General features: G+C 51.1%; 50 protein-coding genes, 4 tRNA genes and 1 pseudogene (2 of these 55 only partly in view). 26 read left to right on the top strand and 29 right to left on the bottom strand.

The window, feature by feature from the left end:
• The 6 genes from JI741_RS12450 to JI741_RS12475 all read right to left on the bottom strand — a co-directional run.
• A tRNA-Pro gene (locus JI741_RS12450) sits at positions 1–9 on the bottom strand; it reaches 65 nt to the left of the window's first position.
• Positions 10–496: 487 nt separating this feature from the next.
• Positions 497–1,135, bottom strand: coding sequence for an RNA ligase family protein (locus tag JI741_RS12455; protein WP_202009783.1), 639 nt, complete (start codon positions 1,133–1,135; stop codon positions 497–499).
• 258 nt (positions 1,136–1,393) lie between these two features.
• Positions 1,394–1,466: transfer RNA gene (locus tag JI741_RS12460), tRNA-Asn, on the bottom strand.
• A gap of 285 nt (positions 1,467–1,751) precedes the next feature.
• Complete coding sequence (locus tag JI741_RS12465; protein WP_202009785.1) at positions 1,752–2,696, bottom strand: C45 family autoproteolytic acyltransferase/hydrolase; 945 nt, start codon at positions 2,694–2,696, stop codon at positions 1,752–1,754.
• Positions 2,697–2,764: 68 nt separating this feature from the next.
• Positions 2,765–4,495 carry a phytanoyl-CoA dioxygenase family protein gene (locus JI741_RS12470; protein WP_202009795.1) on the bottom strand — a complete coding sequence of 577 codons (1,731 nt, stop codon included), beginning with the start codon at positions 4,493–4,495 and terminating at the stop codon, positions 2,765–2,767.
• A 143-nt stretch (positions 4,496–4,638) separates the two neighbouring features.
• Positions 4,639–4,977 carry a hypothetical protein gene (locus JI741_RS12475; protein WP_202009797.1) on the bottom strand — a complete coding sequence of 113 codons (339 nt, stop codon included), beginning with the start codon at positions 4,975–4,977 and terminating at the stop codon, positions 4,639–4,641.
• A gap of 525 nt (positions 4,978–5,502) precedes the next feature.
• On the opposite strand from JI741_RS12475, the gene JI741_RS12480 reads away from it, so the two are divergent.
• The 7 genes from JI741_RS12480 (at position 5,503) to JI741_RS12510 (ending at position 11,126) form a co-directional block, all read left to right on the top strand.
• The gene (locus JI741_RS12480) at positions 5,503–6,603 is read left to right on the top strand and encodes a slipin family protein (RefSeq protein WP_202009799.1); all 1,101 of its coding nucleotides are present in this window, start codon (positions 5,503–5,505) and stop codon (positions 6,601–6,603) included.
• A gap of 126 nt (positions 6,604–6,729) precedes the next feature.
• Complete coding sequence (locus tag JI741_RS12485) at positions 6,730–8,136, top strand: RtcB family protein (protein WP_202009801.1); 1,407 nt, start codon at positions 6,730–6,732, stop codon at positions 8,134–8,136.
• A 242-nt stretch (positions 8,137–8,378) separates the two neighbouring features.
• A complete protein-coding gene (locus JI741_RS12490) occupies positions 8,379–8,945 on the top strand; it encodes a DinB family protein (protein WP_202009803.1) in 567 nt (188 codons plus the stop codon).
• 4 nt (positions 8,946–8,949) lie between these two features.
• Positions 8,950–9,342: a hypothetical protein gene (locus tag JI741_RS12495; protein ID WP_202009805.1), complete on the top strand. Its 393-nt coding sequence runs from the start codon at positions 8,950–8,952 to the stop codon at positions 9,340–9,342.
• 115 nt (positions 9,343–9,457) lie between these two features.
• Entirely contained in the window at positions 9,458–10,021 is a 564-nt protein-coding gene (locus JI741_RS12500; protein WP_202009807.1) for a prolyl hydroxylase family protein, read from the top strand.
• A complete protein-coding gene (locus JI741_RS12505) occupies positions 10,018–10,542 on the top strand; it encodes a 3'-5' exonuclease (RefSeq protein ID WP_236676017.1) in 525 nt (174 codons plus the stop codon). Before JI741_RS12500 ends, JI741_RS12505 begins: the two co-directional genes overlap by 4 nt.
• Positions 10,543–10,562: 20 nt before the next feature.
• Positions 10,563–11,126, top strand: coding sequence for an RNA 2'-phosphotransferase (locus JI741_RS12510; protein ID WP_202009809.1), 564 nt, complete (start codon positions 10,563–10,565; stop codon positions 11,124–11,126).
• A 103-nt stretch (positions 11,127–11,229) separates the two neighbouring features.
• Here JI741_RS12510 and JI741_RS12515 read toward each other — a convergent pair whose 3' ends face one another.
• Positions 11,230–11,475: a DUF3253 domain-containing protein gene (locus JI741_RS12515; protein ID WP_202009811.1), complete on the bottom strand. Its 246-nt coding sequence runs from the start codon at positions 11,473–11,475 to the stop codon at positions 11,230–11,232.
• Between the two features lie 164 nt (positions 11,476–11,639).
• On the opposite strand from JI741_RS12515, the gene JI741_RS12520 reads away from it, so the two are divergent.
• Together JI741_RS12520 and JI741_RS12525 are read left to right on the top strand one after the other, a co-directional pair.
• A complete protein-coding gene (locus tag JI741_RS12520; protein WP_202009814.1) occupies positions 11,640–12,023 on the top strand; it encodes a DUF1801 domain-containing protein in 384 nt (127 codons plus the stop codon).
• Complete coding sequence (locus JI741_RS12525) at positions 12,020–13,048, top strand: RluA family pseudouridine synthase (protein WP_202009816.1); 1,029 nt, start codon at positions 12,020–12,022, stop codon at positions 13,046–13,048. The genes JI741_RS12520 and JI741_RS12525 overlap by 4 nt, the downstream gene beginning before the upstream one ends.
• A 106-nt stretch (positions 13,049–13,154) precedes the next feature.
• Here the strand turns inward: JI741_RS12525 and JI741_RS12530 are convergent, their stop codons facing one another.
• Positions 13,155–13,358 carry a hypothetical protein gene (locus JI741_RS12530; protein WP_202009818.1) on the bottom strand — a complete coding sequence of 68 codons (204 nt, stop codon included), beginning with the start codon at positions 13,356–13,358 and terminating at the stop codon, positions 13,155–13,157.
• A 250-nt stretch (positions 13,359–13,608) separates the two neighbouring features.
• Here JI741_RS12530 and JI741_RS12535 point away from each other — a divergent pair, with 250 nt between their 5' ends.
• Both JI741_RS12535 and JI741_RS12540 read left to right on the top strand, forming a co-directional pair.
• On the top strand, positions 13,609–16,641 hold the full coding sequence (locus tag JI741_RS12535; protein WP_202009820.1) for a PVC-type heme-binding CxxCH protein: 3,033 nt from the start codon (positions 13,609–13,611) through the stop codon (positions 16,639–16,641).
• 83 nt (positions 16,642–16,724) lie between these two features.
• On the top strand, positions 16,725–19,130 hold the full coding sequence (locus JI741_RS12540) for an ABC transporter permease (RefSeq protein WP_202009822.1): 2,406 nt from the start codon (positions 16,725–16,727) through the stop codon (positions 19,128–19,130).
• Between the two features lie 66 nt (positions 19,131–19,196).
• Here the strand turns inward: JI741_RS12540 and JI741_RS12545 are convergent, their stop codons facing one another.
• Positions 19,197–20,261, bottom strand: coding sequence for an acyloxyacyl hydrolase (locus tag JI741_RS12545; protein ID WP_202009825.1), 1,065 nt, complete (start codon positions 20,259–20,261; stop codon positions 19,197–19,199).
• Between the two features lie 112 nt (positions 20,262–20,373).
• On the opposite strand from JI741_RS12545, the gene JI741_RS12550 reads away from it, so the two are divergent.
• The 4 genes from JI741_RS12550 (at position 20,374) to JI741_RS12565 (ending at position 24,163) form a co-directional block, all read left to right on the top strand.
• Positions 20,374–20,667 carry a YciI family protein gene (locus JI741_RS12550; protein WP_202009827.1) on the top strand — a complete coding sequence of 98 codons (294 nt, stop codon included), beginning with the start codon at positions 20,374–20,376 and terminating at the stop codon, positions 20,665–20,667.
• Between the two features lie 271 nt (positions 20,668–20,938).
• Positions 20,939–22,921, top strand: a complete 1,983-nt coding sequence (locus tag JI741_RS12555) for a WG repeat-containing protein (protein ID WP_202009829.1) — start codon at positions 20,939–20,941, stop codon at positions 22,919–22,921.
• Positions 22,922–23,026: 105 nt separating this feature from the next.
• Positions 23,027–23,530, top strand: coding sequence for an RNA polymerase sigma factor (locus JI741_RS12560; protein ID WP_202009831.1), 504 nt, complete (start codon positions 23,027–23,029; stop codon positions 23,528–23,530).
• A 12-nt stretch (positions 23,531–23,542) separates the two neighbouring features.
• Positions 23,543–24,163: a hypothetical protein gene (locus JI741_RS12565; protein ID WP_202009833.1), complete on the top strand. Its 621-nt coding sequence runs from the start codon at positions 23,543–23,545 to the stop codon at positions 24,161–24,163.
• Between the two features lie 97 nt (positions 24,164–24,260).
• Here JI741_RS12565 and JI741_RS12570 read toward each other — a convergent pair whose 3' ends face one another.
• The 6 genes from JI741_RS12570 to eat all read right to left on the bottom strand — a co-directional run bounded on the left by JI741_RS12570 (position 24,261) and on the right by eat (position 29,048).
• Complete coding sequence (locus tag JI741_RS12570; RefSeq protein ID WP_202009835.1) at positions 24,261–25,016, bottom strand: hypothetical protein; 756 nt, start codon at positions 25,014–25,016, stop codon at positions 24,261–24,263.
• Positions 25,017–25,272: 256 nt separating this feature from the next.
• Positions 25,273–25,347, bottom strand: a tRNA-Val gene (locus JI741_RS12580).
• A gap of 65 nt (positions 25,348–25,412) precedes the next feature.
• A tRNA-Lys gene (locus tag JI741_RS12585) sits at positions 25,413–25,485 on the bottom strand.
• A 53-nt stretch (positions 25,486–25,538) separates the two neighbouring features.
• Positions 25,539–26,315, bottom strand: coding sequence for an ethanolamine ammonia-lyase subunit EutC (gene eutC / locus JI741_RS12590; RefSeq protein WP_202009837.1), 777 nt, complete (start codon positions 26,313–26,315; stop codon positions 25,539–25,541).
• An 11-nt stretch (positions 26,316–26,326) separates the two neighbouring features.
• On the bottom strand, positions 26,327–27,706 hold the full coding sequence (locus JI741_RS12595) for an ethanolamine ammonia-lyase subunit EutB (RefSeq protein ID WP_202009839.1): 1,380 nt from the start codon (positions 27,704–27,706) through the stop codon (positions 26,327–26,329).
• A gap of 4 nt (positions 27,707–27,710) precedes the next feature.
• Positions 27,711–29,048 carry an ethanolamine permease gene (eat, locus tag JI741_RS12600; protein WP_202009841.1) on the bottom strand — a complete coding sequence of 446 codons (1,338 nt, stop codon included), beginning with the start codon at positions 29,046–29,048 and terminating at the stop codon, positions 27,711–27,713.
• Positions 29,049–29,194: 146 nt separating this feature from the next.
• Here eat and JI741_RS12605 point away from each other — a divergent pair, with 146 nt between their 5' ends.
• The gene (locus JI741_RS12605) at positions 29,195–29,701 is read left to right on the top strand and encodes a cupin domain-containing protein (protein ID WP_202009843.1); all 507 of its coding nucleotides are present in this window, start codon (positions 29,195–29,197) and stop codon (positions 29,699–29,701) included.
• Positions 29,702–29,708: 7 nt separating this feature from the next.
• On the opposite strand, the gene JI741_RS12610 is transcribed toward JI741_RS12605, so the two are convergent.
• From JI741_RS12610 to JI741_RS12620, 3 genes are read right to left on the bottom strand one after another with little or no spacing between them, the layout of a single operon-like run.
• Complete coding sequence (locus JI741_RS12610; protein WP_202009845.1) at positions 29,709–31,907, bottom strand: PQQ-dependent sugar dehydrogenase; 2,199 nt, start codon at positions 31,905–31,907, stop codon at positions 29,709–29,711.
• A 57-nt stretch (positions 31,908–31,964) separates the two neighbouring features.
• Positions 31,965–32,828 (bottom strand): DUF4249 domain-containing protein, encoded by an 864-nt coding sequence (locus JI741_RS12615; protein WP_202009847.1) that lies wholly within the window; start codon positions 32,826–32,828, stop codon positions 31,965–31,967.
• A gap of 4 nt (positions 32,829–32,832) precedes the next feature.
• Positions 32,833–35,115, bottom strand: coding sequence for a TonB-dependent receptor (locus JI741_RS12620; RefSeq protein ID WP_202009849.1), 2,283 nt, complete (start codon positions 35,113–35,115; stop codon positions 32,833–32,835).
• Positions 35,116–35,284: 169 nt separating this feature from the next.
• Between JI741_RS12620 and JI741_RS12625 the strand changes: the two genes are divergently transcribed.
• Positions 35,285–37,177: an ATP-binding protein gene (locus tag JI741_RS12625; protein WP_202009851.1), complete on the top strand. Its 1,893-nt coding sequence runs from the start codon at positions 35,285–35,287 to the stop codon at positions 37,175–37,177.
• A 23-nt stretch (positions 37,178–37,200) separates the two neighbouring features.
• Here JI741_RS12625 and JI741_RS12630 read toward each other — a convergent pair whose 3' ends face one another.
• The 7 genes from JI741_RS12630 to JI741_RS12660 form a co-directional block, all read right to left on the bottom strand.
• Complete coding sequence (locus JI741_RS12630; RefSeq protein ID WP_202009853.1) at positions 37,201–38,676, bottom strand: hypothetical protein; 1,476 nt, start codon at positions 38,674–38,676, stop codon at positions 37,201–37,203.
• Positions 38,677–38,828: 152 nt separating this feature from the next.
• The gene (locus JI741_RS12635) at positions 38,829–39,230 is read right to left on the bottom strand and encodes an OsmC family protein (RefSeq protein ID WP_202009855.1); all 402 of its coding nucleotides are present in this window, start codon (positions 39,228–39,230) and stop codon (positions 38,829–38,831) included.
• Complete coding sequence (locus JI741_RS12640; protein WP_202009857.1) at positions 39,230–39,808, bottom strand: nitroreductase family protein; 579 nt, start codon at positions 39,806–39,808, stop codon at positions 39,230–39,232. The genes JI741_RS12635 and JI741_RS12640 overlap by 1 nt, the downstream gene beginning before the upstream one ends.
• A 60-nt stretch (positions 39,809–39,868) precedes the next feature.
• Positions 39,869–40,267, bottom strand: coding sequence for a DUF6069 family protein (locus JI741_RS12645; protein ID WP_202009859.1), 399 nt, complete (start codon positions 40,265–40,267; stop codon positions 39,869–39,871).
• A 54-nt stretch (positions 40,268–40,321) separates the two neighbouring features.
• On the bottom strand, positions 40,322–41,191 hold the full coding sequence (locus JI741_RS12650; protein WP_202009862.1) for a pirin family protein: 870 nt from the start codon (positions 41,189–41,191) through the stop codon (positions 40,322–40,324).
• 36 nt (positions 41,192–41,227) lie between these two features.
• Positions 41,228–41,938, bottom strand: a complete 711-nt coding sequence (locus JI741_RS12655; protein ID WP_202009864.1) for a pirin family protein — start codon at positions 41,936–41,938, stop codon at positions 41,228–41,230.
• 261 nt (positions 41,939–42,199) lie between these two features.
• Complete coding sequence (locus tag JI741_RS12660; protein WP_202009866.1) at positions 42,200–42,649, bottom strand: MarR family winged helix-turn-helix transcriptional regulator; 450 nt, start codon at positions 42,647–42,649, stop codon at positions 42,200–42,202.
• A 160-nt stretch (positions 42,650–42,809) separates the two neighbouring features.
• Between JI741_RS12660 and JI741_RS12665 the strand changes: the two genes are divergently transcribed.
• The 4 genes from JI741_RS12665 (at position 42,810) to JI741_RS12680 (ending at position 47,426) form a co-directional block, all read left to right on the top strand.
• Positions 42,810–43,322 carry a YdeI/OmpD-associated family protein gene (locus JI741_RS12665; RefSeq protein ID WP_202009867.1) on the top strand — a complete coding sequence of 171 codons (513 nt, stop codon included), beginning with the start codon at positions 42,810–42,812 and terminating at the stop codon, positions 43,320–43,322.
• A 122-nt stretch (positions 43,323–43,444) separates the two neighbouring features.
• Complete coding sequence (locus JI741_RS12670) at positions 43,445–45,157, top strand: IlvD/Edd family dehydratase (RefSeq protein WP_202009869.1); 1,713 nt, start codon at positions 43,445–43,447, stop codon at positions 45,155–45,157.
• Between the two features lie 48 nt (positions 45,158–45,205).
• A complete protein-coding gene (locus JI741_RS12675; protein WP_202009871.1) occupies positions 45,206–45,967 on the top strand; it encodes an SDR family NAD(P)-dependent oxidoreductase in 762 nt (253 codons plus the stop codon).
• Between the two features lie 127 nt (positions 45,968–46,094).
• Positions 46,095–47,426, top strand: a complete 1,332-nt coding sequence (locus JI741_RS12680) for a paraquat-inducible protein A (protein WP_202009873.1) — start codon at positions 46,095–46,097, stop codon at positions 47,424–47,426.
• A 333-nt stretch (positions 47,427–47,759) separates the two neighbouring features.
• Here the strand turns inward: JI741_RS12680 and JI741_RS33260 are convergent.
• Together JI741_RS33260 and JI741_RS12685 are read right to left on the bottom strand one after the other, a co-directional pair.
• Positions 47,760–48,347: pseudogene (locus tag JI741_RS33260) on the bottom strand (WD40/YVTN/BNR-like repeat-containing protein); the annotation flags it as partial.
• Positions 48,348–48,380: 33 nt separating this feature from the next.
• Entirely contained in the window at positions 48,381–49,010 is a 630-nt protein-coding gene (locus tag JI741_RS12685; RefSeq protein WP_202009875.1) for a YceI family protein, read from the bottom strand.
• A 145-nt stretch (positions 49,011–49,155) separates the two neighbouring features.
• On the opposite strand from JI741_RS12685, the gene JI741_RS12690 reads away from it, so the two are divergent.
• On the top strand, positions 49,156–50,427 hold the full coding sequence (locus tag JI741_RS12690) for a sensor histidine kinase (protein WP_202009877.1): 1,272 nt from the start codon (positions 49,156–49,158) through the stop codon (positions 50,425–50,427).
• 3 nt (positions 50,428–50,430) lie between these two features.
• Positions 50,431–51,144 (top strand): response regulator transcription factor, encoded by a 714-nt coding sequence (locus JI741_RS12695; protein ID WP_202009879.1) that lies wholly within the window; start codon positions 50,431–50,433, stop codon positions 51,142–51,144.
• Here JI741_RS12695 and JI741_RS12700 read toward each other — a convergent pair.
• Positions 51,126–51,824: a response regulator transcription factor gene (locus JI741_RS12700; RefSeq protein ID WP_202009881.1), complete on the bottom strand. Its 699-nt coding sequence runs from the start codon at positions 51,822–51,824 to the stop codon at positions 51,126–51,128. The two genes, JI741_RS12695 and JI741_RS12700, sit on opposite strands and share 19 nt — an antisense overlap.
• 55 nt (positions 51,825–51,879) lie before the next feature.
• On the bottom strand, positions 51,880–53,364 hold the full coding sequence (locus JI741_RS12705) for a sensor histidine kinase (protein ID WP_202009883.1): 1,485 nt from the start codon (positions 53,362–53,364) through the stop codon (positions 51,880–51,882).
• A gap of 142 nt (positions 53,365–53,506) precedes the next feature.
• Between JI741_RS12705 and JI741_RS12710 the strand changes: the two genes are divergently transcribed.
• From JI741_RS12710 to JI741_RS12720, 3 genes are all read left to right on the top strand, one after another.
• A complete protein-coding gene (locus JI741_RS12710) occupies positions 53,507–54,247 on the top strand; it encodes a GLPGLI family protein (protein WP_202009886.1) in 741 nt (246 codons plus the stop codon).
• A gap of 42 nt (positions 54,248–54,289) precedes the next feature.
• Positions 54,290–57,085 (top strand): outer membrane beta-barrel protein, encoded by a 2,796-nt coding sequence (locus tag JI741_RS12715; RefSeq protein ID WP_202009888.1) that lies wholly within the window; start codon positions 54,290–54,292, stop codon positions 57,083–57,085.
• Positions 57,086–57,165: 80 nt separating this feature from the next.
• On the top strand, positions 57,166–57,671 hold the 5' portion of the coding sequence (locus JI741_RS12720) for a glycerophosphodiester phosphodiesterase (RefSeq protein ID WP_202009889.1). Its footprint extends 406 nt past the window's final position; 506 of the gene's 912 nt are visible here — the first part of the coding sequence; its start codon is at positions 57,166–57,168; the stop codon falls past the right edge of the window.

Below are 57,671 nucleotides of genomic sequence, written 5' to 3' on the forward strand. Positions count from 1 at the left end.
TATGCCCTGATGTTGAAAATGTGTTGTGACGCGAAGGGCTTTAACCTTGATCTCCCCGACTTGTCGGGGCGCATTTGTCTGCGACTATGCTATCACGCCACCGGCACTGTAGACAAGCGGAAAAATCTATTTCCGGCATTGTCTTCTTGCCCTGGTGGAGATTGCTGGTAACGCTCCAGTCCTTCCCGTCTTCAGCGGGACGCTTCTACTTAGTTAGCTTAATCTCCGAATGTCCGGCCACACGGTAACGATCCGTGTTCTCCAGATTAAAAATCTGGAGCATCACCTTAATGCTTTGGCCGGATAAAATTTGTCTCCGACCGTCTTGTCTGTTTCCATAGTGAAATTCTTTTTGTTTTCTTTTTGTTCATCGTCGAGGTGGCTGGAGTTGAACCAGCATGCAACCATTTACGATTTCAACACGGTATAAGCGTGAGTCGATACACCTCGGGTTTCAAAAAGAAGGAGATACATGCACCTCTTCTTTCTCATCATCCTAACGTATGAAGTCACGAAACTTGATCTTCGCTACAATCCGGTTGCCCTGACGATTGAACAGCTCGGTTTCCGGTTTCATAATCAAACCTTCCGCGTCGTAGTCTTTGTTGTGGGCAATGGTAGATTTGAAACCACGCGTCACCAATTCAACGGCCTCCATCAACGGGCCTTTGCCAATGATGGGTACAATGCCAATGCCAAGCTTCGCAGCAATGTCTTCCAGACTTTCGCGTGTCAGCCAGTACTCACCGATTTTAACATCGAACAAAATGAAGTCCGTTGTGTCAGGCAAGTAGTTGCCACCTTTTTGGATTTTTGCGCCGTAGCCTTCGCCATACAGGCAAACTTCGGTGGTATCGGCAAACACTTCCGTCATGCGTTCGGTTGTGAATTTCTTTTGCAAGACTTTCATCAACGTTGCAGGCAATTGTGCGTTTTCGGTTTTGCCACCAAACTCAACGGTGTCGCTGTTCCACAACACGCGAATGTTTGTGCCATCGATTTTCTCTGTCCATGTCCATTGAATGTCTTTCAACAGTTCAAATTCAGGCAATGCCCAATGGCCTTCCATCAACGTTTTAAAATTGCTTTCTGGTGTTCGCAGAAAGACGGTTTGAATCTTGTGGTACTCTTTCATTTCATTACTTCATTTTAAATAAAACCAACTTTTACTTCTATTCGACGCACAACCATGTGAAGGGTTAGCATCAGCTGTTGCAGCATGATGATCATTCATCACATCTTGAAAAACCCACCCGGCAAGGATTCGAACCTGCCACAAGAGAAAATTTCTTCTTCGCCGCCAGGAACATGCGGGTGTTTCGATTACGCAATCCAGCCAGTCATGCTACGTGCATGACCTTGTTGACGTACACATCAACGGGCTGGATATCTGCGGACACAGATGGGCACGATCCACCGACCTGAGCATTAACAATGCCCTACTCTACCAACTGAGCTATGTGTCCAGAAAGTGTTGTGAAATAAAAAACCCCGGGGTGTACGGCCCGGGGTTTCTTTTATTACTTATATAATTGCTATATAAAAATAGTATCCCCCGGACTAACGCCATAACCATACTTCCCTGCAAAGCGTATGCTGTGCATCGGTGACTGGTTCGGTTTTGAAAAATTTTTATTGGGTGTCATCTTCGTGTTATTGTGATACGAAGTTAAAATAACTTTTTCCGTATTACCTAATGTGTGCTGATTAAAATTTTCAAAAATGTTTTTTTTAGTCATGCTTTCTAATTTTTAATCAATCCAGATATCACCTGTGTGGTTATCGAAAATCATTTGCTGCACGGTGATTTGCATCTGCACATCTTCGTCCTTCAAGATCGACAAACACGCCGTGGCATCCTGCGGCATTTCGTGGCGAAGCATTTCAAGCGCACGATCATAGCGACTACACGACGTTGCGCGAAGTATATTTTCGGCTTCACCATTCTCCAGTTTCTTATAGTCGTTGGTGACGGCGATAAATTTTTCGTGCGCCTCGCGCAAGGCAGACCGCGTGGGCGTTCGTTCTATGACAACGCGCTCATCGACGCCAATGCCTGATAACAAAATGAGGCAGTCGCACACAATTGTTGTGGTCATCAACATTTGTCTGGCTTCCGAAAATGAATTGGCCGAAGTCAACACGTCGCGCAGCAGGAAAGACACCGGATAGGCCATCTCGGGTTTGTCATTGCTCAACACCGCATTCAGCGTAAGCGAAAACTTACCGGGCTTTGTTCCGGACAACGCTCCAACAAAACCGGGCCAGCCAATAGTCTTATAGAGTGTTTTACCATTCTTGTGGAAATCAAAGACCATGGTGTGTTGACCGAGCAGATTATTTTCGGTGTGCCAATCCAGATTTCGGCAATGATAGGTCGTTGAACCATTGTTAACAGCGAACGCCGTGCAGCCAAAATAGAACTTGAGGATGTCATAGTATAGATTGGCCAGCAGCACTTCGTTTTCCTTCAAGTCAATTAAGGAAGCGATAAAGCTGATTTCTTCGCGATAGTGTTCTGGAATAGCTGCGAGTTTGTAGGCATCGATGACGTCATACAAATACCCGGCGTCTTCAAAATCTTTTAGGTAGCACTGCATGAGTTCGCCCATCGGCGCGCGGAAAGTCTTGAGAAAGCTCCAGCGTGTTTCAACGGGCAAGTCAAGATCAACAATGTGTTCAACAACGGTTTTCATAAGAATAGCTACAACGGCTTCGCTAGCGCAAAGGTTTCAGACAGACTAGTGACGTGTCAGATTCTGCGTTACTGCAATGGCGCTCGCTCCGCCCACTGCAAACCGTTTGGCAATTCAACAGTATTAAATTCCAAATGAATCACCTTCCGATGCTTTTGACTCGTGGCCTTAGAAGAAGAATGAATAAGGAGTGGCCGCAGGATATGGACGCCACACGCCTGCACTTCGCACGTGACAGGCAAACTGTTTTGAACGATGAGCGCTATTTCCTGAGCTGTGAGTTTTTTGTTTTGCGATCCGGGCACCACTTTAAGAGCCCCGTTGGTTTCGTCGGCATCGTCCAGGTGAATTCTTACCGTGAGCGTGTTCTTCAGGATTTCCTCCGGTGGGCAAACGCCGTGCACGTTCATTTTTTTTGTCCAGCCAGTGAAGCCGTCTGTTTCAATTTTTTCAGTCACATGAATCGTGGTGTCCTGATGCCACGTCACATACCAATTTGAGTCAGGGGTTTTGTCGAAGAAGATTGCCTTTGTGAGAAACAGCTGTGGGTTTATTTTTTTCAGGATGTGCTTCAGGTTGGAATTAAAGATGAAAGCATGCACCGCCGGAATTTCCTGCAACAAGCCACGGATGGCATAGTCGTTTTGGGAAGTCGGCAATGCGTTTAGGTAGCCTTGGATTTTTTGCTTGAGGGCATTCACTTCCTTCTTCCCAAACACGTGGTGCATGATGGCAAAGCCGCGATGCTCCAGCTTCCGGAGTTGATTTTGAAGCGACGTGGCATTGAATTCATATTGATAAAGGTCAAGCGCGTGTGTCAGAATGTCCTTCACCCTGCGCTTCAGCTTTTCGGGGGCCAGCACTTTCACGCGATTGCCAAAGCCCAAAATTTCGCGCTCCAGCTCAAAGTTCAGCTGCACCTGCAACGAGACGATCACGCCATTGGAGGTTGTTTCTTCCAGTTTCTGCGAATTGTGAATGGGCTTTGTGAGAATATAAGGTGCCGTTTCCTGATCGGCCTGCAGCAAAACTTTTTCCGTTAGCCCGTCAGGATTGACCGACACACCCACCACATCGTTCAGAAAGGTGGAGATGTTGAATTTGTCGCGCGGCACATATTTCAACGCAGTCGGTTGGATGGTGATGATGCGGTCCAGAGCCAGGTTTAGGATGGGTGTGTTCTTTTTCTTGACGCCCAGCACAAACCAACGGTTGCGGTACTCCTTTAAGTAGTAGGGGTGGAAATTGAATGTGTTTGCACTTCGGGCCTTAAACGATTGATAACAAAGCTCCACGGCATTTTTTTTCACAATCGCCTGGTATAATGTGTCGATGTGTTCCAGCCCCTTCAGGTTGTCGTTTTTTTCAAAATCAATCACCGGCTCCTGGTTTGTGCGCGCTGCGTCGATTTTGTTTTCAAGCCGTTGCACCATGCCGCTCAATTCCTGGAAATGACTAAAGCCTTTGAACTGCCGCAAAATTTCCACCACCTCGGTCAGTTTTCCCAGATCCTGGTCGGTCAGTGGAATGTTGGTGATGGAATAGTCGGGGTCCTCGTAGGTATAATATTTTTTCTCAAGCACAACAATTGGGGCGTTGTAGCCCAGCTTGTCGCTGCGCATTAGCTGGATGTCCATCTGCACCGTTCGTTTGCTCACACCTTTGTCGATGCCTTCATATTCATAGAGCGTTTCCGACACGGCATCCACCAGGTTGTCGAGCGTCCAGCGGCGCTGGCGGTTTTTCAGGCACGTGTCGATGGTGCGAAAACGAATCAGGGCATTGCGATTGACGGGCATCCGGAAATATTTTCTGAAAAGACGTAAAAAAAATTCACTACGCAAAAAGATTGCGCAGTGCACTTTCAATTTTGATCCATCAAATCGCGCGAGATGACACGATGTTTTGCAGCAACCCTCCCCTTCAGGATTGGAAGGGGAGGTTAAGCGGCCTCATAGCTTAAAAGGAAAAGCCTGTGGTAAAAGTAGATCGTTCCACAGTGTGCAGGGATGACTCCGCTATAGCTGCGCGCCATAGCGGATAGAATTTGCAGATGCACCGAAATGCCGCTCGGAGAAGCAAAGTAGGGAAGCGCATTTAGAGCCTTGCTGCCCGTGAGGGATTGTCGGTTCGAATCCGATTGAGGCCACAGAATTTGTTCATTGAAAAAAAATAGTCCCAAAAAGGCGGGGACAAAAATCTTCTCGCGGGTGTGTACCACCCGCGGAAGCGCGGAAAAAATAGAAGGCCGGGACCTGATGCGAGTTTCAAAAGGCTCCATAGTGTTGTGATGCGCTGCATCGGCAACATGCTGCCTCGCCCGATATTGTTTTCCACCTTGTGGGTCGAAGGTTTAAATCCTTCTCCGCCAGCTGGCGGATAGCTCAGTCTGATAGAGCAACAAGATCGCGGAGGTTCGAATCCTCCTTCCGACCCTGAACCGTTCGGAATAGCTCAGTTTGGTTAGAGCAGTGGACTGTTAATCCATGATCGGTGAAGTTAACCTTTTCTAAAAAAGGTTGCCTTTTAGAAAGCCTTGCCGGGCTGACCCGCGCACACCTTCTTCGGAATGTGGACGCAGTCGTCCGGAAGCTTGCAGGTGTGAAGATACCGCCCTTGATGTGTGTCTTGCTTTTGTGGAGCGCATGCGTTTCGGAGCTCTTGAAATTTTTCAGGATAAGAAACGTCATCACTTCAGAAAACCAACCCGCGCTGCACAGTGCTCAATCATACTTCCGCTTTTGGAGGATGGCCGGTTCGGCGAAGCTTTCTTATTTAGTGTGAATTTGTTTAAATGTTTATAGTTATGAAAAGGATCAGAATCAACACAGGCAAAATTGGTCTTGTGTTCAAAAACGGAGACTACACCCGCGTGGTGACCGAAGGCGTTTATTGGTTTTTCCCATCCGAGCATGTGGTGTTGTATGAAATGAATAAACCATTCCATCCTTTCGTTGAGTTGAACGTGTTGTTGCGCGACGCCCTGTTGGCAAGCATGCTGGATGTGATTGTGGTGAAGGACTCTGAAATTGTGCTGCACTATGAAAACGGAAACTTCAAAACCGTGCTCACCGCCGGCCGGCATTCGTTCTGGAAGGGCGTGATGGAGTATGCGTTCGTGAAAGTGGATTTAAACAAGATCGACATGACCGAGAACATCGACGCCAACACGTTGATGCGCAAGGAAGTGATGCCCTATATCCGTGTGTTCACCGTGGAGTCGAATGAGAAAGGCATTTTGCTGGTGAATGGAAAATTCACACGCGTGCTCGACACGGGAGTCTACTACTTCTGGAAAAACACGGTGGCCGTGTCTGTGCTGAAAGCCGACTTGCGTCAGCTGCAGCTGGAAGTTTCGGGGCAGGAAATTCTTACCCGCGACAAAGCCGGGCTGCGCATCAACTTCTATACCCAGTATAAAGTGACCGACATCGTGAAAGCGTTGATCGACAACAAAGACTACGAAAAGCAATTGTATGTGTTGATGCAACTCGCCCTGCGCGAATACATCGGCACCCTTTCGCTCGACGAATTGCTGGAGAAGAAAGAATCGATCTCCGCCTATGTGCTCGATACGTTGAAAGACAAAGCCGCTGCGCTGGGTGCGGAAATCAGAGACTGCGGCGTTCGCGACATCATTTTGCCAGGCGAAATGAAAGAGATCATGAACCAGGTGCTGGTGGCGCAAAAGAAGGCCGAAGCCAACGTGATCATGCGTCGCGAAGAAACAGCATCGACCCGCAGCTTGCTGAACACCGCCAAGCTGATGGAAGAAAACAGCATGCTGTTCAAATTAAAAGAAATGGAGTACGTTGAAAAAATCGCCGACAAAATCAGTAGCCTTTCCCTGTCGGGAGGCAACCAGATTCTCGATCAGCTGAAAGACATCTTCGTGCCCCGCAAATAACAACCGTTGTGCCTTAGCCGGGGCTGCATCGATGTCATGCAGCCCCTTTTGATTGCCGTATCAAAGAATTAATTTCAAAAAATGCAGAGAATGCAAAAGCGATCCTGCATACTAATAAAGAGTATTATGAAAATAACGGGAAAGGAATTGATGGAAATCGGTTACGCCGAAGGCAAAGCGCTGGGCGTGGCTTTGACACTCCTGGAAAAAGAATATGCGGGCACACAGCAGTCCGAACAACTGACGATACTGAAAGATGTGCTCGCAAACCCGGAAGCGTATGCCGGGCACGCGAAGCTTTCCGCACTGGCGAAGGAACTGTTGACACCTGTTGACGACACCATTGCATTGTTGCCCGAAGGAAAGCCCTACACAACCTACGGTGCCGAAGCCATTGAGCAAGGGGCAAAAGATCAGATGAACGTGGCCGTGAAACTTCCGGTGGCCGTGGCCGGCGCATTGATGCCTGATGCACATCAGGGCTATGGTCTGCCTATTGGCGGGGTGTTGGCAACACGCAACGCCGTGATCCCTTATGGCGTTGGGGTGGACATTGGATGCCGGATGTGTTTGACGCTGTATGACCTGCCCGTGTCTATGCTCGACGAAAACAAAACGGCCCTGAAAAAAATGCTGATGAACAACACCATGTTTGGCACGGCCACTTTCAAATACACAAAAGATCACGAAATCTTTGCCCGTAAAGAGTTTGAAGACATCCGGATTGTGAAAGACTTGAAAGACCGCGCCTGGAAACAGATCGGCTCGTCTGGTGGTGGAAATCACTTTGTGGAGTTTGGCGAGGTGAACATCACGTCGGCCATTAACCAATTTAACGTGAACCCTGGACGCTACCTGGCCCTGTTGTCGCACTCCGGCTCACGTGGTTTGGGGGCTACTATCGCCGGGCACTACACGCGCATCGCCATGGACGTTTGTAAACTTCCGCAGGAGGCGAAGCACCTGGCGTGGCTTGACCTCGACACGGAAGCAGGCCAGGAATACTGGCTTGCAATGAACCTGGCCGGCGACTATGCATCGGCGTGCCATCATCAGATTCACGAGCGCATGGCGGTTGGCTTGCGTGCCACGCCGCTGGCCATGATCGAGAACCACCACAACTTTGCGTGGAAAGAAAAGGATGCCGATGGCAACGAAGTGATTGTGCACCGTAAGGGCGCAACACCTGCGGGCAAGGGTGTGCTGGGAATAATTCCCGGCTCCATGGCCACACCGGGATTCATTGTGATGGGAAAAGGTGTATCTACATCAATCAACTCCGCGTCACACGGCGCCGGTCGTTTGATGTCGCGAACCAAAGCGAAGCAATCGATTTTGCAGGGTCAGGTTGATGCTATGCTGAAAGATGCAGGCGTTGAGTTGATCGGCGCCGGTCTGGACGAGGCACCAATGGCCTACAAAAATATCCACGAGGTGATGAAATCGCAGGAAGAGTTGGTGGAGGTGATGGGTACGTTCATGCCGAAGATTGTGAGAATGTGCGGCGACAAAAAATTTCAGGAGGCGGATTGATTTCCGACCTCCCTGAAATTTTTTTGACGGTCAGGTAAACGAAGTGTCAAAAACTTCCTTTACTTTTACAGCATGATGTCGAAGCTACAACATATTAACAAGGTGCAAAAGATCGTGGGCCAAGCCCGTGATCCAAGGACCGCTGTTCGGTGTAGCATGTTAAGATGATTTCCTTAAATCAAAAATACAGAAGCCCGGACAGCATAAATGTTCGGGCTTTTTTATTTTAAACAAAATCTGTCATGACTGTCGATTGTATACTGAGAACCGTAGAAAGAGAAACTATCCGCACCTTTTCGATGCTCGATGGTTGGTTTGACGAAGATCATGCCGTGCTGGATTTTCGTCCGGAAGAAAAAGCATGGACGGCCCGCGAAATACTGGAGCACGTGATGCTCACCAGTAGCTACCTCATGATCCTGATAGATAAGGGGAGCGCCAAGGCATTGAAGCAGCCGTTTGTGAAAGAAGATTTTGATTGGGAACAATACACGCTGTTCACCAAAGAACTCCTTGACATTGGCGATCACAAGTCGTTTGTGTGGGACAGGCCCGATCACATGGAACCGAAAGGCGACGTGGCGATCGATTGCATACGCGAAAACATGCGCGCACAACTCATGAAATGTCTCGACCACCTCGATGCCCTTCAAAACGGCGAAGGCGTGCTCTATAGAACCACCATGACGGTGAACAGCATCGGCAAGCTGGATGTGTATCAATACATCTACTTCCTGGCGCTGCATGGGAGACGACACCTGGATCAATTGAACTATAACAAAAAAGAATACTTACAAATCAACACGTAACCAAATGATGAGAAGCTTATACCGCCCCACAGGAGCCCACGAGTTGGCGCTGATCATTGAGTCCGGTATGAAGCGATACCCGCCGAGACTTTTCTGGCAACCGATATTCTATCCGGTTCTCAATTTTCAGTATGCCGCAGAAATAGCCGAGCGCTGGAACATGCGCGATGCGTCTGGCGATGGCGTCGGCTTTGTTACGGCTTTCAAGGTTCCCGAAAATTATTTTCTGAAGTTTGAAGTGCAAACCGTAGGCCTGGCGCACCACCAGGAGCTGTGGGTGTTGGCTGAACAGCTGCATGAGTTTAATGACCACATCGTGAATGGCATCCGTGTAGAGAAAGCGTTTATCGGTGACAAGTTCGTGATGACCGAAACACTGAAATCTGTTTTGCCATGATTGATAAAAGACCGGGGGTTAAAAAAACTTCCGGTCTGCTATACTCCAGACAACAAAACCTTCGTCCTTAGAACTTAACCGCAAGGGAGCGCATGTCGCAAACCTATTTGCCGCTATGAACCGACACGATTTGACAAGTCATATCTATACACTCGACAACTTCCTGACCCCGGAAGCTTGCCTGGCGTTTATTCAGCAGACTGAGAATTTGGGATATGAACCCGCCACCATCATGACCGATCATGGACCCCGTCTGGCGGAGCATGTGCGCAACAACAACCGTGTGATGTTTAAAGACGTTGCACTCGCGGAACAACTTTGGCAACGTCTTGGCGAACAAGCACCCGCCCCGTTAAGCGACAGCGTGGCGTATGGCCTGAACGAATTGTTTCGCTTTTATCGCTACCGTCCCGGACAGAAATTCAGAAAGCACCGTGACGCAAGCTACATTAAGAGCGCAACCGAAGGTAGCCTCTTCACTTTCATGATCTACCTGAACGACGATTTCACAGGCGGTGAAACAACGTTCAACGAGATTGTGGTGAAACCCAAAACAGGTTCGGCACTCATCTTTCGCCACGCATTGGAGCACGAGGGCACAGAAGTGCTGACGGGCGTGAAGTATGTTTTGCGAACCGACATCATGTTTACATTAACTAAAAAAACCAAATCAAAATGAGCTACATCATTGTAGATGTCGAATCCGATGGCCCCATTCCCCATAAATATTCCATGGTGTGTTTTGGCGCCGTTGTGTTGGAGACGTCGCTTACTAAAAAATTTTACGGACAAATAAAGCCCGTCAGCGGCAAGTGGATACCCGAAGCCCTCGCCGTGAGTGGCTTCACCCGGCAGCAACACGAACAATTTGAAGAACCCGAGGCCGTGATGAAATCATTCGCCGAATGGCTGAGAGCCAACGTGAAGGGTCGACCGATTTTTATTTCCGACAACCTGGCCTTCGACTGGCAGTGGATCAATTATTATTTCCACTATTTCGTTGGCGAAAATCCGTTTGGCTTCAGCGGTCGCCGCATCGGCGATCTATACTGTGGCATGAAGATGGACACGGGCCTTAACCGGGAATGGAAAGAGCGATTCAGGAAAACCCATCACGACCACCATCCGGTGAACGACGCGCTGGGCAATGCCGAAGCGCTATTGGAAATGAAAAAGATGGGATTGAAAATTCCGTCATGAAAAATTAAAGACATTAAAAAATGATTACTGAAAAAGAAACGGTGCGCATCAGCAAATTTCTGAGCCTGGTGCTGCGCCATCAACCCGAAACCATTCAGATCACCCTCGACGAAAACGGCTGGACCGACGTTGCTGTCCTGCTCGATCGCTTGAAAGCACACGGACTTTCCGTTTCGAAAGAGATTCTTCAACACGTGGTGGATACGAACAGCAAGAAACGATTTGCCTTCAACGACAATCAAACTAAAATCAGGGCAAGCCAGGGCCATTCTGTTTCGGTCGACCTGGACTATGCGCCTCAAACGCCGCCCGACATTTTGTATCACGGCACATCCACCACAGCGCTGGAATCGATCTTCAAAACCGGACTTGAAAAACGGCAGCGACATCATGTGCACCTCAGCGCCGATAAGGAAACCGCACGAACTGTGGGCCAGCGCTACGGCAAGGCCGTGGTGTTGACGGTCGACACCGGCGCAATGCATCGCGAGGGCTATGCGTTCTATGTATCCGAGAATGCTGTCTGGCTAACCGATCATGTTCCGGCAAACTATCTGAAATTACCAGAGGAGTTTTCGGTCTGATCGTGAAAAACGGGGAATGTACTGTGACCGCAATGTTCACATGTGTTCGACAAGAAGGGAATGAACCGGTCGCGTGAAATGCGGACGGTGCTGGTTGGAAAGATTATGGCTTCTTGACGAGAGGCGCTTTGGCAAATTGATCGGGCAGTGTTTTGTCCGATTTTTTTTTGGTAACGATCTTGCCCTCGTTGATCAGCACATTGGCAACCAACTTCACTTGTTCCAGCAGTTGTTGCCAGTTTTTTGCATCGATGGCGCGGGCCACATCGGGCGGGCCAAAAGTTTTGGTGGACCCGCATTCATCTGCCAGCTTTAATATTGTTTTGCGGATGTCTTCTGCAAATATCATAGTGGACTATTGGAAGATGGCGTTGTATGGTGAACAGCGAAAGGGGGTTTTCGGTTCTCGTTCTGGGCCTTTATTAACTGTTGTATAGAAATTAAATTCAAACATCCCCCATCATTTTGGGGTGACAAACCGGTGTTTCAGGATTAGTACATTACTTTTGCACCATGTCTGTACGGTCCTTTATCACGGAACAACCCTCGCCGCAACGCGAAATCATGACGATTCTGCGATCGTGGATCATGGACCTGGGTCCGCACACACAGGAGAAAATCAGCTATAGCATCCCCTATTTCCACTTCTACGGGCAGCTTTGCTATCTCAATCCTGTGAAGGACGGTGTGGATCTGGGGTTCAACAAAGGCTACGAGCTCTCCAACGACGAAGGCCTCCTGGAAACGAAAGGCCGGAAGCACGTGAAAAGCATCACTTTTTATAGCGTTGCCGAACTGGAAGAACGCGAAGACGCCCTCCGACACCTGCTGAACGAAGCCGCCATCCTGAACGAATACAGGTTTAAACAAACACAGAAGAAGAAAAAAACATCATGAACGAACCCGATATTCCGGAACAGGACGACGACGCGTTGTTCGAACATCACCGCATTGTTGCCGACGCAAAACAAGGCCAGGTGCGCATCGATAAATTTTTGATGGCCCGCCTCCCCAACGTGACCCGCACCAAAATTCAGGGTGGCATTCACGAAGGATTTGTGAAGGTGAACGACAAGGCCATTAAGCCCAACTACAAGATTCACCCCAACGATGTCATCACCGTGTCGCTGCCCGAACCGCCGCGCGACAACGAAGTGCTGCCCGAGAACATTCCGCTCAACATTGTCTACGAAGATGCCCACCTCATGGTCATCAACAAGCCTCCCGGCATGGTAGTGCATCCGGCCTATCAAAACTGGACGGGCACCGTGGTGAACGCATTGGCCTATCACTTTCAGAACTTGCCCGAGTTGCCCGGCAACGACGGCCGCCCTGGTTTGGTGCACCGTATCGATAAAGACACGTCAGGGCTACTGGTCATTGCCAAAGATGAACTCACACTCACGGCGTTGGCAAAACAATTTTTTGACCACACCATCGAACGACGCTATCAGGCCATTGTGTGGGGTGTGCCCGAGCCACCGCAGGGCACAATCAACGTGAACGTTGGCCGAAGCTTGAAAGACCGGCGCGTCACCACCACGTTTCCCGAAGGCGACATGGGGCGACATGCCATCACACACTTCACGTTGTTGAAAGACCTGCGCTATGTTTCGTTGATTGAATGCAAGTTGGAAACCGGCCGCACGCACCAGATCCGCGCCCACATGAAATACCTGGGCCACCCGTTGTTTAACGACGCGCTCTATGGGGGCGATCAGGTGTTGAAGGGAACGGTGTTCACGAAATACAAACAGTTTGTCGACAACTGTTTCACCATCATACCGCGTCAGGCGCTTCATGCCAAAAGCCTGGGCTTTATTCATCCGGCCACAAGACAGTTCATGCAATTCGATTCGGAACTGCCGGACGATTTCAAAAATGCGATTGAAAAGTGGGAGAACTACGTGAAGTATAACTGATACACCCGAAGCGAAAGCCCGGTTTAGAAAAAAGAGAAAAAGAAACCAGCAGCGTGCGCGTTGAACGCACGAGGGTTATTCGAAGAAGATCAAGTGCGCTACGGCTTTAGAACGCTGCGGTGAGCTTGCGTCCTTTGCCGAGTGCCTGGCGAATCTCCCTCAAGCCTTCGCGTTTAAGCTGTTGGCGGGATGCTTCGTCGAGCGGTGCGTACAAAAGATCTTTGATGTAGGCCAACACCTTTTCGGTTTGACCTGGGTCGAGCGACTCCAGCGACTGGAGGATCGCATGCTTTTGGTGAATCGATTTCATAGCAAGTAGTGGTTGCTTATTACAAAGAACGTAAATAAGTGGGCTGAGGTTCAAGTCCTTAGGGTGCTATTAACCATAATACAACACGGAAGTAATATTCCGCTGACAAATGTGTCGAAATCGGCCCCGAGCCAGGCCGTTGTGACCCCTATTCTATCGTTTGAAACACCCTATAAAGGCCCAAAACTGCATATGGTATAATTGACAATAAGGATATTGCTATGTACCTTACCGGTCTAGCCTATATATTATGTCAAAATTCAACTTTCGCCCGGCCTTTTGGCTCGGCGCAGCGGCCTTGGTAGCCTTCTCCTGCAAGCAAAAGCCAGCCGAAACCAACGACGAACACTCCACCGCCGCTTCACTGGCCGACCTCAAGGTTCACGAGGGGCTGGAGGTGACGCTCTTCGCGTCCGAACCCATGTTCACCAATCCCACCAACATCGCCATCGATGCGCGAGGCCGGGTTTGGGTGTGTGAAGCCTACAACTATAGAAATCAATATAACATCAAGAATCCGGCAAAGGCCGAGGGCGATCGCATCATGATTTTGGAAGACACCGACGGCGACGGCAAAGCCGACAAAAGCAAGGTGTTCTACCAGGGAACCGATGTGAACTCGGCGCTGGGCATTTCGCTGTTGGGCAACAAGGTGATTGTGTCGTGCAGCCCCAATGTTTTTGTGTTCACCGACGACAACGGCGACGATGTTCCCGATAAAAAAGAGATTTTCTTCCAGGGCATTCAGGGTCTGCAACACGATCACGGCATGCACACTTTTGTGTTTGGCCCCGATGGTCGTTTGTATTTCAACTTTGGCAACGAAGGCAAATCGCTGTTGAATGCTGCCGGCGACACGGTGGTTGATGTTCACGGCCACAAGGTGGTGACCAACGGCAAGCCCTTCCGCGAAGGCATGGTGATGCGCTGCGACGTGGATGGCTCGCACGTGGAAGTGTTGGGCAACAACTTCCGGAACAATTTTGAAGTGTCGGTCGATCCTTATGGAACACTCTGGCAATCGGACAACGACGACGATGGCAACAAAGGCACGCGCATCAACTACGTGATGGAATATGGAAACTTTGGCTACCGCGACGAAATGACCGGCGCCAGCTGGAACACACGACGAACCAATCTTGAAAAAGAAATTCCCCTGCGCCACTGGCACCTCAACGACCCCGGCGTGGTGCCCAACATTCTGCAAACCGGCTCCGGCTCACCCGCGGGTATAACCGTTTACGAAGGTGATTTGCTTCCTGAAATTTTCCGGGGACAAATGATTCACGCGGAACCCGGTCACAACGTGGTGCGTGCCTATCCGGTTGAAAATGATGGCGCGGGCTACAAGGCCACCATCGTGAATATTCTGGAAGGACAAAAAGACCAATGGTTCCGTCCCATTGACGTGGCCGTTGCGCCCGATGGTTCGTTGTTTGTGGCCGACTGGTATGATCCCGGCGTTGGTGGCCACCAGGTGGGCGATCTTGACAGGGGACGCATCTATCGCGTGGCACCAGTCAAGACAAACTACACGGTTGCAAAAACAGATGTGAGCAGCACGGAAGGCGCCGTTGCCGCATTGCTCAATCCCAATCCCGCCGTGCGTTTCCTGGGATGGACTGCGCTGGCTGCAGCGGGCGAGAAAGCAGAGCCTGCGCTACAAACTTTGTGGAAAGAAAGCAACCCGCGACATCGCGCACAAGCGTTGTGGCTGTTGTCGAAACTTCCGAACGCTGAAACGTATATCGATCAGGCATTGACCGACGGTGATGCCAACCTGCGCATTGCCGGCGTTCGCGTGATTCGTTCACTGCAAAAAGATGTTTTGCCGGTAGCCCTGAAGTTGCAAAATGATGCGTCGCCACAGGTGCGGCGTGAAGTGGCGCTGGCCATTCGTGGAAACAAGACGGCCGCGGCGGCTGATGTGTGGACAACGTTGGCGCAGCAATACGATGGCAAAGACCGCTGGTATCTCGAAGCCCTGGGCATTGGCGCCGACGGCAACTGGGATGCATATTTCACAACCTGGAAAAAGAAAGTGGGCGCAGCCTGGAACACACCGGCCAACCGCGACATTGTGTGGCGTAGCCGAAGCAAATATGCGTTGCCGTTGCTGGCCGAGCTGATCAAGGGGTCGAACGACCAGGAGATGCTTCGCTACTATCGCGCCTTCGACTTTCACACCGATGCCTCCAAACAAACCGTGCTGGCCCAGCTGGTGCAGCAAAGCCAGGGCGACAAACTTGTGCTGGCACTGAAACATATGGACGCGTCGAAGTTGAAAATGACGCCGGCCATCACCACCGCGCTCAACAAAGTGCTGGACGCGAAAAAAGGAAAACTCGAGTTTGTAGAACTCGTCACGTTGTTCAACTTAAAGGATCGCGCAAAAGATCTGCTACAGTTGGCCGTGCAATATCCCGACAGCACCGTGGGCAAAGAATCGGCCCGCACGCTGATGCTGAAATGGAACAAGACCGATCTTGTGATGAATGTAATAAACAAGGGCACAAAAGAAGAAGCACAAGCCATGATCAAAGGACTATGGCCACTTATGAATAACCAGAATGTGGTGGCGTTGATGGAAGGTGTGATGATGGACAGCGCAAAAAATATAGAACTGCGCAAACTGGCGGTGAAAACTTTTGGTGGCCAATGGGGTGCCGAAGACCGGTTGCTGGTGTTGGCCAAGGAAAATAAAATTCCGGAAGCGTTGAACACCGCTGTGGCCGGTGTTTTCCAGACGGCATGGCGTGGCCAGTTGCGCGAAGAGGCCGCGAAGTATATCAAACTTCCGGGAAGCAAAGAAGGCACGGCGCTGCCCGCTGTTTCGGTGTTGGTAGATAAGCATGGCGATGCGGCAAAGGGTCAGGAAGTATTCAAGACGCTGTGCATGCAATGTCACAAAGTGAAAAGCGAGGGCGTGAATTTTGGGCCGGAGCTGAGCGAGATCGGCGACAAGCTTTCGAAGGAAGCGATGTATGCCGCCATTCTCTTCCCCGACCAGGGCATAAGTTTTGGCTTTGAAGGCTACAACATAAAGCTGAAAGACGGCTCTTCTGCCTTCGGACGCATTGTGTCGGAAACGGAAGACAAAGTGGAGATGCAATACATGAGCAATCCTCAAACCGTGTTGAAAGAAAACATAGCCTCACGAACCAAGCTGGAAACATCGCTCATGCCCTCAAACCTGCAATCGTCGATGAGCGAGGATGAGTTGGTGAACCTGGTGGAGTATCTCACCACGTTGAAAAAGGACGAACGCGTGAGCAAAAACTAAAACCGGCGTTTTTTTGAATTTTGCCGTGCAGGCTGCAACCTAACCCCATGGCGTCGCGTCATAGGGGTTAGACTCGCTTTCCTATGCTGAAAAATTATCTGACCACCGCCTTTCGCATCATGCTGCGGCAAAAGGCTTATTCTTTCATCAACATTGTTGGGCTTGGGCTGGGCATTGCCGCCAGTTTGCTCATTATCCTCTATGTGGTGGACGAAATAAGCTTCGATCGCTTTCATAAAGACTATCACAGAACCTACCGCCTTGGTTTCAAAGGGCGCCTGCAGGGCAACGACTTCGATATGGCAGTTTCGCCTGCCCCGGTGGCCGAAGCCATGCAGTCGGAAATTCCGGAAGTGGAATCGGTGGTGCGCTTCGGTTTGTGGCGAACCATGCCCATGAGCTTCGACGACAAGTCGTTTACGGAGCGCTACATGTTGGTGGCGGACTCAAACTTTTTTGAGTTCTTCTCCTTCCCCCTCGTGAAAGGCGATCCGAAAACCGTGCTGAAAGGGATGAACAAACTGGTGGTGACCGAGTCGGCCGCTAAACGTTATTTTGGTGACGAAAATCCAATCGGAAAAATTTTGTTGCGTGGCTCTGAAAAAACCGCCTGCGAAATAACGGGTGTGGCCAAAGACGCGCCGGGCAATTCGAGCATTGTGTTCGATGTGGTGCTGTCCAGCCAGTCGTGGCAATACATGCGCGACACGCATTGGACATCCAACAACATCTACACCTATGTTAAAGTAAACCCGCAAGCGACTGTTGATCCGATTAAAAAGAAGCTCGACGTGATGGCTGAAAAAAACATGGGACACGAGCTTGAAGAATTGCTGGGCCTCACGTTCAAACAGTTTCGGGAGCAGGGCAACGATGTTGGTCTAAACCTGAACGCTTTGGAAGATCTTCACCTCCGCGTGAACCAGCGCGAAGAAATTCTACCCGCCGGCAATTTGCAATACCTCTATATATTCGGTGCCGTTGCTGTTTTTATTATAATCATTGGCTGCATCAATTTCATGAACCTGTCCACCGCGCGTTCGGCTAACCGGGCGAAGGAGGTTGGGGTACGAAAAACGATTGGAGCGCTTCGCTCCAAACTCATGAGTCAGTTTCTGGCCGAGTCGTTAATCTACAGTGCCTTGTCGATGATGTTGGCCATGCTCATCATTGCCGCTGTGCTGGCACCGTTCAACGTGCTGTCGGGAAAAACACTCACGTTGGCGCTTTTTGCAAAACCGATGGTGGTGGTAGGATTGATTTTGTTCACCGCGGTTGTTGGGTTGTTGGCGGGAAGCTATCCGGCGTTTTATCTCACATCGTTCCGGCCATCGGAAGTGTTGAAGGGAAGGGTTCGTTCAGGCTTCAAGAACTCGGTCATGCGGAATGCACTGGTCACGTTTCAGTTTGTGATTTCCATTGCATTGATATTAGGAAGCATCGTGGTGTATAAACAGCTGATGTTTATGCAGGAAAAAAACATGGGTTTCCAGAAAGAAAATGTGATTGACTTGTTGCACACCTGGTCGCTCGACAAGAACGCGAAAGCCTTCAAGAACGAGCTGGCGCAGCATCCGGAGTTTAAGGGGGCCAGCTTTTCCAGCAGCCTTCCGCCGCACATTGGCTGGAGCAATGCATTTCGCAAGGGCGGCACCGAACAGGATTTTCTATTGCAGGTCTATCACGTAGACCACGATCACCTCGCCACCATGCAGTATGAAATGGTGGACGGAAGATTTTTCTCGCGCGACTTTGCCAGCGACACCGCGGCCGTCATTCTCAACGAATCGGCCTATCGCCAGATGGGGTTTGATAAACTTGAAAATCAAACCATCACCGACTTCAGCGGCGACAAGCCACATCCGTTGAAAATCATCGGTGTGATGAAGAATTTTAATTTTGAGAGCTTGCGCAACGACGTGAAGCCCATGGCCATTCTTCTGGGAGGTGAACCCAACGGCGAAATGGCTATACGCCTGGCGCCGGGCAACACACGCGAACAATTGAAACTGCTGGAAACCATCTGGAAGAAATACTCCACAAACGCTTTTGAATATTCGTTCATAGACGAAAACTTCGATGCCCTCTTTCGCTCCGAACAACGCATGAGCTACATCGTCCTCATCTTTACCGTGCTGGCTATTACCATCGCCAGCCTTGGGTTGTTTGGCCTCACCACGTTCACGGCCGAACAACGCGCAAAGGAAATCAGTATCCGTAAAGTGATGGGTGCTTCGGTGCCGCACATCATGATGCTGATGTCGAAAGATTTTGCCGTGCTCATTGTCATAGCCTTTGCCATTGCTGCACCGTTGGGCTGGTATCTGGCATCGAGCTGGCTCGATGGATTTGCCTATCACACCGGCGTGGATGCCTGGGCTGTTGTGCTGGCCGGTTTGGCGTCGCTGATCACCGCGGTGATCACCATAAGTTTTCAATCACTGAAGGCAGCCCGGGCAAACCCGGTAGATGCTATGCGCAGCGAATAAAACATAAAAACATAATCGTATAGCCTCTCTTCCAGAATGTGGGAGAGAGGTTTTTTTGTGCATCACCTAAAAGATATAGCCGGTGGAAATGGAGAGGAAGTCTGATATTTTGCCACGTGCGTGCAGCGCCACACCGGCATAGAGTGGGCCTTTGATTTTATATTCCAGCAAATAGACCTGATAAAATTTTTGTGCGCTGCTGGGATGGTTGGGTGTGATGTAGTAGGCCAGCTGCTGTCCGAACAAAAGCTTGCCAAAGAAAAAATAGTTCTGAAGACTGACGGAGCCCACCAGCGGATTGTACTTTTTTCCCGACTGCGCTTCCAGTACCTGTGCAATGCCATCGTAATAAAATTCTGCTCCAAGGCCAAGGGCACACACACGTCCCAAAGGTTTTGCTGCACCCAGGTTTAGCCCCCCGGCAAATCGTTTTTCGGAAGGAGCGTCTTGTGTCGGGTCCGATGTGTGTCGCCCGGCAAAAGCATGGGCAATGAATTTGATATCGCGATCGGTGAAGGGAACGCGCTTGCGGGGTTTCAGCAACAGCGGCTGCAAGGCATACTCCACCCCAACGCTACCCGACGCCACATTGATGCCCCAATTCGGCCATGTGCTTCCTCCGTTAGAAATGTGGCTGATCTGCGCCCCGGCCATCACACGCCAGCGATCGTTGATCGCATAATACAACGTGGGGTTGATCAGCAATAAAAAACTAATGTGTTGACTATAGTAGATGTTGTCGGGGTTGGCGGTGGTGTTGTGAATTTTGTTGAGGTAGCTAAACCCCGCACCACACCGCAGCGAAACCTGGATGTGTTTTGCGTTCACGATGAATGGCTCTGTGAAAACGGTGGCACTGACGGCGTGCCCCAGAATGGCGGTGTTGCCAAAGTCGGCATAGCTCAAGGAGACGCCGTTCTTTGTGTAGCAGTTTGCATAGTCCCAAGCGCGCTGTTCGTTTTTCAAAAGACTAAAGTTCACCTCGGCCATGCGTGGTGGTCGTGTGAGGAGCGTGGCGAGGCTGGGGTCGTCGATGAGAATTTTGCCGCTGTGAAAGCGTGCATCCACAAAATAGATCCGCGACGAGTCTGGCGTTTGAGCGGAAGTTGTTAAGGCGACGAGCAAAAGCAATAGGACCCGGGCGTGGCTATGCAAGGATACATTGGTTAGCACCTGAAGAAAAAATATACTTTTGAAGCGGGTCCGCATTGGTTTCGTTAAATTACAGAATCAAAAAAACATTATGGATAAAAAATATTTTGTTCTCAAACTAATTCCACCCCGACCCGACTTTGCGTCGACCATGACAGACGTGGAGCGTAGCATCATGCATCAACACATTGCCTATTGGAAACCTTTTCTCGACACCGGCAAACTTCTTGTCTATGGCCCTGTGCTCGACCCCGCCGGCACGTTTGGCCTGGGCATTGTGTGTGTCGAAAACGAAGCCGAGGCACGCGCCCTGCTTTCGAACGACCCCGCCCTCTCCATCAACACATTCGAAATTTTTCCAATGCTGGCGGTGGTGAAACAGTGAGTTAACCGTGTTGTGAGCGGGAATGTTCAGCGTTGACATGCGTTGTTTGAATACGTGATTAGATTTCTTCTCTTTAGTTGTGCACATTCTTCTCTTCGTGATAATTTTTTGGTGATGGCTCTGTGACCTTTTGCTTGGGGCGGGATTTAAAAAATACCCGACTTCACGCAAGCATTTGGTATTGGCTGCGTTCATAGGCTGTGATGATGGAATAGCCTTTTGTGGCGTGTTGTCTGGCGTGTGAGAGAACCTAACCAAACGTTTTTGTGATATGAGAATCGTATGTATTCCGCTTCTTTTTATGGCGATCACCTCGGCGTGCTGCCAATCCTTGCAAGAAACCAAACATCCCGACGACACGAGCCGATTCCGGGTGTCCATTGATCGTCATTGGGGTTTTATCAACAGACATGGGGAGCTGGTGGTGAAGCCGATTTTTAAAAATGCTGGCGATTTTTCCGAAGGACTTTGTGCGGTCCGCATAGATGGCTGTTTTGGCTTCATCGATAAGAACGGCACATTCGTTATCGCTCCCTCATTTGACTTTGCTACACAATTCAAGGAGGGATTGGCCATTGTTTTCCTCCGTGGAAAATCGTTCTACATTGATAGAGATGGAAAGCGGGCGTTCGATAACATATATAAACATGTGAGCGATTTTGGAAACGGCAGGGCATACGTGCGAACGTTCACCGGTAAGGAGGGTGTCATTGATCAGCACGGTAAACTCCTTATAGACACCATGTTTTCGGGGATTGGTAGTTTCTCGGAAGGCTGCGCCGTGGTGCGCGGCTTGCGTCAAAAGTCTCATGAGGATGAAGACCTGAATGTTGAGGTGGGCCTGATTGACGCCGAGGGAAAATTTATGGTTCCCTACAACCGCTATTCAAACATAGTCAATTCAAGCAAAGGATATTTCGAGGTGAGCGGGATTGACGACGACGACAAAGCGAGACGTTCCGGGCTTATCGACAGCAATGGGGCGGAGGTATTTATTCGTGCCGACACAGGCGAGGTGTGGCTTGCCGGAGGGCTTTGTGACGGACTCGCGCGTATACATTTGTACAACTACAAAGCAGATGCAATAACCGATAGCCATAAAGACAACGCCTACGAGGGCTTTGTGAATGATCGTGGGGAATTGGTTGTCGACAATCCGGAATTTAAAAATGTGTCTGATTTTTCAAGCGGTCGTGCCTTTGTGGAGGAACTCGACGGTCACTACTCGGTCATCAATACCCAAGGCAAAAGAATTGGCAGCGTTAAGTTTAACAATGTCCTCTCAACGTCTTATAATGTAGGATCTTTTCAGGATGGAATTGCCTTTGTATCGACCGACGATGGATGGGGTATGATCGACACCAGTACAAATTTTTTGATTAAACCCAGATTTCAGAAAATCGAGTCACCGGGATTGGTTGGTAATTATTTTTTCTTTGAGGGCGGCAACCCACAGGCAAGTGACATGGACGCCACGTTCTACGGCGTGGCCGACCGTGGTGGGAACGTTATATTCAATTCGGTGATGCAGACCTATGATCAGACTGGCTTTGTGAACGGCCTGTTGAAATATATGGTAGACAACAAACTCACCTTTGTGAATACCGATGGAAAAATTGTGTGGCAGGAAACGCCGCTGAAGGACGGAAAAATCACCGCATTAAACATCGACTACATGAACCGGGGATACTGCTACGCACAGTCACAACCAAATGAAGCGGATAATGGCCATGGCTACAGTGATAGCATGGCCGAAGCTGCCAGGATTAAAAATCGCAAGGGTGCCCCCGCCAATGTGCTTAGCATTACTATTGTTGACAATGATGCTGTGTTTGAAAATCAATTTAAGGGCATGGTAGTTCAGATTGCAAACCAATCAAAAAGAACTGTCCTTTTCAACGCGCAAGACAATCGCCTCGACATGAAGATGCAGGCACTCGACCACAATGGTGTGTGGCAAGATATAGAATACCTTCCCAATAGCTGGTGTGGCAATAGTTACCACACGTTGCGGCTCAAACGTAGTCGTTCGTGGTCGCTTGTGTTGCCGCGCTATGAGGGCGACATAAAAACCAAGCTTCGGGTGTCTTTGCAGTACATCGATCCGCGTGCTGCTGCGCCTTCCGCATTCTCAAGAGCAAAAGAAACCCTGGTGATTTACAGTCCCGAGTTTGAGGGGAGCGTCAACCCTGCGCAATTCTGGAGAAGGCCGGAGTATTATCGTGGGGGAATCATGGATCCCTATAATGAGTAGTCCCAGAAAGACCGCTGGAATTTGCAGTGCTTCAAAAATAAACCCACAAACCCCGTAGTTTTTTAGCCATCTTCCATACTAATAGGGAAACAGCAGAAGGTGCTAATGAACAATCCGCAATATCAGGAGTTCCTAAAGGATGTGAACGCGCATATCAACATCGTTCACAAGGTGTGCCGGGTGTATTGCCCGGGGCACCTGGAGGCTGAGCGTGAGGATGTTTTTCAGGAGATCATGTTTCAGTTGTGGCGGTCGTATCCACATTTTAAGGGGCAATCAAAATTTTCAACGTGGATGTATAAGGTCGCCTTGAACACGGCCATCACATACGTGAAGAAAAGCGCGCGCAATCCTGCCACCGAAAAACTGCGACCAACACACGACTTCGCCGAAACCACCGGGCCAAATCCGGAAGACGAGAAATTAAGTTTGCTCTATGAGGCCATCGACTCGTTGTCGCCACTTGACAAGGCCATCATTCTACTCTATTTAGAAGACAACAGCTATCAGGAAATAGCCATGATCATCGGCCTCACAAAAACCAATGTGAGTGTGCGGCTGGTCCGTATCAAAAAAGCACTGGAAGAAAGACTTCGCTATACCGATTAAACAAAAACGCATATGGAATCATTTGATGAAGTGAGAAAACTCTGGAACGCCAACAAGGCGTGTGGTGTGGATGATGTGAAAGCCGAAGCGTTGGCCGCCAACATCCGGAAACGACTTGCGCAGGAGCGGCGCACCGTGATGGAATATTTCTGGGCCGTGTTTGTCTATCACATTATCTTGTATGCGTTGGCTACGCATGTTGTCATTAAATTTTATGGCAATACGCTGGTGATGATTTTGGCTTCGGCGTGCGCCGTGCTGCATGTGCCGTTCACCATGGTGTTGCTGAAAAAATTCAAAGCGATGTGTGTTGCCCGGGCAGCCGAAACGGCGCATGAGGTTTCTGCCTATGTGGCGCAGCAGTATGAACAAGTACAGGCCTTCTTCATCTTGAAAAAACGATTCGACCTCATCAGCATTCCGGTGACCTGCGGTTGCATGGCCGCCACCATTTTCGAAGGCTATGTGCCCGGTGGCATTGCCAACAACGTGCTGGCAACCCTTGTGGTGTTCGCCCTGCTGTTCGGAGCCTTTGTGTGGGCCACGCGGCTTGACAACCGAAAACGTTTTGAAAAACCGTTGGTGCATTTAGATATGATCATGAAAGACTTCTCAGCGACCGTGATTGGGTGAGCGTTGTAAAGAACGGAGCAGATTTAGAAAATTGGAATGGGATAAATAGAAAAGCCAGGACGGAAGCCCTGGCTTTTTTGTTTCTGTGTGATCCGTGTTAGGATTGTTTCTTGCTTACTTCACCGTTTTTCAAATTGAGGGTGAAGTTTTCGCCACCCACAATCAGCAACGCCGCATCATTGCCCTGGAAGGTGATGTCGCCGGTGTATTTGAAGTCGCCTTTGCTGGGCACGCTTCCTTCGATGAGGTAGGTGCCGGTGCCGCTCACGATCTTGTGCGTCACTTTGTTTACGACCAGCGTGGTGAGTGTGATTTCAACCGTGCTGCTGCCTGACTTCGCCTGCTCTTTGTTTTCGAACGAGCCGCTGCGTTTGTATTGTCCGTTCAGCAAAAAGTTTTTCGTAGTGTCGGCGAGGCCGGTCACGTCGAGTTCGGAAACACCGGAGTGCGAGGCTTTCAGCTTTGGTCCATCAAACGCACCGCTATAGCTGAGGTCGACCGACACCAGCGACGGAGCGTTTTGATCGTTGCACTCCAGACGGAACTTGTAGCTGAAATCATAGCTAAAGGTGACGGTGGCACCTGAAGGACTTGATCCCGAGAAGGCGATGTTTTGCGAAACGCCGCAAGCGTTCACACGACCACCGGCATTATCCTTCAACAGGTCTTCTGTCACGCCGGTGGTTTTGTCCGACACGAAAGAAACCCCCGAGGTGTTGGAGGCCAGCGACGACGACACAATCACGGCGGCTTCATCGGTTGTGATGGAGTTCACCGGTGCGTCATCATCATTGTTACACGCGGTGAGGGCTGCAAACACGGTGAGGAATAATAATGCTTTGTGATTTTTCATAGAGCGTTGTTTAGTTTCCATTTGTGAAGCCATTAACGCACCAGATTGCGCGAAAGCGACTCTCCACGCCATGAACAGCCGGTTTCGTCAATAGACTTCTGAAATGAAAGGTTAACCGGCATACTAAGATTTTAAAACACGGGCCGATCCGCAGGGTTTGGATGGACGTTGTGCAATGGAATTGTGGAAATCTTCCGAAATTTTTTTGATGCGCCGTGGAAAAAGCTTTGGAAGAATAAGGGATGGGATGGAAGTGTGGGATGTACTGGATTCGAACCAGTGACCCCTACCCTGTCAAGGTAGTGCTCTAAACCAGCTGAGCTAACACCCCCGATGTTTGAGAAGCTAATGTAATAAAAAAAACCGCTCAGACATTTTGTCAAAGCGGTTTTGAAGTGACCCCGGAGAGATTCGAACTCTCGACCCATTGATTAAGAGTCAATTGCTCTACCAGCTGAGCTACGGAGTCAAAACGGTAACTGGGGTAGCAAAGTAAACCTTTGAACACATAGCATGCAAATCTTATTTTTCACCGGCCAGTAGCCCACCCTCGCCTTTGAGCATCACGCCCGACAGCTTGCGCCGGAGTGATTCGGCCACGAGGTAGAATATTTTTTGTGCCGCGTCGGCATAAACCAATCCTTCGGGCCGGATGTTCGAAATACAGTTGCGCGATTCGTCGGTGAGGCCCGGTTTAGGGTGATAGGTAAGGTAGGCACCCAGACTATGAGGCGATGTGAGTCCGGGCCGTTCGCCAATGAAAATCAGGGACAGTTCCGCTTTTAATAATGAGCCAATGTCGTCGGCAATGGCCACGCGTGCCTGGTCGGCCAACACCACGGGTGCCGTCGACAATCCCGCCGCGGCCAAGGCGGGCAGCAGTTGCGCAAGCACATGCACAGCGTGAAGGTTCACGGCTTCGGCAGAAAGACCGTCGGCAAAAACGATGCTCACATCTGCGGTGCCGGGCAACAGCGTTTCAATTTTTTTTCGCGACGCGGCATTTAACCTCCGACCCAGATCCGGACGTTGCAAATATTCCTGTCGTGTTTGCACCTGGCTTTGCAGCGACAACACCGAGAGGCCCAGGGTTTCCAATGCCGTGGTGAGCGCGGCATTGTCGAGCGTTGAATAGATGGCATCGCGTGCGTGGGCGTGGGCCAGTTTGAAATCGAGCGAGGCATTGGTGGGCAACCCCGCACCCACGCGCCCCAAGGCAATGCGCGCATCGGTGTGTGCGCGCAGCGAAATCCAGGGATCGGATGGAATGTGGAATGCAGGTTTATCGGAAGTGCTCATGCAGTCGGAAGCTATACTTTCATTTCTTTCAGAAGACGGTGTGATGCCTGGGGTGGCAACATTTTCCCGTATGCATCCATCAACCCCTGTTGCATCAGCCACGCTTCAAACTCGGGCGCCGGCCGCAAGCCCAAGACTTGTCGCACATAGAGTGCATCGTGAAAGGAAGTGGATTGATAGTTCAACATAATGTCGTCGGCACCGGGCACACCCATAATGAAATTGCAGCCGGCCACACCGAGCAGGGTCACCAGGTTGTCCATGTCGTCCTGGTCGGCTTCGGCGTGGTTGGTGTAGCAAACGTCAACCCCCATGGGAAGGCCCAGCAGCTTGGCGCAGAAATGATCTTCGAGCGCCGCGCGGGTAATTTGTTTGCCGTCGTATAAATATTCAGGGCCAATAAATCCGACAACCGAATTCACCAGCAGCGGTTTGAATTTCCGTGCCACCGCATAGGCGCGCGCCTCGCAGGTTTGTTGGTCCACACCTTCGTGTGCCTGCGCCGAGAGCGAGCTGCCCTGACCCGTTTCGAAATACATCACATTGTTTCCCACCGTGCCGCGTTGCAGGCTCAAGGCGGCTTCGTAGGCTTCGTGCAAAAGTGAAAGACTGATGCCGAAGCTTTGATTTGTTTTTTCGGTGCCGCCAATGGATTGAAAAACAAGATCGACCGGTGCCTGGCGTTGCATCACTTCCAACGCGAGTGTGACGTGACACAGCACGCAGCTTTGCGTGGGAATATCAAACTGTTGTCGCAAAGCGTCCATCATGTGCAACAGCTTTGTGACGGCGGATGGGCTGTCCGTTGCGGGATTGATGCCTATCACGGCGTCGCCGCTGCCATAGAGCAAACCGTCGAGCATGCTGGCGGCAATGCCGCGAGGGTCGTCGGTGGGGTGGTTGGGCTGCAGGCGTGTGGAGAATCTTCCTTTCAACCCCAACGTGTTTCGAAACTGCGTCACCACTTCACATTTTTGTGCCACAGCGATAAGATCCTGGTTGCGCATCAGCTTTGACACTGCCGCCGCCATTTCGGGCGTGATGCCCGGGCTAACCGCGTGCAGCATAGCCGCGTTGGTGGTGTCTGACAATAACCAGTTTCGAAATTCGCCCACGGTGAAATGTTGGATGACCGAAAATGCCGAGGCATCGTGACTGTCGATGATGAGCCGCGTCACTTCATCTCTTTCGTAGGGAATGATGGCTTCGCGCAGAAACACGTTGAGCGAAATGTTGGCCAGCGTCATTTGTGCAGCCACGCGTTCCTCATACGTGTGCGCGGCCAGTTCGGCCAGTGCATCGCCCGAACGGAACGGCGATGCTTTGGCCAACACGGTCTTTAAATCCTGGAAGTTGTAGACGTGATGTCGTATGGTATGTTGGTAGGCCATGGGCTTATGCACGTTTCGCGACAGGAATTCGCCGGTGTTGTCGCGTCAAAACAAATATACCCATTAGCACGAACAGCACTCCAAAAAAACAAAGGCTGAGCAACAGGTTAAACCACACGATGGCCAACAGACAGAGCACAGCCAAAACCAACGCAACAATGGGAAAATAAGGATAGAGCGGCGCCTTGAACGGACGCACCATGTCGGGTTCTTTCTTTCGCAGTACAAAAAGCGCAACAAGGCTAATGATATACATGACCACGGCACCTAATGCTGCGAGAATAATGACCTGATCGGTAGTGCCCAGACTCAACGCAAGACAACCCACTGCTCCGCCCACAACCAACGCCCAATGTGGCGTTTGATAGCGCGCGTGCACACGACCCAGCACCGCGGGCAAATATCCACCCCGGGCCAGCGCAAAGATCTGGCGCGAGTAGCCCATGATGGTTCCATGAAACGAAGCGATAAGTCCGAACAATCCCAGGCTGGCAAACATTTGCGTGAGCGGGTTGTCGCGCCCCAGCACGATGCTTAGCGAAGCCGGGAGAGGATAATCTATTTTGCTAAGCTGTTGCCATGGGGCAATGCCGCCGGTGAAGATCATAACGCTGAGCGCCAGCACCACCAGGGTGAGAATGCCATAGGTATAGCCCTTCGCGATGGTGCGGTGTGGATCTTGTGCTTCTTCGGCCACCATGGCCACTCCTTCAATGGCCAGGTAGAACCAGATGGCGAAGGGCAACGCTTCAAAAATTCCGTGCCAGCCATAGGGCATGCCGTTGGTGGTGAACGTGGTGATTGAAAAGTGTGGAGCCACCAGTCCGATATAAATGAGTAATTCCACAACGGCCAGCAACGTGACCACCAGCGACAGCGTCGCAGATTCTTTAATGCCCAACAAGTTGACGGCAACGAAAATGACATAACACGAAAACGCCACCATCAGCACATTTAACGATGGATACAAAAAATGTGCGTAGCTGCCCAAGGCAAATGCGATAGCCGTGGGGGTCACAAGAAATTCCACGAGTGTGGCATAGCCGGCAATCAATCCGCCCCACCATCCAAACGCGCGATGTGCGTAGGCAAAGGGACCACCCGCCTGCGGAATGGCCGTGGTCAATTCTGTAAAGCTGAAAATGAAGGTGACATAGAACACCGTGACGATGAGCGTGGCAATCAAAAATCCAATCGTGCCCGACACGCCCCAACCATAATTCCATCCGAAATATTCGCCCGAAATGACAAGCCCTACGGCGATGGCCCACAGGTGCACCGGCTTCAAAACTTTTTTTAAAGTGTGTTCCGTGTGGGACGTCGGTGTGCCGGATGCAGTCATGATTTAGTGTTTTGCTATAAGATATTACTCTTCGTTCTGAAAACGGAGATAATTTTTGGTGCGCGCGGGGTTCACTCGATTTCGGAACAAAACTTTTTTTGACCTCGCTATTTTTGAGCACCTTGGATAGTTAAAAAAACAGAATCATGCAACCTGCTCAATACTGGGTGAAACACCTCGACCTGAAGCCACACCCCGAAGGCGGCTTCTATAAAGAAACCTATCGTGCAACGGAGAAAATTCCAGGCACCGGCTTGCCCGGGCGATTTGAAGGCGCGAGAAATTTTTCGACGGCCATTTATTTTCTGTTGCGTTCCGAAGACCGGTCACTGTTTCATCGTATCAAGTCCGATGAGCTTTGGCATTTTCATGCCGGCGAAACGCTGGAAATTTTTGTGTTGACAGCAGAGGGGTTGGTCGTGCACCGTTTGGGACCGAATGCAGAACAGGGCGATGCGTTGCAGGTGGTGGTTCCGGCAAACACGTGGTTTGGTGCAAAGGTGATGCATGAAAATTCGTACACGCTCGCAGGATGCACCGTGGCCCCGGGCTTTGACTTTCGCGATTTTGAAATGGCAAACTTTTTCGAACTGCTGAAAGAATTTCCAACGCACGGCGACCTCATCAATTCGCTCACACCCGGACACCGCTAATGACCAATCAATCGGTCACGACCAGTTTTTGGGAAACGGTTTTTCCGGGGCGATCGATGTGTAGTGTATAGACTCCGCGTTTAAGTTTACCATACGAAAAAACGGTGCAGCCATCTTCGCCCGTGGTTTGCTCGAAACTCGTCACGTCGCGCGAAAGCACATCCGTTAGCCGGATGGTGACACGCTGGGCCGCTGATGTTGGCAAACAAACATTCACAAACCCCGATGATGAAGGATTTGGATAGACGTTTATGTCTGTTGTGGCCTGAGCGCTGTGTTCTGTGGCCACAACAACCGAAAATTGTGCAGTAAGATCGATGTCGTTTGTGGGCGTGGCAAGTGTTTGCGTTTGTGTGCCGCTGTTGGACCATGATTCAAATGTATAGTGAGCGTTCTCCAGCGTCTGAGGCGACGGAACACCAAGGGTTCGCAGCAGACCTTCCACGCTGACAACCGAAGCGGGAGTGGTGAGGGGTTGCCCATCTAATGTTATTTGCAAACCGGGTGGTGACGTTTTGAACGAGAGTGTTGTCTTTCGCGGCTTCACATCCACCGAGTCTTTTCCTTTCAGTCCTTTGCTATCGGTCACGGTCAGTATGATGCGATACCACACGTTGTCGGATGTTTCGCCCTGGTTGGGAATTTGAAAGGTGCCGTGGTTCACACCCGTGATGGCGGGTTGATCGTGCTTGTGCACGTCGTGATGAAAATTGATGGCCCAGCTGAATGCGCTCGCCGGCAACGTGCCGTCTTCTGCATCTTTAGCCGTGCCCGCGAAGTCGATGCTGGTGCCGGCCACATAGGTTGTTCCCTCGACAGGCACGGTGATGGTCGCTACCGGAAGCGCGTTTGCAATGACGGTGAGTTTTGCTTCATCGCTCGTGGCATGGCCCGCAGCGTTTGTCACCACCACGCGATATTGTCCGCTGTTTGCCGCGGTGAGGTTGTTGAGCGTGAGGGTTGCACTCTTGGCAGACGCGATGTCAACGCCATTCTTTTGCCATTGATAGGTGAACGGTGTGCTGCCCAGCGCCTTCACACTGAAGGTGATCGACTGCCCTTCGGCACGCGTGGCGCCCACAGGTTGTGTGGTGATGAATGGTGCCGTGGTGTTGTTATACACGATTTTATACAAGGACGATCCTGAGCGTGTCAGGTAATACAGGTTGCCGTCGTTGCCCGTGGTGATGCTCACGCCGTCGCCCGAGATGGCGGTGGCAAACGATGATCGTGTCACGGTGCCCTCCAAGGTTATGGAGTTGATCCAGTCGTTGCAGAGATCCTGAAAAAAATACTGGCCTACATAAGAAGAAGGATAGTTGGTGTTTGCCGGGCTGAAGAACGTCCCTCCGGTAATGGCGCAACCTGAACCATCGCCCGCGCCGTGCTGGTAGGCGTAGATGGGATTTGTGTAGGCCGCGTTGTTGCTCATGCCCTCTGCCTTGGGCCAGCCAAAGTTCTTGCCGCCCTCGGTGGCGTCGTTAATTTCTTCCCACGTGCCCTGGCCTACGTCGTTCACCAGGATGCGGCCCGTGGTGGGGTGAACCGAAAAGGTGAATGGATTGCGCAGCCCATACGCCCACACTCTTTTCCGCTGTTCCGAACCTGTGGGGAAGGGATTGCCGGTGGGCACGCTGCCGTCTTTGTTGATGCGCAAAAGTTTTCCGTGATAGGTGTCCAAATCCTGGGCTTGGTCACCGTCGGCATTTTCGCCAATGGCCACATAGAGTTTCCCGTCCTTTCCAAACTGCATAGCCCCACCGTTATGATTGGTGGCCGAGCTTAGCGGATCGAGGTCTATCACAATAGACGCGCTGCCGTCCAGGGCCACGTCGCCATTGGCGGTGTAGCGTGTGATGCGGTTGTGGATGTCGGTGCCGGGCACCGTGTGATAGAGGTAGATGTATTGATTGGTGGCGAAGTCTGGATCGAGCACCACACCAATCAGTCCTCTTTCGCCGGAAGAATTCACGGTGAGACTGACGAAGGCGGCGGCAAGCAACGTATTGTTTTTGATGACGCGCAGTTTGCCACCTTGTTCCGCCACGAAGATGCGACCGTCGGGGGCGAAGGCCAGGGCGGTGGGGTTGCTGATTCCGTTTGTTACGAGCACCTGTGCAAAGTCGGCCGGATAGTTTTGGGCAACGACCGTGTGAAGGCCACATAGGAAAACGAAGAGAAGCAATGAAGCGTAGCGATTTTTCATGAGGGTCAGGTTAGGTTTGGTTATTAAAATCTGACCACCAAAAAACGTTGAGCGTGGTCACTTCAAAACAAACAACCGAATGTCGGGAACATAAAGATTAAAGAACCCCTTGCCTCCCGTAACATTCGACGGATAGTTAACCGGTTCGCTAAGGAACTGTGAAAAGCTGTAGCGATTGTCGAGCCGGAGCCTGATGAACGAATAATAGTCTTCGCTCACATTCGAAAGTGAAACAAGCAGTGTGTCGCCCGTGTGAAAATTCTGACGGAAGCCGCGAAAGGTTTCGGCATGGCCGCCGCCATTGAAGTCCACATCGTCAATCACTTTGGTGAAGGCATTCGGATCGAGGAGGTTGTTCTCCAGATCGTTCAGCCGGATGCGTTGCGAGTTCACCACATACCAGTTCTTTTCGGCCGGGTCGTTAAAGCTGTAGGTCACTTGTGCCACGGTGTCGTCATAGCCATCAAAAACCAAATCGGCCGAGATGTCTTCAAACGAAACTTGCCGGCGCACGGTGGTCACGGCGGTCACTTCGCCCAGTGTCTCGCTCTTTGCCCGGAGTTCGTATGATTCTCCCTCCTGAAACGGAATGCTCACGCCTCCATAAATCCCCAGGGCAAGGGCTTGCAGTGTATAAGTTCCCTGAGGCCCCGTAATTGTAACCGAAGCATCGGTCACGGCAATCTGATCCAGCAAGGCCTGCGCGTCGCTGTCTTCGCCGGCGTCGAGCGCGCCAAAGCTTTTTGTCAGCAGCACAACCAGCGACTGGTCGGGAATGATCTGGCTGGACACGATGATTTGGGGTTTCAACGAAGGCAACCCTTCCACGGCCAACGGTTCGGGCATGCATCCCCAAAGCATCGTCGTTGCCGAAAGGATTAGGATGAATAGTGAAAAGCGGATTTGGGCCAGGTTGTTCATAGTCTTAAAATCTAAACCCATAGTTGAGAAAGGGAATAAGGCCAAACAGCCCCGGCTGCTCATAGCGCAGCGAGCCGTCGGTTTCGTCCTGAACGATGGTCATGCCAATGGGATTGGCCCGATTGTAGGCGTTGTATACACCCGCAAACCAATGCCATTGGAATTTTCGGTCGGGCTTGCTCTTGAACTTGATGCCCACATCCAACCGATGCGCGTTGGCCAGCTTCACTTCATTCACACCGGAGTAGATGGGAATGAGGTCGGCACCGGTGAGCGTCGGGGCGATGACGGCATATTGCCCGATGATGGGCGTGAACCGCGCGCCCGATATAAACTCCCACACCACCGACACAGCCCAACGTTTCGCGAAAGCATATTGTGTTACTATGGCACCGTTGTGACGACGGTCGTAGCGCGCATGAAACCACTCGCCTCCGTTGATCTGGTCGAACTGTCGCCACGACCACGAAAGTGTGTAGCTGATCCAGCCCGTGAGCTTGCCGGCATCTTTGCGCAACAACACTTCCACACCATAGGCCCGACCCTTGCCCTGAATGAGCTTGGATTGAAAGTCGGCGTTGAGAAAAAGATTTGTGCCTTCTTCATAGCCAATGAGGTTGCTCATGGATTTATAGTACGACTCCACGCTCACAAACACTTTCCTTTCCGGAAACTGACGTTGCCACGCCACGGCTACTTGATGCGAGGTTTGCGGACGAATGCTGTCGGTGACGGGATACCAGATGTCGGTTGGCGAAGAGATGGCCGAGTTGGAAATGCGATGCATGTATTGCGCCATGCGCGAATAGCTGAACTTCAACGCCTCATTGTCGTTGATGGCATAGCGCGCCGACACGCGTGGCTCAGGAAAAAAATACGTCTTGTTGCTTGTTGCTGCCAGTGAACCACGCACACCGGCATTCAGCATCCAGCGTGGTGCGGGCGCCCACTCATATTGAGCGTGAAGTGCCATTTCATTGGTAGCACGTCCGCGCGAAGCACTGCTTTCCAGATAGGAAGAAATGCTTCCTGAAGTGTTGATCACGTTGGGGCTCACGTTGTGATGCGTCCACTCCACTCCGGTTTTGAAGGTGCCGGTGTGGTGAATGGAATCTTTGGTGAACAACACGCGCGCACCATAATCTTCGATGTCAGACAACGCGCGCAGTTGGTTGTCCTGAAAAATGTTGGTGACATGATAGTTGTATTTTGTGCGCAGCAGCGACACGTCGCTTTGCCAGTGCTGTTTCAACTTGCGGTTCCATTTCAGCGACTGGCTGCTGTTGCCCGAACCAAATGTGGTGGTGTAGCCTCTGCCGTCGCCATTGCGGTCGCGGAAATAATCCAGCAAGTCTTCGCCGCTATAATAGCTGAACTCAACATGATCGTTTTGAGTAGGCCGCCACAGTATTTTTCCATTCAGGTCATAAAAAAAGTAGGGTAGCTCCTCGCCGGTGAGTCGCACAACCTTGTCGATATACGTTCGCCGACCTGCCGCCCAAAAGCTGAGTTTGTTTTTCACGATGGGCTGTTCCACAAACAAGCGCGACGCAATGATGCCCACATCGCCCGACACGTGTGTTTTTTCGGGAATGGCTGATCGTGTGCGCACGTTCAGGATCGACGAGAGACGTCCCCCATACTGGGCGGGGAAGCCGCCGTTGATGGCTTCCACATGATCGAGCACGTCGGGATTGAACACGGAGAGAAATCCAAATAGGTGACTGGTGTTGTAGATGGGCGCGTCGTCGAGCAGCACCAGGTTTTGGTCGGCCGCGCCGCCGCGCACAAACAGATCGGAGCTGCCTTCCACGCCACGCACGGTGCCGGGCAAAAGTTGCAATGTTTTGATGAGGTCGGCTTCTCCACCCAAAACCGGGATGGCGTTGATGTCGTCGCGTGTGAGCACGTGGCGACTGGTTTGATTGGCGTCGAAAATGTCTTCCTGCGTGTGTCGGTCGCCGGTCACTACAATTTCGGTTAGCTGATCGACCTTTGTTTTCAGTGTTACAGAAAAGGAGGAGTCTCTGCGGAGGTGGACGGTGCGTTCAAAATTTTCGTAGCCCACAAACGAAACGAGAATGGTCTTTTTGCCCGCGTTGGTTTTGAGCACAAATTGCCCAGAAGTATTGGTGGTGACGTGGATGGAATCCGGGAAAACAGTGATGTGTGCTTGTGGCAGGCGGCCGTCTTCATCGCCGCGCACGGTCCCTTTCAGCACAAGGGTCTGTCCGCACACCGAAAAGGTGATAAAGGCTAGGAACAGGCTGGCAAGGTTTTTTGGCAAGGCAATGAAATTGTTAGAACACTAATTTACGTAGAAGAACATGCGCATGCCGGTTAAGTTTTTTCAGGAAACTGCATTTCTGATCCTGGTATTTCTTACATGCCTTTTTGAGCCGTATTCGCTTGTAAGTATACCGGATTAATCAGTATTTGGAGTTTTTGGAGCCTAAATGATAAAGTATTGCGTTGCGACACTGTCGATTCTGTTGACGGCTGTGGGCTGCTTTTCACAAAACCGTGAAGAAGCGTCTGACAGTCTCATGATGAAGCGCGAGTTGTCGGTTGTGTGGAAACTATACCTGTCTCATCCCGACTCTGCCATTACCCGGGCGAAGGCCGTGCTGTCTGCCGCCCGCAGACAAAACAACCGCTATTTCGAAGGCCAAAGCCTGTTCATGCTGTCGAAGGCAAACTGGGCCAAGGCGAGCTATCGTCTCAGCACCGAATTTGGCTTCAAAGCCCTGAAGATTTTTGAGAACTCGAAATACACGCGCGAATGGGGCGAAAGCCTCATCACCCTGGCCAGAACGTTCGTTGACCTTCAAAATTATCACGAAGCCAAAGTTTACCTCGATCGCGCCACGCAACTCGGCATCCAACACGGCAACACGGCCGTGCTCGCCAGCGCCTACCGCGACCGGTCGATTTTGCTGGTGGAGGAAGGGCAATACGATTCGGCCTTGTACTACACCGACAAAAGCCTGGCGATTTATGAGCCAAAAAAAGACACGCTCAACATCAGCATTCTCTATGGCCGGAAGGCACGGATTTATTTCACGGTAAAAGATTACAAGCGAAGCCGTTTCTTCAATCGCAAGTCGATGCACCTCGACAGCCTGGTGGGCAACCGCCGCGCGCTGGCCATTGCTTTTTATAACGGCGCGCAAAACGCATTCTACCTTCATCACAACGACAGCGCCCTGTGGTTTCTGGAGCGGGCCATCCCCATGAACAAGGCCATCGGCAACCTCACCTCGCTCATGCGCATGCACACCCTGCTGGCGGAAATCTACATCGCCCAGAAGAAGCCCCTCATGAGTGTTGACAACCTGAAGATCGCCGCGCAATATCGCGACAGCCTCTATAGTCAGCAACGCAACGGCCACGTGCAGGAAATGCAGTCGCTCTATGAACTGGAAAAGAAGGAAGACACCATTGTGATGCTCGAAAACGAAAACGAGCTGAAGCAACAGCAAGTGCGCAACCAAAGCCTGGTCACCTGGTTTTTGCTGGTGGGCATTGTGTTGCTGCTGCTGCTCATTTTTGTGTTGTGGCGCCTGCGCATTCTGCAGACAAAAGCAAACGATGCGCTGTCGCTGAAGAATAAAGCCATCGAGCAACAGAAAGAGGAAATTCAGGCGCAAGCCGAAAGTTTGCAAGAGCTCAATCACCTGAAATCGAAATTGTTTTCGGTGATCAGCCACGACCTTCGCGGCCCCATCACCAACCTGCAGTCGTTGCTGGAGCTGTTGACCAACCGCATTTTGCAGCCCGAAGAATTTGTGGCCATCTCAGACAAGCTGAAGTCAAACCTGAACGTGACGCAGCGCACGCTGGAGAATTTGTTGAACTGGTCGTTGAGCCAAATGGAAGGCATCAAAACCGAGCAACAAAAATTTGAGATCAAACAAGTGATGGAAGAAGCTTGCAAGCTGATGGAAGAAGTGGCGCGCCGCAAAAACATCTCCATCGAAAACACCACGCGAACACCGGTGGTGGTGCTGGCCGATTCAAACCAGTTGCAGCTCATCCTGCGCAACCTCATTCACAACGCCATCAAGTTTTCGAAAACCGATGGCAAAGTGCTGGTGTCGGCCAGCCAACACCACAACGAATGCCATGTGCGCATCAAAGACTTTGGCATCGGCATGACCGAAGAAGAAAAAGAAATGATCCTGTCATCGCAGGAGTATTTCACAAAGACCGGAACCCACCAGGAGAAAGGCACGGGCCTCGGGCTGTTGCTCTGCAAAGAATTTATTCGCCGCAATGGCGGCACACTCATGATCGATAGTCATCCGGGACAGGGCACGGAAATATCGTTTACGTTGCCGTTGGGATAATTGCCGAGCTTCCTACGCTGGATTTATTCATCACGTTTTTTCCACACCTTTTGCGCCACCAGAGGCCAGGTTTTTACCGAAGCCGCCAGGTTTTTTGTCGCGGCTTTTTTGCGTTTCTCGTCGGCAAGATTGTAGGCATAGTTGTCGAACACGTAGGCCATGAGCATGCGGTTGTATAGATCCAATGTGTTGTCCTGAACGATCGATAGCACATTTTTTTCAAGAGCGTCTTTATCTTTTGCGTCGGACAGTGCCCGTCCGGTTCGGGAGATTGAACCCCAATAGTGATTGCCGGTTATGTTTGCTACTCGGAAACTTGTGCCCAACAATAAATCTACGGCGTCAATTTTCAATTCTTCGAGTTCTCTGAGATAAGTTTTTCTGCCTAGCCAGGCATAGCTCCCATCGCTGGCCCGCTCGAAGCGATCGTTCATGATGTTGAGATGAGATCGCAGAAAGATATCCCACTGTGCTGTTTCGGCGGCAAGCCGACAGATGTTCATGGCGTGAACGCGCGGGCTTTGATCCTGACTGCAGGCGCCCATCACCATTCTGCTACGCATCAACTGAAGGGCGTCTTTCCTGGAGATGTAGCGTGCAACATAAAACTCAAGCGCATCGTCAGAGGTGTGCCGTGTCATGGCGTCGTCGCAAGCCTCTTTGAGCATCGTAGCATACTGTGGCGAGTTTCGCATTTTGTTGTCCAGGTTCACAAGCCTCAGGCTATCCCAGGTGCGATAGCTTCGGGCATAGGCAAGATAAATTTTGTGCAGTTCTTCGCGGGGTGTGTTCTTTCTGTCATCATAGGATGGTATGTGTGGTTTGCCAGGAAATGATTCGGCCCAGGCGGTGAACTGTTTTGCCTTCAAATTTTCTTCCAAAGAATCGGAGAAAAAACGGTCATCATACGTTGCTCCCGGAAGAAAAATTTCTGCTGTTGTGTCGATCATACAATCAACATACTGCACAAGTCGTGCATAGGTCTGTGGCAAAGGTGAGGTTCTAAGATTATCGATATACACGGCCAGGAAATCTTCATATGGCCCCACAACCCAACCCGATGTTTTGTCTGTTTCGGGGCCACGCTTTACGGAAAACGAGAGTTCGTCGCCATTGCCTTGTGGCAGGGCTCTATACCGAATCAATTCTTCACCATCGTCGGCATAGCGACTCTTGATGATCCACACTTCGGTGAAAGTGGCGCTTCTAAATTTTTTTCTGAATTCACGGAGTGACATTCCTTTTGCGATGGCCTTGCGTGCCTCGGCCGCGTGCCCTTCCAGACTCACAAACGTGGCATTGCCCTGTGGCAGGGCGTTGTGGGGTTTACTCACAGAACAGGATTTGAATTGCAGGTTCAATGAATCGACAATGACGCCAAGGCGATTCATTGTGCCTTCGTCATAGATCAATCCATTTTTGTAGGTCGTGAACTCGCCGTTTTGCCCATAGCCTGTAAGGCAAAGACTTGCCAGAACAGCACAAAAGAATTTTTCCATAGCGGTAGTAGTTGTTTATTCTGAAAATGCACACAGTCAAAAAAAGTAACGAACAGGATGCGTTTTTTATCGTGCCAGGGCGGCAAATAAACTACGAAATTCTTGGCTAAATGGAAATGTGTAACGATGTGGGCGAACTGTTTTGACGAATGCTACGCCAACACCAGCTTTGTTTCAATCTCGATAGGATTTGTGAGCACTTTATGCACGGGGCACCGATGAGCGATTTCTTCCAGCCGGGCGCGTTGCTCTTCGGTGATGTTTCCCGTCACCGCGATGACGCATGTGAACACAGTTTTGTATTGCTGTTGTCCGCTTGTTACGGTCACTACAATTTTTTCGACATCCAGCTGTTTGCGGTTGGCGTACATCCGTAGGGTTATGGCTGTGCAGGACGCAAGCGACATGCGCATGTAGTCGCCGGGTGTTGGCCCGGCATCCTGACCACCCGCATCGACGGGCTCGTCGGCCACCAGGGAGTGAACAGCGTTGGAGAGTTGCGTGTTGAATTTGTCGCGACCAATGGTGGCGACTACGGTGCGGCTGTCTGACATTAGAAGATGTGGTTCATGACAAATTCGTTTTGAAGAAATCGCTCGCGCGGGGCCATCTCGCGCAGCTTCAGTTTTTCGGGCAATGTTTCCGGATCGCCGGGATAGCCCACGGCCATGAACACACCCACTTCATAGGTGTCTGGAATATTTAGTTGCTCTATGGTTTTCTCATAACTAAAACCGGCCATCTGCCGCACCTGCATGCCCAGTTCAACAGCCTGCAGCGAGAGAAAAGAATTGGCACCGCCCAGGTCATACATGGCGTGTGCGTTGGCGCCGGGATAGCGCGTGAAATTTTTTCGCGCCAGGCTCAGGATGAGCAGTGGTGCACCTTTCGCCCAGACTTTGTTGCTTTCATTCAAACATGAAAAAAGTTTGTCCCACAGTTCCGTTTGGTCGTGTGTGGCATAGACATAAACCCAGGGTTGTTCGTTGGTGCTGGAGGGCGCCCAGCGTGTGGCTTCGAATAGCGAACGGATGCGATCGGCGTCGATGGGTTGACGCGAGAAGGCCCGCGGGCTTTTCCGGTTTTTTATCAGTTCCGATATGGGGTGTTCAACATGATGCGACTTTTGCATACGAAAGGCCTCTGTGGCAGAGGCAAGTTACGGGTTTCTAAAAAGTATTCGTAAGAAAATTCATTTCGAAAATTTGGGAATGCCCCAGATGCCCAACGCGCCGGCAATGAGGTGCATGGGCAATGTGAGCAGTGTGAATCCTTTTGTAGTAGTGAGCCCATTGGGCGCAGGTGGAGCCACGGTAGGGTAAAGACTAAGCAACAGAAACAGGCACGACGCCACCGTGAAAATGAGCGCGCCCTTCGGAAACAATTTCATCAGCATGAAATAGAAAACACCGCCAACGAGCAACGGAAAAATAGACGACACGCAAACCGCAAACACAAAACCCGGCGGCGGCACACTGCCCAGCGCCTGGGCCACCAGGCTCCACAGGTTGTTGAGGCCCGCGGCAAGCAGGCCGGCAATGGCGCCGGCCCGGAGTGCTTTTCCAAAGGTGACAGGTGTTGCAGCGTTCATACAGGCTGATTTTCGTTTTTTGATGTCGAACCTGTCGCTTGTCGACCGGCCACTTTACTCTTCTATCAATATACCCATTTTTCCTTTTTGATAGTCGCGCATCGCTTCCATGATCTGCGTTTGCGTGTTCATCACAAAGGGTCCATAACTAACCACTTCTTCGTTCAATGGTTCGCCGCTCATGAGCAGCACGCGTGTGTCTTCTAATCCTTCGAGCGTTATGCCATCGCCATCGGCTTTAAACATCACGGCGTTCTTTTCTTCTACCAGGCCAAAGCCTTCCAGTGTCAGCTTTCCGTCCAGCAAGTATAAGAAGGCGCTGTGATTCTGTGGCAGCGCAATGGAAATCTTTCCACCTTTTTTTACATCGAGGGTCGACGCGTTCACTTCGGTGTTGGTGGGAATGGCACCTTTCAAACCCAGCAATTCGCCAGCAAACACATGGACGGCTACAAGGCCGTCTTCACTATTGAATGTGGGAACCTCTGCGGCCTGCACGGGATAATAGGCAGGCTGATCCATCTTGTGACGGGCTGGCGAATTGATCCACAGCTGGATAATTTCCTGCCGGCCACCAAGTTCGTGAATGTTGTGTGGAGGACGTTCGCTATGGATGGTGCCCATGCCGGCATTCATCCATTGCGCGCCACCGGCATACACCACGCTGTCGTTGCCGCGGCTGTCGCGATGGTGCACGCCACCTTTGAAGATGAACGTGACGGGCGAAAAACCACGGTGGGGGTGGGGGCCAACACCGGCTTCGTCGGGCTCCACATTAGTGGGCACCTCAAGGTCGGCATGGTGCAACAAAAGAAAGGGATCGATCTGTTCCACATTTTGTGTGGGGAACGGTTGACGCAGCGCTATGCCGCCCATATCTACCACGTGTCCATATAATATCCGGGATACGGTTCTGTTTTTCATTGAGTTTGTTTTAGGGTTTTGTCTCTCGACAATCATTTACACCAGGGGCACATCGAGCAGCAACACGTCGGCGTTGCTGTCTGCGGTGATGGAGAGCGTGTCGCTGTCAGCGATGCCCAGGCCGTCGCGACGGTGAAGGGTCTGGCCGTTCACGGTCACTTCGCCATCGATCACAAACACATAGACGCCGTTGCCATTTCGTTTCACGTCGTAGGAGGCGGTGAAATCTTTTTTCAACGACCCCAGCGAGAACCAGGCATCCTGATTTATCTGTACCCCTTCGCCATTGGCTTCGGGCGACACCACCACCTGAAATTTGTTTTCGCGCAGCGATGGATCAAACGTTTTTTGCTCATAGCGTGGAGCGATGTCGGCGATTTTAGGGAACACCCAGATCTGCAGGAAATTCACCGCGTCGGTTTTGGAAGCGTTGTATTCCGAGTGCACAATGCCTGTGCCGGCACTCATAATCTGCACGTCGTTGGTTTTTATGATTTCATTGCGGCCCGTATTGTCTTTGTGTTGCAACGCCCCTTTCAGGGGAATTGAAATAATTTCCATGTTGTCGTGTGGGTGTGAACCAAAGCCGTTTCCGGCCGTCACGATGTCGTCGTTCAACACGCGCAGCACACCAAAGTGCATGCGCTTGGGATCATGATAGCTGGCAAAACTGAATGAGTGATGAGAATCGAGCCAGCCATGGTTGGCGTGGCCCCGGGTGCTGGCGTTGTGAAGTACGGTTTTCATAAGGATAGTTTTTTAAGCTGAGGCTGTTCAGCGCATCCTTTCGACCGCGAGCTTTTCGCTCTTTCCATCCGGACCGCTTTTTCAGCCTTACAGTCTTAATAACGAACGGATAAAAATAAAGTTCAAGACAACTATAGTATAAACAATTATTGAGTAATCTTATAACAAAAGATAGAAATTAAGACCTAAAAGCGGCTTTTTGCCTGTTCGGAACGGCAGGCAAAGCGAGAATGAGTGAATGGGTGAACGGAATAGGAAGGGCTATCCCCGCAGTTTGTCCAGCAGATGATTCAGATCCTGGGCCTCATTTTTCTGAAGCACCTTTAGCGGTTCAAGCCAGCTCTCGGTTTCGAGATCGATCTTTTTCAGCACGGCCAGTCCCTTTTCGGTGATGGAGATGTCGACCTGGCGACGATTGCTTTCGCAGATTTCGCGGCGAAGCAAACCTTTCTGCCGGAGTTTCTCTACCAGGCGGGTGGCGTTGCTGTTTTTGTCGATCATACGACACGTGATATCGGCCAGCATCATGGGCTTGGGATTGCTCCCGCGCAAAATCCGCAGCACATTATATTGCTCCGGCGTGATGCTGTGTTGCTTGAAGCGGGCGGAGTTCATGTTGTAGATCCAGCTGCTGGTGAAAAGAATATTCACCACCATTTTCTCATACTCATTGGTGAATCTCTCCTGCTTTATATCTTGCTCAAGTGACATAGAGTTAAAAGTACAATCGATTATTGTATAGACAACATTATTTTGCAAATAAAGTTTAATGATAACGGCTGTATATTTTCGCGATGCGGATGAAAAACGCGCCTTTACCGGCACCAAAAGGCCAGCCAAGTCCAAAACAAAACTTATTTCTTTGATCTAAATGGCAGCAGTTCAATTCACCACCACCATTCTAAAGTTTGAAACGAAGGGCGAGAAAACGGGCTGGTCGTATGTGGAGATCACGGCGGCGCAGGCCAACAAGCTGAAGCCGGATAATAAAGTATCGTTTCGGGTGAAGGGAAAACTGGATGGCCACGCCATCGAAAAAATAGCCTTGCTTCCCATGGGCAACGGCACGTTCATTTTGCCATTGAACCTCACCATGCGAAAAGCCATCGGCAAAGACCGTGGCGAGAAAGTGAAGGTGGCCCTGGAACTGGACGATCGGGAATTGAAAATATCGCGCGACTTGCTGGTGTGCCTCGCTGAAGATCCCGAAGCCGAAAAATTTTTCAAGTCACTTCCCCCGTCGCATCAACGCTACTTCAGCAAGTGGATCGAAAGCGCAAAGACAGCGCCCACCAAAACCCGCCGCATCGTGATGGCTATGACGGCCTTCGCCAAGAAACAAGGCTATTCGGAAATGATGCGCGCCAACAAAGAAAACTTCTGAACGGCACCATTCATCAGGCATGTTGCACGCTGATGTGAAATGCGAAGACAATCGTTTTCGCACCCCAAAAAATTGACCATCTTTAAAGAACAGAACCCACAAACGACAACATCATAACCACCATGAAAGACAAACTTCGCAGCCAGGGCTGGTTCGGCAAGACCGGCAAAGACGGATTCATCTATCGCGCATGGATGAAGAATCAGGGAATACCCGACTATGAATTCAGAGGCAAGCCGGTGATCGGCATCTGCAACACATGGTCAGAGCTGACCCCGTGCAACGCCCATTTCCGCGAGCTGGCCGAGTCGGTGAAACGCGGTGTCTCCGAAGCTGGAGGTTTTCCGGTGGAGTTTCCCGTGATGTCGCTGGGTGAAACACTTATCAAACCGACGGCCATGCTATACCGAAACCTGGCCAGCATGGATGTGGAGGAATCTATCCGCGCCAACCCTGTTGACGGCGTGGTGCTGTTGTGCGGCTGCGACAAAACAACGCCCTCGTTGGTGATGGGTGCGGCCAGCGTGAACATTCCCACCCTGGTGGTTTCGGGTGGACCGATGCTGACCGGAAAATTTCAAGGACGCGACATCAGCACCAGCGACGTGTGGCGCTTCAACGACGCCGTGCGCACCGGCGACATGACGCAGGAAGAACTGACTGTGGCCGAAGCCTGCATGTGCCGCAGTCGCGGACATTGCGCCGTGATGGGAACGGCGTCGACCATGGCGTGTATGATCGAATCGCTCGGCATGTCGCTGCCCGGCAACGCGGCCATACCCGCCGCCGACTCGCGACGCAAAGTGCTGGCGCAGCTTTCGGGCATACGCATCGTGGAGATGGTGAAAGAAAACCTGCTGATGTCCGACATCCTCACGCGCGAAGCATTCGAAAATGCCATCATCACCAACGCCGCCATTGGTGGCTCCACAAATTTTATCATCCACTTGCTGGCCATCGCCGCCCGCATCGGTGTGCCGTTAGACCTGCACGACTTCGACAAACTGTCGGCCAACGTTCCCTTCATCGTGAACCTGCAGCCGTCAGGAAAATATTTTATGGAAGATCTTTACTACGCAGGGGGATTGCCACCGGTGATGAAAGAACTCGACGGCCTTCTGCACGGCGATTGCATGACCGTGAACGGAAGAACAATTTCGGAAAATTATTTGCAGACCGAGACCTATAACCGCGATGTGATCGCCACCGTGGATGCGCCCTTCAACCCGCTGTCGGGCGTGGCCATTCTCACGGGCAACCTTTGCGAGAACGGCGCCGTCATCAAACCTTCGGCTGCCAGTCCGCACCTGCTGAAACATCGCGGCAAAGCCGTTGTGTTCAACGACATCGAAGACTACAAACGTCGCATCGACAGCCCCGCATTGGAAGTTGACGAAACATGTGTGTTGGTTTTGAAAAACGTTGGCCCCATTGGCTACCCGGGCATGCCCGAAGTGGGCAACATGTCGCTGCCAAAAAAGATACTGGAAAAAAACATTCACGACATGGTGCGCATCTCCGACGGCCGCATGAGCGGCACGGGCTTTGGCACCGTGATCCTTCACGCATCGCCCGAAGCAGCACTGGGTGGAAACTTCGCCATGATTCAGGACGGAGACTACATCAGCCTTGACGTAGCCAACCGCACGCTCACGCTGGAAGTGACCGATGAAGAATTGACACGACGCAAGCAGAACTGGAAACCGATCCATAAAAAATACGACCGTGGCTATGTGAGTCTCTATCAGCGACACGTGCAGCAAGCACACCTCGGAGCCGATCTCGACTTTCTGGTGGGCGGTTCGGGAAGCGAAGTAACACGCGACTCGCATTAGAAATTTTTGGATGGTTAAGGTTCGGTATTGTATCACGACGATAAGCGTATGAAAACATTTCAAAACCAGGTGGCCATTGTCACCGGCGCGGGCCAGGGCATTGGGCTGGAGATTTGCCGACAGCTTGCCGCCCAGGGTGCCAGTGTGGTGCTGAACGACATGGAGGCTTCGCTGGCCGAGGAGGCCGCCCGAAGCATTCAGAAAGCGCATGGCCGGTGCATCGCCTTTGCCGGCGATGCGTCCGACACGCTGTTCATTAAAGAGATGGTGGCCGAAGCCGTGAAACACTTCGGCAAGCTCGACATTGCTGTGGCCAATGCGGGCATTACGTTGTTTGGCGATTTTTTTGAATACAAGCCCGAAGACTTCAGCAAAGTGATGAGCGTGAACCTGGGCGGAAGTTTTTTTCTGGCCCAACTGGCTTCGCGGCAAATGAAAGAGCAGGGTTCGGGTGGACGTGTGCTGTTCATGTCGTCGGTCACTGGTCACCAGGCGCATAAAAACCTGGCGGCCTATGGCATGAGCAAAGCGGCTCTCGAAATGTTGGCAAAGACACTCGTGCTGGAGTTGTCGCCCTACCACATCACCGTGAATGCCATCGCCCCCGGCGCCACCGCCACCGAGCGCACGTTGAACGACCCCGACTATGAATCCACATGGTCGCGCATCACGCCCATCGGCAAACCCGCCACCACAAGCGACATTGCCCACGCGGCATTGTTTCTCATTTCGCCACAAGCTGGACATGTGACCGGCCAGACGCTGGTAGTGGATGGCGGTTGGACAAGTGTGAGTCCTTCGCCGTACTGATCCACGCCCCATTGGGCAAAAATTTCCCCAATTCTTTTTTGTGTAGCCCGAATTTCTTTAGAATTCAGCCAACGTAACGGGGCATGCCGATTGTATCCTGCGAGGGTACTTCAAACCTCACGCAACTATGGTAGCTCTACAACGCACGCTCTTAATTTTCCTGGGAGGATTATTATTGATCTTCGCCGCCTGGAGCGGCTTTCAAGTGCATCGGCTTTCCGCTCAACGCGCGGAAATAAAAAAAGACTATAGTGTGCTCAACAACATCACCTACGGCCTGCTGTCGGTGAATGCCTGGCGCGACCACATCGTGCGCGTTGTTACGCATCGCATAGACGACTTTCAATTCACACGGCCACAACGCAAAGCGGTGAAAGAAGAAATTTCTGTGGTGTTGCACGCGGTCATCAACAAGGCCGACAGTATGATTGACCGCAAGCAAAAGACGTTGGGTGGCAAGCTCAAGAAGTTTGCTGTGAAAACCCTGGTGAACGAAGACAAGCTGCACGCTAAAGTGCCCGAGTTTGCCGAAACCATTGTGAGTGAAATTGAAAAACCAAAAAACAAGGAAAAACTCAAAGTGCTCGCGCAAAGCAAGCTCGAAGAATTTGGCACCATCACCTACGACAGTGCCAACGATGTGACCCGGGCCGAAGACATCCTCACAAAATATGGTGCCAGCGATCTGGTGTCGTTCAATCAAAACAGCCAGCAGCAACTTGATCAACTACAGGAGAGAACCTATTTCTTTACGTACTCCATTTTGGCCATCATGGTTTTCTTCCTGGTCATGTGGTGGATATTGAAAAAACAGCAGGCCTTGCACACACCTTTCTTTGTGCTCTCTGTGATCCTTGCACTGATCGTGCTTTTTGTAGGCTTAACATCGCCCATGATTGAGATCGATGCCCGCATCAAGGAGATGAGTTTTCTGTTGATCGGCGAGCGCATTTCGTTTCACGACCAGGTCATCTTCTTCCAAAGCAAAAGCATTGTGGACGTGGTGCGTATCCTGATCGAAACCGGCAAATATGACTCAGCCTTAGTCGGCATTCTCATCCTGCTTTTCAGCATTGTTTTCCCCATCGCCAAACTAATCTCCACAAAGCTATACCTGCTGGGCTCCGAGCGTTGGAGAACCAACAAAGTGATTCAATACTTTGCTTTCAAGTCGGGAAAATGGAGCATGGCCGATGTGAATGTGGTAGCGATCTTCATGGCCTATATCGGTTTCAAAGGAATTCTGGATAGCCAACTGTCCAACCTGAATATGAAGACCGATTCGCTCGCCAGCATTTCCACCAACGAAACGTCGCTGCAACCGGGCTTCCTGTTGTTCGTGGCCTTTGTGCTGTTCGGCCTCATTCTCTCGGGTGTGCTTCAGCGCATCACCACGCTCGAAAAGAAAACAGATGCTGCTTTGCCCTTGCAAAAAAACATCAGTCATGCGATTGCATGATTCGTCATTTTTATTGGCGGCGCTAGCCACAAGTCCAAACGGTGTGTGCACCATTTTTGTGAACGACAAAGTCTGCGGCAACCCATAGGCCTTGAAGCCGAATGCAAAATTGCCTTGCAACAGTTTGAAGTATCCTTTCCATTCGGGAATTAAAAATCGTGTACTGGCCGGTGTGAGCTTAAACGTGTAGTGTGCGGGCAAATAGATGTCGGCGGGAATCCACGTCAGGCCATCGTCGGGAGAGTTGAACACTTGTCCGCCAAACTCCAGCAGCGTCACGTTGTGTCCACTGGCTGCAATGGAATAGGTCGCGGCCTCTTTGTAGATTACGTTCCAGGTGTCGCCACCATCAACCGAGGCAACGGCGCCGCGATGTGTTGCTGCATACAGGTGCCCTTCCGAAAATGAAAATGTATTGACCTGAACATCTTCCAGCAGAAGATTCCACGTTTTTCCACTGTCAACCGAGCGGTAGATCCCATCGTTGGTACCGGCGAACACAACACTACGTAAGGTATAAAAACAACGGACGACTAAATTTTTCAATCCGCGGTTGGAAGCATCCCAATGTTCGCCGTCGTCGGTCGAGGTGTAGATGCCTTCGCCGTTGGTGCCTGCATACAGCATGGTGTTAGAGCCGGTGATCAGTGCGTTGATTCGGGTTGTGCTAGTAAAACCGGTGCTGCGATGCCACAGCAGTGTTTTGTCTGAAAGGAAGATGCCGTGCCGCGATGTTCCGGCCACCACCATGTTGCCATAGGTTGTCAGCGCGTTCACGCTGGCCTCCGCAGGCATGCCGGTGTTGGCGGGCTGCCAGTTCACACCTTGGTCTGTGCTGAGATAAATTCCACCGTCGGCCGCATGGCCCGTAGTGATGAGGCTGTGCAAGAGTACCCAGCTGAAGAAGATAATTTTTTTCATATGTCTTTTTTTAGAAGGCTACTGTAAATGTGATTAGCAACCGTTGGCCACAAGCAAAATCTCAAGGCCTATGGCATCGGAGATTGCACCGTCGCCGATGTTGGAGAAAAACTTACCCGAGTCGTAGCGAACGTTCCAGCGCGTGCGGTCAAACTTCAACTTTGCCGAAACCTTCAGCTCGCCATTCACCTTCGTGGATGTGGCGCGGAAGGTGAGTGTGTTTTTCACGCCCTTCAACGTCAGGTTGCCGGTGATTTCATAGTTGGGCTCGCCGGCGTTTGCGGTCACAGGTGTGGCTTTGGTGATGGTGAACAGTGCCTTGGGAAACTTGGCCACATCAAAGAAGTCGCTGCTCTTCAAATGTTTTTCCAGGTCCCTCGCCGCGGAGTCGCCACGCATGTCGTGGTTTTCTATGCTGGTCATGTCGAGCACAAACGAACCGCCGGTGATCTGTTCGCCAGTCATCTCGATCTCGCCCTTCAGGAGTTTGATGGCGCCGCGATGTTCGTTGAAATTGAAGGTATAGGAGCCGGTCCATAACACCGTGCTGTTTTGAGGATCGACAATCAGTATGGAAAGTCCCTCATTTTTCTCGGTGAAACTGCTCATAAGCGGCCACAGGCAAAGGAGAAAAAAAAGATGGTGGTGAAGTTTTGTTTTCATGGGTATTTTGATTTTGTGTGCAGCAAACCTATCCGGGGGAAAATGCCCGTTCGTAAAACCCGTGTAAAAAGATGTTAATGATTTGTAAATTTTTAAAGAGCGATCGTTTTACGGGTTATTTTTACTGAGCATAATAAAAGGCATCATGAACAGACAAAACATTTTCAAAAGCGTGGTGGTGGCTGCCGTGGTGGCCATTGTGGGCTTGCTTGCCGTGCAGGTGTATTGGTTCAGGAGTGCCTATGATGTGCGCGAAAAACAATTTAACGACAAAGTGAACCTCGCACTGCGTGCCTTGACAAACGACTTGCTGAAAGCGGAAGGCGACACCACGTCGACGATCCGCCCAGTGGTGATGACGGCGTCGAATTCGTTTTATGTTGATCTGAACCACACACTTTCCTATGCGGCCCTGGATTCGAGTTTGCGAAAAACCTTTGTGCGACATGGTCTTGATGCCCCGTTCGAGCTTACGGTGTATGATAAGAATCGCACGGGCATTATTTTAGGAAATCTTTACCTGAATGGTGCGTACACGACCGACACGGCCACATGCAGATCGCGCATGGCCGAGGCTCGCATTCCCATGGATTTTATGATCACCTTTCCCGATAAACAAACCGACATCGTGGGCGGCATGATGTTCTGGATCGTTTCGGCTTGTGCTTTTGTGTTTATTCTTGCGCTGTTCGCATACCTGGTGGTCGATCTGCAAAAACAAAAAAAGCTTTCCGAGATCAAGACCGACTTCATGAACAACATCACGCACGAGCTTCAAACGCCCATCACCAACATCTCGCTGGCCAGTGAAGTGTTGCGCGCCGGCAGCGGACGACTTGACGAACAAAAAGCCGTGCACTACGCCAACATCATCTACCAGGAAAACCGCCGGTTAAAGTTTCAGGTGGAACAGGTGTTGCAGGCTTCACTGTTTGAGAAGGGCGAGATTGCTTTGACAAAGAAAGAAGTGAATGTGAACAGCCTCATGGAAGAAGTGATTCAGAATTTCCAGATGCGCATCCAAAACCGTCAGGGCCAGTTGCGTGGCAAACTGGATGCCTTGCAGCCGTTTGTGTTTGCCGACGAATTTCACCTCACCAACATTTTCTATAGCCTGCTGGACAACGCCGACAAATATTCGCCCGACAAACCCGACATCACGGTCACCACCATCAACAAACCCCATGGCATCCTCATCGCGATTGCCGACAAAGGCATTGGCATACGCCGTGAAGTGCAGCAATACATCTTTGATAAATTCTATCGGGCCTCGACGGGAAACGTGCACGATGTGAAGGGCTATGGTCTTGGCCTCACCTACGTGCAAAAAATTGTGGAGGCACACCGGGGACGCGTGTCGGTGACGAGCGAGCCGCAACATGGAAGCTGCTTCGAATTGTATTTTGAAAACTGTTAAGCCATGAGCCGCAGGATTCTTTTGGTGGAAGACGACGAGAACATGCGCTTCATGTTGCAAGACAACCTGGAGATGGCAGGCTACTCCGTGTGCGCCATCGAAGACGGGCAAACCGCCCTGAGCACATTCATGAAAGAATCGTTCGACCTTTGCGTGGTCGATGTGATGTTGCCCAAGAAAGATGGATTCACACTCGCCACCGACATCCGTCGGCTCAATGTGCAAATTCCCATTGTGTTCTTAACGGCCAAGAATCTGAAAGAAGACCGCATCCACGGATTCAAGATTGGTGCCGACGACTACATCACCAAACCTTTTAGCCTCGAAGAATTTTTGCTGCGCATCGAAGCCATCGTGAAGCGCGTCTACAACACGCCGACCAAGGCCGACGAACAGTTCTCGTATTCGCTGGCCACATTCACGTTCCACTTCAATCAGCAACAGATTTCAAACGACCATGCTGTGGTGGAACTCACGCGCAAGGAAGCCAAGTTGCTAAGGCTATTTTGCATGCATCAGAACAAAGTGATTGAAAGAGACATCATTCAGAAGGCCATTTGGGAAGATGAAGGCTACTTCGTGGGCAGAAGCATGGATGTGTTTATATCGAGACTTCGCAAAATTTTTAAAGACGAACCCGCCGTGAACATCCAGACCATTCATGGTGTGGGCTACAAACTGGAGGTGATCACTGCGCCTCAGCCCACTGAAAAGTGATAGCCAATACCTTTAATGGTGATGATCTTGATGGCAGGATCTTCTTTCAGATAGTCGCGCAACTTGGTGATGTAGACATCGAGGTTCCGTGAATTAAAAAACGAATCATCGCCCCAAAGTTTTAACAGAATGTCTTTGCGCAGTACTGTCGCGTTTTTGTTGTCGATCAACATCTGCAACAGCGTTGACTCGCGGTGGGAGAGTTGCCGGGCCTTGTCGTTCACGCGCAGTTCGTAGCGCAGCGGCAAAAACTCAAAGTGCCCGATGGCAATAGATTCCGGCGATGTGGAGGTGTGGGTTGGTTTTTGCGATTGCGTGAGATGCAGCAGGTTGTTGATTCGAACAATCAGTTCTTCCATGCTGAAGGGCTTTCGCAAATAATCGTTGCCGCCCGCTTCAAATCCTTTCAGCAAATCTTCGGTCTGCACTTTGGCCGTCACAAAAATGATGGGAATGCCAGGTGCCAGCACGCGAATTTCTTTGGCCAGGGTGTAGCCGTCTTTGGTGGGCAACATGATGTCGAGCACACACAGGTCGGGCTGCGTCATCTTGAAAGCCGCGTCCACATCGTTTCCGTCCGTCACCATCACCACCTCGAAGTCGCGACTCTCCAGGCTTTCCTTCACAATCCGTCCCAGAAACGGTTCGTCTTCAACATACAGGATTTTGGTTTTTGACATAGTGGAAAGAGGACTGCGATTGTCGTTCAAGATAACAAGGGAAGATCTGGGTTGCTTATTGTTTTGTGGGAAAGGTAATGATGAAGGTGCTGCCGGCACCCGGCGCACTGTCGAGCTCAAGTTTGCCCTGATGTTTTTTCACCACACCGGCCACATAGCTGAGGCCAAGGCCATAGCCCTTTGTGTTGTGAACGTTGCCCGTGGGCACACGGAAGAATTTTTCAAATACTTTTTTGTGATAGGCCGCATCAATGCCGGGTCCGTTGTCCTGCACAGAGAGCCGAAGCAACGAGCCCTCGCTTTTCAATACCACCGCGATGACGGGTTCGCCTGCGCTATACTTCAACGCGTTGTCAAGCAGATTATATAATAGATACGACACATTCACGGCCACCCCGGTCATCACAAAACGTTCACCCTCTTTGCGGTAATCCAGTTTTGCATTTCGTTTTTCAAGCACGGGCTTCATGGACGTGAGAATTTGTTCGAGCAAAACATCCAGTGCGAAAGGTTCGGCTGTCAATTCGCGGCCTTCGCTTTCCAGCATCGAGGTTTCCATGATTTTGTCGGTCATTTCACTGAGGCGTTTCAATTCGCCTTGCGCGATGTCGAGATATTCGGCCGTGAGTTGTGGATTGTCTTTGGCATTAAAACTTTTCAGTGCCTCCAACGCCACACTCACCGTGGCCACCGGCGTTTTCAATTCGTGGGTGATGTTGCTGATGAAGTCGTTCTTCAACGCGATCAGTTGGCGTTGGGCGCGCATGCTGCGATAGAGCACGAAGAACGAGCCCGCGGTGATGCACGTGAGGAAAAAGGAAAAAATAAGCTGCGGTGCAATTTCTCTTAACAACAATTTTGGAACTCCGGGGAATGCCGCCGCATAACGATCGAGTGGACTGATGTGAACATATTCCGAGAACAGCGTGTCGCGAAACAACCGTGGTCGTCCGCGATTGTCGTCGTCGTCATTTTTTCTCCGTTCTTCCAATGGGAACACGGGCTGTTTCACCACCACGTGTCTGATGGTGAACGACGCGGGTCGTTTGGCCCGCGCCAAAGCCATTGCATAATGTTGCGACAGGCTGTCGATGTTCAGCGTGTCCTGTCCATAGCGGATAAAGTAGTTGTAGCGTCCTGGTTTGCTGCGAATCTTGTGTGTCAGTGGCGGAAGCATCTCACCGATGGGGTGCGTGCTGTCGGCAGACGTAACAAAGATCTGTATGTCGGCGTCCTTGCCTAAAACTTTCACACGGCGGTGAATGGAGTCTTTTCCTGGCAGAGGCATGGTTCGGCGAAGGCGTGCGCCCATCAACAGCGACGTTGTGTCTGTAGAGGATGTTATGGGCTCAATGCGTTTTGCCAGCAGCGAATCGCGGAGTGTGAACACGGTGGTTCTGAACAGGTAGTTGGTTTCGCGTTTGAAATCAAAGAAGGCCTTTTCATAAGAGCTTTTCAGCCACAGCACCTGCAACACCACCAGCAACACAAGGCTGCAGATCATGAGGGCAAGCGAAAGCAGATCGGTCCGTTTCTTCATAGCTCAAAGGTAGCACTCTTTCGTGGTGGCCCCGAATGCCTTTAACCTTAATTAACATTCCATTCAGCTTCGTTAACCCGTTTCGGATTTCGGGCCACGTACTTTTACTGGCGAAGAAAGTCACATGAATTTTAACACAACTATGAAACGAATACTTCTACTGTTGGGCGTGCTGGCCATGCTCGCCGCGGTTCACATGGTGGTGGGCCAGGTTGGCGAAGGGGTCATTACCTACGAAGTGAAAACCAGCATGCATCGTCGCTTGCCACCCGACCGCCAGGAAATGAAAGATCAGCTTCCCGAATTCAACATCGTGAAAGACCAGCTCTTCTTCAATACCACCGAGTCGCTCTATGCGCCCGTGGAGGAAGATGACGAAGAAGAATTTGGCAACGACCGTGGCCCGGTGCGCATGCGTTTTGCCCGACCCAACGCCCGCATCTATACGCATCGCGGAACGGGACGTCGCGTGGTGTCGCAAGAGTTCATGGGCAAGCGCTATCGCATCGACGACACCGTGAAAATTTCGCCGTGGAAATTCGGAACAGAAACCAAAACCATTCAGGGCTATTCCTGCAAGCGCGCCAGCTTCTATAACGAAGAACGAAAACAAAACGTGGTGGCGTGGTATACCGGCCAGCTCCGGGCTTCCATGGGTCCGGAAAATTTTAACACACTACCCGGCACAATCCTTCAGGTAGACATCAACGACGGTGAACGCATCATCACAGCCGAAAAAATTGAAATGCGTGCGCTGAAGAAAAACGAATTGAAAGTGCCCACCGACGGCCAGAATATTACTCAGGCAGAATTCACGAAGATGATGGCCGCACAAATTGAACGCATGCGCGCCAATGGAGGCAACATGATGATCCGTAATTAATAGTCTTAACCTTTCCCTACATCGTTCTATTTGCCATCGCGTATGCTGAAGAAACTTTTACTGCTGTTGTTTGTATGTGCTGGTACCACGGCGGTGGCGCAAAAGCTAACCATTCAGGGTCAGCTGGTAGACAGCGCACACGTTGCGTTGCCCGCGGCCACGCTCATGGTGTTGAGTCCGAAAGATTCTTCCTTGGTGAACTTCGGCACCACACAAACGGATGGTTCGTTTCAAATCAAAAACCTGAATGCGGAACCCTACCTTTTCAAAGTTACATTTGTGGGCTATGCACCGCTCACAAAACGTATCGATCCTCAGCCGGGCCAGGCCGTAGTGGACCTGGGTGTGCTCAGCATGCAACCCAAATCAAGCTTGTTGGCCGAAGTGACGGTGGAAGCCGACCGCGCGCCCGTCACATTAAAGAAAGACACCATCGAGTTCAACGCCGAGTCGTTCAAGACCGTGAAGCAAAACGCTGTGGTGGAAGACCTGCTCAAAAAACTTCCCGGTGTTGAAGTGGATGCCGACGGCACCATTCGCGCCCAGGGCGAACAAGTGCAACGCGTGATGGTGGATGGCAAACCTTTTTTTGGCACCGACCCCAAACTGGCCACCCGAAACCTGCCCGCCGACGCCATCAAGAAAGTGCAGGTGTTCGACAAGAAGTCAGACCAGGCCGCCTTCTCGGGCATCGACGACGGGCAACGCGAAAAAACCATCAACCTTGAATTGAAAGAAGAAAAACGCAAAGGCTTTTTTGGCAACGCCACGGCCGGATTCGGCAGCAACAATCGTTATGCTGCGCGCGCCAGCCTGAACCGCTTCACCAAAGGCGAGCAGATTTCGTTTCTCGGCATGGCCAACAACGTGAACGACCAGGGTTTCTCCATCGACGATTACATGACCTTCACTGGGGGCAGCCAGCAGATGGCACGCGGCGGCGGACCCGTGCGCATCCAGGTGAACAGCAACAACCAAAGCGGCGTGCCGCTCAGCTTTGGCGGACGCAACACCGGCATCATGAGCAACTATGGCGGCGGTCTCAACTATAACAAAACATTCAACACCAAAACAGAACTCAACAGCAGCTACTTCTTCAATGCTCTCGATCACAACCTCGATCAGTATACCGACCGCATCAACTATTTCCCCACCGGCAACCTCACCTTCAATCAAACCAGTCGGCAACACAACACCAACCAGAACCACAGGCTCAACACGGTGCTCGATCACAAAATCGATTCGCTCAATTCCCTGCGCTGGACCACCTCGCTCGCCTACAACCAAACCGACACAAAAGAAAACAGCAGCAGCAAAAACCTGGATGCCGACGGCACCACCGCCAACGAAGGCGTGCGCCAAACGGCCTCGTTTGGCAACACCACCACACTCAACTCCACACTGTTGTGGCGCCATAAATTCGCAAAGAAGGGCAGAACCCTGTCGACCAACCTAACCCTGGGTGTGACCGACACCGACCGCGACGGCCAGCAGGATGCCACCACAACATTCTATGGCGAAAACACAGGCACAAATCACATCCTGCAAACCAACCGGCAAGACACACGCAACAATTCATACGGTGTCAACTTTTCCTACACCGAACCCCTTGGCCATCGTTTGTACCTGGAAGCAAACTATGCCTTCCGCAGCAACCTGAACGACGTGAACCGCCTTGTCTATGATCTCAACAACGGCGAAGCTACCCTCAACACGGCACTGAGCAATCAATACACCAGCGACTATCAATACCACCGCGGTGGACTGAACTTCAGAATGAACCGGTCGAAATATAATCTCACCGTAGGCTCGACATTGCAGCAGACCTATCTCGACGGTGACCTGAAGCTTACCAACACCAAAATCGAAAAGTCGTATCAGAACATACTGCCCGTGGCCCGCTTCAACTACGACTTCACTACCAGCAAACACCTGCGGCTTGACTATGAAGCATCGGTGCAGGAACCATCGCTGCAACAACTGCAACCCGTGGTCGATAACAGCGACCCGCTGAACATGAGCACGGGCAACCCAGATCTGAGCCCGGCCTATGCACACGACTGGCGTTTCAACTTCACCACCTTCAACCCGGCAAACTTCTCCAGCTTCTTTGTGTTTGTCGATGCCACGCTCACGCGCAACGCCATCACCACCTCGCAGACCATCACCGATCAGCAGGTGCGCATCTCGAAACCCGTCAACGTAGATCGTAACATGCGCGTCACCGGCAATGCCACCTACAGTTTTCCGTTCACAAAACTGAACAGCCGCTTCGGCCTCACCGCCACGGCCACCCGCCAGAACGGTGTCAACGTCTTGAATGACACCGAAAGCAACATCGCCCAAAACACGGTGGGCGGAACGTTTCGCTACAACTTCCGCTACAAAGAAATTTTTGACCTCGACCTCAGCGCCAACCTTAGCCGCCAGTCAACCGACTATGAGTTTAACACCCAGGCCGACCAGCTCTTCTTCAACAAGACCTATAGCGCCGAATCAAACCTCAGCTTTCTCAAACACTACTCGTTCAACACGTCGTTCGACTATCTGGTCTACCAAAGCATCACCACCGACTATGAGCAGTCCATCCCCTTGTTCAACCTGTCGGTGTCGCGCTTCATCCTGAAAAACAAAAGCGGCGAGTTGAAATTTGCCGTCAACAATTTGCTCGACAAAAACCTGGGTGTGTCGCAGCAGGCCGACGTCAACTACTTTCAGCGCCAAACCACCAATTCGCTGGGGCGCTACTTTCTGGTGAGTTTCACCTATGCCCTCAACAAACATCTCAATCCCATGGGCGCGCGGCCACGGGGCGGCATGATTCGCATTCAACGCTAGGAGCCGCCTTGCACCGAAAGCCTGACGTGTGTTTTTGAAAAACACTTGTCAGGTGTAGCCGTCGCTCCTATCTTTGTTCTATGCGTCTACGATTTCCTTTTCTTATCCTGTTCGCCTTCTTCAGCATGGCAGCGTCCACTCAGTATATTCCCCGATTCGACGTGCAAGGTCATCGCGGAGCCCGTGGCCTGCGTCCTGAAAATTCTATCCCCGCTTTCATCGCCGCCCTCGACACGGGCGTCACCACGCTGGAGATGGATGTGGTCATCACCAAAGACAAACAAGTGGTGGTGTCGCACGAACCGTGGATGTCGGCCGGCATTTGCTACGATTCCACCGGCAACGAGTTCTCCGATAAGGCTGAAAAAAAGTATAACATCTACCAGATGACCTACGACGAAGTGAAACGCTTCGACTGTGGCTCAAAAGGCAACGAGAAGTTTCCGCAGCAGCTCAAGATGAAAATCTCCAAACCCCTGCTCAGCGATGTGCTGGTGGCCGTGGAAACGCAAATCAAAAACTACGGGTCCTACGAAGTGGACTATAACATCGAGATCAAAAGCTCGCCCGAAGACGAAAAAAAATA

Source organism: Chryseolinea lacunae (assembly GCF_016735595.1).
In the GTDB taxonomy this organism is placed as follows: domain Bacteria; phylum Bacteroidota; class Bacteroidia; order Cytophagales; family Cyclobacteriaceae; genus Chryseolinea; species Chryseolinea lacunae.

Bases quoted from the DNA above. Each gene is read 5' to 3' on its own strand.
- JI741_RS12525 (WP_202009816.1), top strand. From the start codon at position 12,020: ATGAACGAACCCGATATTCCGGAACAGGACGACGACGCGTTGTTCGAA.
- JI741_RS12655 (WP_202009864.1), bottom strand. From the start codon at position 41,938: ATGAAAACCGTACTTCACAACGCCAGCACCCGGGGCCACGCCAACCAT.
- JI741_RS12695 (WP_202009879.1), top strand. From the start codon at position 50,431: ATGAGCCGCAGGATTCTTTTGGTGGAAGACGACGAGAACATGCGCTTC.
- eat (WP_202009841.1), bottom strand. From the start codon at position 29,048: ATGACTGCATCCGGCACACCGACGTCCCACACGGAACACACTTTAAAA.
- JI741_RS12680 (WP_202009873.1), top strand. From the start codon at position 46,095: ATGGTAGCTCTACAACGCACGCTCTTAATTTTCCTGGGAGGATTATTA.
- JI741_RS12555 (WP_202009829.1), top strand. From the start codon at position 20,939: ATGAGAATCGTATGTATTCCGCTTCTTTTTATGGCGATCACCTCGGCG.
- JI741_RS12645 (WP_202009859.1), bottom strand. From the start codon at position 40,267: ATGAACGCTGCAACACCTGTCACCTTTGGAAAAGCACTCCGGGCCGGC.
- JI741_RS12535 (WP_202009820.1), top strand. From the start codon at position 13,609: ATGTCAAAATTCAACTTTCGCCCGGCCTTTTGGCTCGGCGCAGCGGCC.
- JI741_RS12605 (WP_202009843.1), top strand. From the start codon at position 29,195: ATGCAACCTGCTCAATACTGGGTGAAACACCTCGACCTGAAGCCACAC.
- JI741_RS12670 (WP_202009869.1), top strand. From the start codon at position 43,445: ATGAAAGACAAACTTCGCAGCCAGGGCTGGTTCGGCAAGACCGGCAAA.
- JI741_RS12530 (WP_202009818.1), bottom strand. From the start codon at position 13,358: ATGAAATCGATTCACCAAAAGCATGCGATCCTCCAGTCGCTGGAGTCG.
- JI741_RS12630 (WP_202009853.1), bottom strand. From the start codon at position 38,676: ATGGAAAAATTCTTTTGTGCTGTTCTGGCAAGTCTTTGCCTTACAGGC.
- JI741_RS12610 (WP_202009845.1), bottom strand. From the start codon at position 31,907: ATGAAAAATCGCTACGCTTCATTGCTTCTCTTCGTTTTCCTATGTGGC.
- JI741_RS12505 (WP_236676017.1), top strand. From the start codon at position 10,018: ATGAGCTACATCATTGTAGATGTCGAATCCGATGGCCCCATTCCCCAT.
- JI741_RS12650 (WP_202009862.1), bottom strand. From the start codon at position 41,191: ATGAAAAACAGAACCGTATCCCGGATATTATATGGACACGTGGTAGAT.
- eutC (WP_202009837.1), bottom strand. From the start codon at position 26,315: ATGAGCACTTCCGATAAACCTGCATTCCACATTCCATCCGATCCCTGG.
- JI741_RS12495 (WP_202009805.1), top strand. From the start codon at position 8,950: ATGATGAGAAGCTTATACCGCCCCACAGGAGCCCACGAGTTGGCGCTG.
- JI741_RS12485 (WP_202009801.1), top strand. From the start codon at position 6,730: ATGAAAATAACGGGAAAGGAATTGATGGAAATCGGTTACGCCGAAGGC.
- JI741_RS12640 (WP_202009857.1), bottom strand. From the start codon at position 39,808: ATGCAAAAGTCGCATCATGTTGAACACCCCATATCGGAACTGATAAAA.
- JI741_RS12595 (WP_202009839.1), bottom strand. From the start codon at position 27,706: ATGGCCTACCAACATACCATACGACATCACGTCTACAACTTCCAGGAT.
- JI741_RS12550 (WP_202009827.1), top strand. From the start codon at position 20,374: ATGGATAAAAAATATTTTGTTCTCAAACTAATTCCACCCCGACCCGAC.
- JI741_RS12500 (WP_202009807.1), top strand. From the start codon at position 9,458: ATGAACCGACACGATTTGACAAGTCATATCTATACACTCGACAACTTC.
- JI741_RS12515 (WP_202009811.1), bottom strand. From the start codon at position 11,475: ATGATATTTGCAGAAGACATCCGCAAAACAATATTAAAGCTGGCAGAT.
- JI741_RS12660 (WP_202009866.1), bottom strand. From the start codon at position 42,649: ATGTCACTTGAGCAAGATATAAAGCAGGAGAGATTCACCAATGAGTAT.
- JI741_RS12710 (WP_202009886.1), top strand. From the start codon at position 53,507: ATGAAACGAATACTTCTACTGTTGGGCGTGCTGGCCATGCTCGCCGCG.
- JI741_RS12665 (WP_202009867.1), top strand. From the start codon at position 42,810: ATGGCAGCAGTTCAATTCACCACCACCATTCTAAAGTTTGAAACGAAG.
- JI741_RS12480 (WP_202009799.1), top strand. From the start codon at position 5,503: ATGAAAAGGATCAGAATCAACACAGGCAAAATTGGTCTTGTGTTCAAA.
- JI741_RS12705 (WP_202009883.1), bottom strand. From the start codon at position 53,364: ATGAAGAAACGGACCGATCTGCTTTCGCTTGCCCTCATGATCTGCAGC.
- JI741_RS12690 (WP_202009877.1), top strand. From the start codon at position 49,156: ATGAACAGACAAAACATTTTCAAAAGCGTGGTGGTGGCTGCCGTGGTG.
- JI741_RS12520 (WP_202009814.1), top strand. From the start codon at position 11,640: ATGTCTGTACGGTCCTTTATCACGGAACAACCCTCGCCGCAACGCGAA.
- JI741_RS12475 (WP_202009797.1), bottom strand. From the start codon at position 4,977: ATGGAGCCTTTTGAAACTCGCATCAGGTCCCGGCCTTCTATTTTTTCC.
- JI741_RS12455 (WP_202009783.1), bottom strand. From the start codon at position 1,135: ATGAAAGAGTACCACAAGATTCAAACCGTCTTTCTGCGAACACCAGAA.
- JI741_RS12560 (WP_202009831.1), top strand. From the start codon at position 23,027: ATGAACAATCCGCAATATCAGGAGTTCCTAAAGGATGTGAACGCGCAT.
- JI741_RS12565 (WP_202009833.1), top strand. From the start codon at position 23,543: ATGGAATCATTTGATGAAGTGAGAAAACTCTGGAACGCCAACAAGGCG.
- JI741_RS12685 (WP_202009875.1), bottom strand. From the start codon at position 49,010: ATGAAAACAAAACTTCACCACCATCTTTTTTTTCTCCTTTGCCTGTGG.
- JI741_RS12465 (WP_202009785.1), bottom strand. From the start codon at position 2,696: ATGAAAACCGTTGTTGAACACATTGTTGATCTTGACTTGCCCGTTGAA.
- JI741_RS12715 (WP_202009888.1), top strand. From the start codon at position 54,290: ATGCTGAAGAAACTTTTACTGCTGTTGTTTGTATGTGCTGGTACCACG.
- JI741_RS12510 (WP_202009809.1), top strand. From the start codon at position 10,563: ATGATTACTGAAAAAGAAACGGTGCGCATCAGCAAATTTCTGAGCCTG.
- JI741_RS12615 (WP_202009847.1), bottom strand. From the start codon at position 32,828: ATGAACAACCTGGCCCAAATCCGCTTTTCACTATTCATCCTAATCCTT.
- JI741_RS12625 (WP_202009851.1), top strand. From the start codon at position 35,285: ATGATAAAGTATTGCGTTGCGACACTGTCGATTCTGTTGACGGCTGTG.
- JI741_RS12700 (WP_202009881.1), bottom strand. From the start codon at position 51,824: ATGTCAAAAACCAAAATCCTGTATGTTGAAGACGAACCGTTTCTGGGA.
- JI741_RS12570 (WP_202009835.1), bottom strand. From the start codon at position 25,016: ATGAAAAATCACAAAGCATTATTATTCCTCACCGTGTTTGCAGCCCTC.
- JI741_RS12635 (WP_202009855.1), bottom strand. From the start codon at position 39,230: ATGTCAGACAGCCGCACCGTAGTCGCCACCATTGGTCGCGACAAATTC.
- JI741_RS12470 (WP_202009795.1), bottom strand. From the start codon at position 4,495: ATGCCCGTCAATCGCAATGCCCTGATTCGTTTTCGCACCATCGACACG.
- JI741_RS12490 (WP_202009803.1), top strand. From the start codon at position 8,379: ATGACTGTCGATTGTATACTGAGAACCGTAGAAAGAGAAACTATCCGC.
- JI741_RS12675 (WP_202009871.1), top strand. From the start codon at position 45,206: ATGAAAACATTTCAAAACCAGGTGGCCATTGTCACCGGCGCGGGCCAG.
- JI741_RS12540 (WP_202009822.1), top strand. From the start codon at position 16,725: ATGCTGAAAAATTATCTGACCACCGCCTTTCGCATCATGCTGCGGCAA.